The sequence below is a fragment of the Enterococcus alishanensis genome (assembly GCF_019218635.1).
GTDB lineage: Bacteria > Bacillota > Bacilli > Lactobacillales > Enterococcaceae > Enterococcus_A > Enterococcus_A alishanensis.
This window is the reverse complement of record NZ_JAHUZB010000005.1, coordinates 1-57,671: the sequence shown is the minus strand read 5'-3', so window position 1 is coordinate 57,671 and position 57,671 is coordinate 1. Positions and strand designations below refer to the sequence as shown.

The following is a 57,671-nucleotide window of genomic DNA, read 5'->3' as shown; positions in this document are numbered from 1 at the left end:
ATCAAGGAGATTGGCAAAAAAGTTTAGATTTCACTTATTTTTTAGCGCCTACTTTAGAGTTAAGTGGGAAAACTATTGGAATTATCGGTTATGGGGCAATTGGTCAAGCCGTGGCGAAAATTGCTCATGGTTTTTCAATGGAAGTGATTTATTATAATCATCGTGAGAAGACACCTAAAAATATTGGTGATCGACAAGTGTCTTTAGCCGAATTATATAGTAAAGCAGATATTGTTAGTTTGCATGTTCCTCAGACTCCTGAAACCACTCAGATGATTAATACTGCAGCGATTGACCAAATGAAAAATGATGTTATTGTGATTAATACTGCTCGGGGTGGTTTGTTGGATGAACAAGCGGTAACTGAAGCTTTAAATACTGGGAAAATCTCTGCGCTCGGTGTGGATGTTGTTTCTAGTGAACCAATCCAAGCAGATAATCCATTATTAAAAGCCAAAAATGCGGTAATTACGCCGCACATTGCTTGGTCACCAACTGAAGCTCGCAAACGTTTGATGGATATAGCTGTCGACAATCTAGATAACTTTTTAAAAGATACGCCAAAAAATGTAGTCAATTAAAAAATAGCGATGACGTTCAACTTTTCGTCATCGCTATTTGCTTATTTAAATATTTGGTTGATTTTATCAAAATCAGCCTGTGATAAATGCAAGTCAACAGCTTTTGCATTGGCTTCAACTTGATCAGGTGTCTTAGCACCAGGAATCACGATACCAATTTGTGGATGTTTCATATACCAAGCTAAAACAAGTTGTGTAACTGTGGCATCGTAGTTTTTTGCGATTGGTTTTAATTGATCTACTTTAGTAATAATTTCTTTAAAGCGTTCTCCTTTGAAGTCGGGATTTTTACTACGTAAATCACTCGCAGGAAAAGTTGCTTCTTGATCATATTTTCCAGTAAGCAAACCAGAATCTAACGGATAGTAAGGGACAAAACTAATATGGTGTTTTTCTAAATAGGGGAATAAATCTTTCTCATGTTCTCGATGTATTAAACTGTAACGGTCTTCAACAATATCTACATAGCCATCAGTATTGGCTTCTTTTAATTGTTCTAGAGAAAAGTTCGAGACACCAATGGCGCGGATTTTTCCGGCTTCTTTTAATTCATGCAAGGTTTTAACTGCTTCACGTTTATCGGTGTTTTCATCTGGAAAATGAATATAAAAGATGTCTAAATAGTTTGTTTGCAATCTTTGTAAAGCTTCTTCTACAGCATTTCTTAAAAATTCTGGACTATTGTTAAATTTGAAATCTTGTTTGGGATCGTGGGCTGCTTTGGTTGCAACGATCGCCCGGGCACGATCAAATTCTTCTTCTTGTAGGACTTCTCCAATTAATTCTTCAGAGTGTCCGTGACCATAAGAAAAAGCAGTATCTAATAAAGTAATTCCATTACGTAAAGCTACTCGAACCACTTCTTTTCCTGTTTCGTCACTCAAGTTAGGATACAGGTTGTGTCCCCCAACCGCATTTGTACCTAAACCTAAATCTGAAGCATAAACCTGAGATTTACCAATTTGAATATCTGCCAAAATTATCAGCTCCTTTTTATAATAGTTTAATCGAAAGTCAAAAAAAAAGCGATTCAAAATCATTTCGAATCACTTTTACTTGGATTATTGGAACAATTGATTGATTAAATCGTAGTCGATATTTGATAAACGAATATCCACGGCTTGGGCATTGGCTGAAACTTGTTCCGGTTTTTTAGCACCTGGAATAACAGCAGCAATCGCTGGATTTTTTAAATACCAAGCCAAAACCAATTGTGCAACAGTTGCATCATAATTTTTGGCAATCGGTTTTAGTTGATCAACTTTGGAAACAATCTGTTGGAATCTTTCATCTTGAAAGTCAGGATTACCGTTCTTACCATTTTTAGCAAAAGTATCTGTTTGACTATATTTTCCCGTTAACAATCCTGAGGCCAATGGAAAGTAAGGAATAAAAGCGATGTTTTTTTCTTGTAAATAAGGAAGAACTTCATTTTCAAGTTCTCGATGAACCAAATTATAATGATCTTCGACGACATTTACATGACCATCTAAGTTAGCTTCTTTAATTTGTTCCAAAGAAAAGTTAGAGACACCGATGGCTCGAATCTTACCGGCCTCTTTTAATTCATGTAAAGCTGCAACTGCTTCACGCTTATTGGTTGCTTCATCAGGGAAGTGGATGTAAAAAATATCGATATAATTGGTTTGTAATCTTTCTAAAGCTGATTCAACAGCGTTTGTTAAAAATTCTGGTGAGTTATTTGGCGCACCGTCTTGTGATAAATCTTGTGCAGCTTTGGTAGCAATGATTACTTTTGCTCGGTCGAATTCAGCTTCTTGTAAAACCTCACCAATTAATTCTTCTGATCTACCAAGACCATAGATAAAAGCTGTGTCCAGTAACGTCAAACCATTTCGTAGCGCAGTTCGGACCACTTCTTTACCAGTTTCATCAGCTAAACCCTTAAATAAATTATGACCACCGACTGCATTGGTTCCTAAGCCTAAATCCGTTGCATAAACACGAGATTTTCCAATTCTAACATCTGTCATTTTTAAAACGCTCCTCTTTATTTTAAAATATAAATTTAGTTGTTAAATTAATTCTATGTTGGTCAGTTTAAAATGAAGTTGAAAAAAAAGAAACTATCTTGCTTTTTATTAATGAGAAACCTTGACTTTCTCATTTTTTTTTAGTAATTTAAACTTTGACAGTTCAATTTCGATGAAGGAAAAAGTAAGTGACGTGGTGTTGTAAAGAAATGATTGCCTTGGCTGAAAGCAATCACACATCTGGCTGCTGAAAGACATTCTGGAGATGAGTAGTGAAAAGCTATTCCGTTTAGCAAGCGTTAATTGTTTGAGAAGAGGAAACTCTAAAAAATAGGTGGTACCGCGATATTTCGCCCTTGTTCATTTGAACGAGGGCTTTTTTTGACTGCATATGTAAAGAAGGGAGCAAATAAAAGATGAGTTATCAAAGACCAAAAGGCACCAATGACATTTTACCGGGTGAAAGTGACAACTGGCTGTTTATTGAGGAAACGGCCCGATTATTATTTAACGATTACCAATACCAAGAGATTCGGACACCCATATTTGAACATTATGAAGTTATTGCTAGAAGTGTCGGGGATACTACGGACATTGTTTCAAAAGAAATGTACGATTTTTATGATAAAGGGGATCGGCATGTCACATTACGACCTGAAGGAACGGCACCCGTTGTCCGTGCATTCGTAGAAAATAAATTATTTGGACCAGAATATCAAAAACCCTACAAAGCATTTTATATGGGACCAATGTTTCGTTATGAACGTCCCCAAAAAGGTCGCCTGCGTCAATTTCATCAAATTGGGGTTGAAGCGCTGGGAAGTGAAAATCCAACTTTAGATGTTGAAACAATGTCAATGGCGATGGATTATTTTAAACAGTTAGGTTTAAAAAATATTCGACTGGTGATTAATTCTTTAGGTGATAAAGAAACGCGTCAAAATTACCGTCAAGCATTGATTGATTATCTTTTGCCACACGAAAATGAACTGAGTGAAGATTCAAAACGTCGACTACATGAAAATCCTTTACGAGTATTAGACAGCAAAGATAAAAAAGACCAAAAGTTTGTAACGGATGCGCCAAGTATTTTGGATTACTTGAGTCCTTATGCAAAAGAATATTTTGAACAAGTTACGAAAACACTGGATCATTTAGGCACACCATATGAGATTGATCATCGCATGGTACGTGGCTTAGATTATTATATGCATACTATCTTTGAAATTATGAGTGATGCACCGGGAATGGGGAGTCAATCGACTATCTGTGCTGGTGGCCGTTACGATGGTTTAGTAGAAGAGCTAGGTGGACCACAAACACCAGGAATTGGTTTTGCGATGGGTGAAGAAAGAATCTTAATGACATTAGCACAAGAAGATGTTTTGATTCCAGTAGCGAAACAATTAGATGCTTACGTTGTTGGTATAGGTGCTTTAACGAACATAGAAAGCTTAAAAATTGTACAGTCCATTCGTAATTTTGGTTTCTCTGCAGATCGTGATTTCATGGATCGCAAGGCAAAAGCGCAATTTAAATCAGCTGATAAAGCTGGAGCTAAGTTAATTTTAACGCTAGGAGAAGCGGAATTAGAAAATGGCACAATCAATGTGAAATCTTCAGCGACACGAGCTGAAAAAACTTTCCCATTGACTGAAATATATCATCACTTTGATGAAATTTACGATGAAATGATGACACCAGTTTTTGATTAATATCTTCGTTCAGAGGTTCCTTAACTGATGTAACGAGACATTGTCAAAACTTACTTAAAAAAATGAATATTAAACAATTGGTTAAAGGAGAAAAACAAAGATGGCAAAAAGAACAGTTTATGCGGGACTAGTTTCCGAAAAATATTTGGATCAACAAGTTACTTTAAAAGGTTGGGTCCAAAAGCGACGTGACTTAGGTGGCTTAATTTTTATTGATTTACGTGACCGTGAAGGAATTGTCCAAGTAGTCTTCAATCCAGAAGAATCAAAAGAAGCTTGGGAAGTTGCAGATCAATGCCGCAGTGAATTTGTCGTTGAAATTACTGGTAGAGTAATTAAGCGGGATGAAAATTCTGTTAATTTAAAAATGGCAACAGGATTATTCGAAGTGAAAGGTGAAGACATCACTATTTTAAATAGTGCGAAAACTCCTCCATTTTCAATTGAAGATGACCAAAATATTAGTGATGAAGTCCGTTTGAAATATCGTTATATGGATTTACGTCGTCCGAAAATGACTAGTAATATTAAATTACGTCATAATTTGACTAAATCAATTCGTCATTTTCTAGACAATAATGACTTCTTAGATATTGAAACACCAATTTTGGCAAAATCAACGCCAGAAGGTGCCCGTGATTATTTAGTGCCTTCACGGGTTCATCCAGGACATTTTTATGCCTTACCTCAATCACCACAAATTTTAAAACAATTATTGATGACTGCTGGCTTTGATCGTTATTATCAAATCGTTCGTTGTTTCCGTGATGAAGATTTACGGGGCGATCGTCAACCAGAATTTACCCAAGTCGATATTGAAACTAGTTTTTTAACGGCAGAAGAAATTCAAGAATACACGGAACAATTAATTGCTCAAGTGATGAAAGATATTAAAGGAATCGAAGTGACGTTACCTTTCCCACGGATTACTTGGGATGAAGCGATGACTCGTTACGGTTCAGATAAACCTGATACTCGTTTTGAAATGGAATTAATCGACGTGACTGAATTAGCTTCAGCAACAGATTTTAAAGTATTCCGTATGGCAACTGATAATGGTGGCGTGGTAAAAGTGTTAAATGCTAAAGGAGCCGCTGACAAATATTCTCGTAAAGAATTAGATCGTTTAAGTCAATTTGTCAGTCAATTTGGTGCGAAAGGTTTAGCTTGGATGAAAGTTGACGAAGCAGGCGAATTAACTGGACCAATCGCTAAGTTTGTTGGTAATATCGCAACTGATTTGAAAGAAGTAACCAACGCAGAACCTGGTGATGTCTTAATGTTTGCAGCAGATCAATTTTTAACTGCAGTAACTGCTCTAGGTGCTGTACGTTCAAAAGTTGGTAAAGAATTAGGTTTAATCGATGAAGATAAATTTAATTATCTTTGGGTCGTGGATTGGCCACAATTTGAATTTGATCAAGAAGCAGGACGTTATGTGTCTGCCCACCATCCATTTACGATGCCAAATGAATCGTCTATTCCAGATTTAAAAGACCATCCGGAAAAAGTGTATGCGCAAGCTTATGACATTGTTTTAAATGGTTATGAATTAGGTGGCGGATCACTACGGATTCACACACGAGAATTACAAGAACAAGTTTTTGAAACATTAGGTTTTTCAAGAGAAGAAGCCAATGACCAATTCGGATTCTTGTTGGAATCATTAGATTATGGTTTTCCGCCAATTGGTGGTTTAGCTTTAGGGTTAGATCGTTTCGCGATGTTACTAGCGGGCGAAGACAATATTCGTGAAGTAATTGCCTTTCCAAAAAATGGGAAAGCCGCTGATCCAATGTCTGATGCGCCAAGCACAGTGTCTCCATTACAACTTTATGAATTAAGCATTAACACAACAAACATCGAAGAATAAGAAATTCCTAAAGAAAGCACAGACTTATCCAGTTGGTGCTTTCTTTTTTCAAATAAACTCCGTATAATGTGAGTGACTTTTGATGAAAGAGGCGTTTAATTACATGTTAAAAAAGATAGCGGATTGGCCCTATCATGATTATGCAACAAGATTATCGGTGGCAGTTGTTTATGCTTTTATAGCTGCCATTGCGGTGAATTTTTTCTACCAACCTGGAAATATTTATTCCAGTGGGATTACTGGTTTCGCACAAATTTTGACTACTTTGTCTAAACAATTTGTCGGACACACAGTCCCAGTTTCAATTACTTTATTTGCTTTAAATATTCCGTTATTTGTTTTAGCTTGGTTTAAAATTGGTCATAAATTTACTTTCTTTACTTTTATTACCGTATTCTTAACATCCTTTTTCATTCATATTATTCCCGAAACGACTTTATCAACAGACCCGATTATTTGTGCGATATTCGGGGGCGCAATTTCAGGTGTAGGAATTGGCTTTGCCTTGAAAAATGGCTTGTCATCTGGTGGATTAGATATTTTAAGTATCACCATTCGTAAACAAACTGGTCGCTCAGTTGGGTCGATTTCGATGATTTTTAATGTAATGATTATGTTTGTGGCGGGACTTTTATTTGGTTGGCCTTACATGTTTTATTCGGCCTTTGCTATCTTTATGAGTGGGAAATTGACTGATGCATTGTATACGAAACAACGAAAGATGCAAGTCATGATTGTTACAAAGCAACCCGATAAAGTTATTGAAGCGATTCAAGATAGTATGCGACGGGGGATAACAATAATTAATGAAGCAGAAGGTGCTTATAAACATGACAAACAGACGATTTTGTTTACTGTTGTCACTCGTTTTGAATTACCGGCATTAGAAGCCATTATGCGAGAAACTGATCCGTTGGCATTTGTTAGTATTTCAGAAAATGTTCGAATTTTGGGTCGTTTTTACGAAGAATCGATGGACTAAATTTAATCACTGCAGAGTAAGTGAGTGTCACTTGCTTTGCAGTTTTTTAATTTTAAATGAGGAAAAAAAATTATTTGTTAGTAAATGTTGCACTTTTAAGCAATAACTTTTAAGCTGTATAAGTAGCTTTGATTATAGAAAGAAAAGATGGAAGAAAAAAATGGAGAAGAGACTTAAAACAAGTCGCTATATTACTGGATTTGATGGATTACGATCGCTTGCGGTAGTTGGTGTCATTTTATATCATTTATTACCTAATACAATGCAAGGTGGATTCTTAGGGGTACCGGTATTTTTTGTTGTCTCCGGTTATTTGATTACGGATTTATTACTACAAGAATATCGTCAAAATGGTCGGATTGCGGTTAAGCAATTTTATTATCGGCGCATGCGTCGTTTATATCCGGCTCTAGTCACGATGTTGATTTTCGCTTCGGCTTATATTACTTTATTTCAGCGTAATTTATTGAATAATTTGCGGGGAAATGTCTTGAGCAGTTTGGCTTATGTTAATAACTGGTGGCAGATTAATCATGGCATGTCTTATTTTGACCGCTTTGCTGCGGAATCTCCTTTTACGCACATTTGGTCATTGGCAGTTGAAACACAAAATTATTTAATTTGGCCAATCGTTTTTATCTTATTGATGAAGTTTGTTAAAAATCGAGGAAAAATGTTTTTAACGGTTACAGCATTGGCGATTTTATCAGCCATATGGATGGCGATTTTATATGTTCCTGGACAAGATCCAACAAGAGTATATTATGGAACTGATACACGGATTTTTTCAATTCTTTTAGGAACAGCACTCGCATATATTTGGCCCAGTTCTCGTTTAAAAATGACAATTCCTCCCAAAGCTAAACGAACCCTAAATATTATTGGTTTTGTTTCATTGGCTTTGCTAATTCTTAGTTTCTTCACCATTTCAGATGGGACCACCTTTTTGTATTATGGAGGGATGTTCTTAATTAGTTTGTTAGTAGTCATTTTAGTGGCGATTACAGCTCATCCAGGTGCTAGTTTGAATCGGTTCTTAACCAATCCAGTTTTTGCTTGGTTAGGAAAAAGAAGCTATGGTATTTATTTGTATCAATTTCCAATTATGATTTTTTATGAGGCCAAGATAAATATTGCCAACCATGTATATTTACACGCTTTAATTGAAATCATTTTGATTTTAATTGCTACGGAACTTTCTTATCGTTTGGTAGAAAATCCTTTACGAAAATTCCAGTATGCAAGAACTTTTTCAGTTGTAAAAAATTGGGTGATGGCTCCGATCAAAAGTAAACAAAAAATTGGCTTGATTGCCGGAAGTCTAGTGTTTATTATTTCATTAGTGGGATTAATTATTGCTCCAACGAATCAAGTCGATGCCAATCAACAAAAATTGCAAGAACAAATTAAAAATAATCAAAAAGCAGCGGAAGAAAAACAAACTGCGGAGACAAAAACTAGTGACAGTTCGGAATCAGAAACTAAAGACAGCACCGAAGCTTCAGGCGAAATCAGTTTGGCTGAAAAATATAACTTGACCAATGCAGAAGTAAATATTGCTAAACGAATGAACGTTACGGCATACGGGGATTCTGTTTTATTGGCTGGTTCTAACGGTTTAACTTCATTATTTCCTAAAATGACTGTGGATGGTGAAGTTGGTCGTCAATTGGCAGATGGTATTGAACAATTACAGACGATTAAAGACGATGGCAAACTGGAAGATACGGTATTATTAAGTTTAGGAACCAATGGTGCTTTCACTGAGGATGACATTGCACAAATTATGTCGATTATCGGGAAAAAACGAAGAGTTGTAGCAATCAATGTCTATGTTCCAACTCGGCGTTGGCAAAATGAAGTTAATCAATTATGGGATGTTTCAGCCCAGAAATATAAGAATCTGACTGTCATTGACTGGTATGATTATAGTAAAGATCATCCTGAATGGTTTTATGAAGATCAAGTCCATCCAAATGAAGAGGGCGATATCTATTACACTAGTCTTATCACGAAAGCCCTAGTAAAAGGACAATAAAATAAAAACGTTTTGTGAGATAAATTTTTCACAAAACGTTTTTTTGTTGATTAGATTGTAAATAGATATCCTTTTTTTGCCGATTTAATTTTTTAAAGGCAAATTCAGCTTTCATAGCGGCACTTTTACTGTCAAAAACTTCAGCATGAACCATCTGAACGGGCCGACGACTAAGTGGATGAGTATACTTAGCACCTTTTCCACTATTATGCTCTTTTAGACGACGAGACAAATCAGTAGTATAGCCACCATAATAAGTTTGATCACGACACAACAGAACATAAAAATAAGCATTAGTTGCCATAAAGCATATCCTTTAACAGTGGAGAATAGTTTCCCTGATCATCATAGGTAATTAATGGTGGTAAGAAACGTAGACCATCATTTTTTCCATCTTTAATGGCTTCTATTAATAAAATATTGGCTTCTTTATCAGCTTTAGGATAGACAAATTGAATTCTTTTCGGGGCCAAACGATTGGCCCGCAAGCAATCCAGTATTTCTAAAAAACGATCGGGGCGATGAACCATTGCAAAGCGACCATTGGTTTTGAGTAAATCTGCCGACATTTTGATCACCTCAGCTAGATTTGTTTCGATTTCATGTCGGGCAATTGCTAGATAAGGATTAGGGTTTTTTTGACTGAGAGGCAATTCCTTAAAATAAGGTGGATTGCAAACAACCAAATCAAAGGCATCTTTTCTAAAGATACTCAATGTATCTTTTAAGTTCAGTTTATGCATAGTCATTTGATTTTCTAAATGGTTGAGTAAAATACTTCGTTGAGCCATTTCGGCAAGACGTGGTTGAATTTCGATTTGTTCGATTTCAGCTGCTGTTTTTTGACTAATAAAAAGACCAACGGCACCATTTCCGGCACATAGATCCATAATTTTTCCTTTTTTCGGGACACGGGCAAAATTAGCTAATAAGACCGCATCAATTGAAAAAGAAAAAACTTCAGAGCTTTGAATAATTTGAATACCTTCAGCAAAAAGTTGATCAATTCTTTCTCCATTTTTTAACAATTGTTAAATCCCCCTTAAAAAAATCACGCCTATGTATTATACTACGTTTAGTACGCTTTAGGAACAGAGGAGAAAAAAGAATGTTTTTTAGATTTATTCGTGGCTTTGTAAGAATTTTTTTAGGCTTAATTAATGGCAATGCCCATTATCAAATGCAAGAAAATTTGCCAAAAGACAAAAACTATATTTTAGTAGCTCCCCATCGGACTTGGTGGGATCCTTTTTACTTGGCACTAGGAGCATCGCCGAAGCAGTTTGCATTTTTAGCCAAGGAAGAATTATATAAAAATGCTGTTATTCGCTATATTTTGGTTCATTTGAATGCATTTCCGGTGGATCGTGATAAGCCCGGGCCAAGTGTTATTAAACGACCAGTAAAATTGTTAAAAGACTCCGACAAAGGCTTGATTATGTTTCCTAGTGGCACGCGGCATTCGTCGGATTTAAAAGGTGGAATGGCCCTGATTGCTCGTTTAGCAAAAGTTCCGATTGTACCAAGTGTTTATCAAGGACCAGTAAAGTTTTCTGATTTATTTAAACGTCGTCCTGTTTACGTTCGTTATGGTGCACCGATTGATATTTCAGATATTAAAAAGCTTGATACAGCTGGATTAGCAGAAATTGAACGCAGAGTACAAACTGCCTTTAATCAGCTGGATTATGAAATCAATCCAGATTATAAATATTTGCCAAATAAAAAAAGTAGTGAACAAGATTAGTTCACTACTCAAACTGTAAACAAAATCCAAACTTTGGAGATTGTTTACAGTTTTTTTATTGCAGAAAGGGCAGGACATAAGTCAACCAAACCCAGCTGATGGGCATCACTAAAATCATCGCTGGTATCATATCAGCAGTAGGAAACATCCTAATTTTACTCATACGAAAGCCAGTCGCTAACATTAAGAAGCCACCACAAGCTTTAAAATCTAGAATCATTTCTGGTGTAGTCATTGGGAAAATTATGCTGGCAAATAAAAATAAGGAAAAAAAGATAACAAATTGTGGCAAGGCAATTACAGATACGACATAGCCTAAATTACTAGCAAAAATAACTGCTGTGAAGAAATCTAAAACAGATTTGGCGATTAAGATCGTATGATCACCAGTCATGCCAGCCGTCAAACTGCCGTATATACCTGTTCCACTAGCGCAGAATAATACAATTGCTGTAACTAAACTATTGATAAATTCATCATGGGAAATTGCTAAGTTTTCGTGAGGAAATATTTTTCCAATCGGTCGTTGCATTAAAGCAGCCACTTTTTCAATTTGCTGACCAAAATGGAAAACCAAACCTAAAGTAGTACCGACAACGACTGCTAAGATGACGGCGGGCATATTGGCCATTTGAGTAATACTGGGAATTCCCATGGCGATGGCACAAATGCCAAAGACACCATTCAATTCATATTTTATTCTTTCAGTAGCTAAGTGTCCGAGTAACCCTCCGATGATACCACCTAATATAATCACGATTGAGTTAACGATAATTCCAATTGGCAAACTAAGACCTCCAAATCCATTCTTTACTTCTTAATGTTAACGTATTTTTCATGAAATAAAAAGATGATTTTCAGGATTGATGGAGCATAAAAGGTAAATAAACACTAATTCTGTTATAATAGTGGGAAGGACTATTTTTAGAAAAAGGTGATGACGTGAAGTTTTTACATACCGCAGATTGGCATTTAGGGAAAAAATTGCATGGTTATGATTTGTATGACCAGCAAAAAGACATTTTACAAAAAATAGTTGCCCTAGCTTTGTCAGAAAAAGTGGATGCTGTGGTGATTGCGGGTGATATTTATGATCGTTCGATTCCGCCAGAAACCAGTGTAACATTATATAATCAAGTGATTGCTGAAATTAATTTAGAGGCAAAATTGCCGGTGTTAGTCATTTCTGGGAACCATGATAGTGGCACGCGTTTAGGTGCAGGGTCTATCTGGTTTAGCCAGACTCAATATGAATTAAAAACTAGGTTAGCTGAAAGCTTTGAACCAATTACGATTGATCAAACAGATTTTTATTTGTTGCCATATTTTGAACCAGTAGATGCACGAATTTATTTTGAAGATGAATCCATTCGATCGATTCATGATGCAATGCCAAAAGTGATAGAAAAAATTGTAGACAGCTTTGATCCAACAAAGAAACATATTTTGGTTAGTCATTTTTTCGTGACAGGTGCTAGTAAGACAGATTCGGAAACAAAAATAGAAGTGGGCGGCTTAGACGGTATCGATGGTCATCTATTGGCTCCATTTGATTATGTAGCATTAGGACATTTGCATCATAAAAATGCTTTGCAATTACCAAATGCTCGTTATAGTGGCTCGCCATTAAAGTATTCTTTATCGGAAAAAGATCAGGCAAAAGGTGTTTTTATTGTAGATACTAGCGACAAAGTAAGCTTTGAGTTTAAAACTTTGGCACCGTTATACGAAGTTGTTGAAATAATTGGTAGCTTTTCAGAATTAACAGATCCAAAATTTTACCAATCAATTAAACGGGATGATTATTTATCGATATTATTGACAGATCGTGCCATCATTCCTAATGTAATGAACCAATTAAAAGAAATTTATCCTCATATCTTACAAATAGAACGAGCTACTGGACGAGAAAATAGCGTAAAAAATCAAAAAAAAGCCGCTCGCATAAAAAGCAAAGGACCGCAAGAATTAGTCATGGACTTTTTTATTGAGGTGACAGAAGAAAATCTTTCAGCTAAACAAATTGAATGGATTCAAGCGGAATTATCACAAGCCTTGAAAGAAGGAGGCGAAAAATAATGGTACCTAAAGAACTAAAGATGGAAAATTTTGGCCCCTTTTTAAATGAAACCGTTGATTTTGAAAAACTACAATCGTCGCCACTTTTCTTGATCAGTGGGAAAACGGGTGCTGGAAAGACTACTATTTTTGATGCTATCACTTTCGCTTTGTTCGGTGATCCGTCGGGGGATTTGCGCAGTGCTGAAGAAATCCGGTCTATCTTTGCCAAAAGTACCGACTTAACAAGAGTGGTATTTACTTTTGTCCATCATGGTAGAACTTATCAAATTGAACGTCAGCCGAAACAGACGATCGCCAAAAAAAACGGCAAGGGAAATACGATTAAAAATCAAAAAGTGCAATTAACGATTTTTGATGAAAATAATCGAGAAATTGAGAGTTATCAAAAAATTGATCGTGTGCGGGAGTTCTTAAGTCAACTATTACATTTGGAAAAAGAACAATTTCGCCAAATTGTGATGCTACCCCAAGGAGAATTTCGCAACTTTTTAATGGCCAATAGTACCGAAAAAGAGTCTTTATTAAGAAATATTTTTGGAACCGGTTTTTATCGCCATTTTACCGAAAAATTGAAACAAAAAAGACAGGCTTATGATCAAGAAGTTGCAGAAACAATGGTACTGATTGATCAATTATTTGAACAAATAGAAAGTGAAAAAGGCTTAAGTTATCAAGAATCATTGGATAATACTCATCTGTATTTAACTATTGAAAAGAAAAAATTGTCTGACCAAGAAAATAGTTTTACTAGATTGCAAAAAGAAGTAACTGAAAAACAAATGATTTTTAATGAAGCTCAACAGTTGGCGGCTTATTTTAAAGAGTACCACCAAACGAAAGTCGTTTTAGCAGAACAAGACCAAGAATTACCTGAAATTGCAGCAATAAAAGAACAGTTAGTCATCGCTGAAACAATTGAAAAAATCCAACCTTTCATGGATGAAGAAATCAAGCAGCAAAGTATCTTAAAAGGTCTTCGAGAAGAATTTATTAATAATACTAATGAAATTGAAAAAATAGAAACTCAACAAGCTACATGGGAAACAACAGAAGCAACTTTACAGTTGGAAACTGAAGGATGGAAAGAGCGCCAACAACAACTTCAACGATTAGAAAATATCTTACCGTTATTAGAACAGCAACACACATTGCAAACGGAGCAATCAGAGCTGCTAACTAAACAACAGTCAAAAGCAGATGAATTGGAAAAATTTAAGCTTGAACGCCAGCAACGACAAGAAAAAATCGCTAATCTAAAAGAAAAATTACGCTCTGAAAAAGAATTTCAAGAACGTCGTTATCAAGAAGTACAATTTCAGACAATCTGTACTGATTTAACTAGAAAACGACAGCGTGAATTTGAGCTACAAGAGTTAGAAGAAGATCAGCAAATCGAATTAGCAAAACTAATCGAAAAGACTTCTCGCTTAAGTAATCAAATGACTAGCGCAACTGCTGAATTTCAACAGATTCAGCATCGTTGGGCGAGCTTAGAAATTGCTCGTTTAAGCATGCAACTGATTCCAGGTGAAGCTTGTCCTGTTTGTGGCTCTCCAGAACATCCTAATCCAGCAAAACATGCAGAAATTTCTCTAATTGAGCTACAAGCATTGCAAATTGAAATGGAAGAAAAAGAAGCCGTTTTAAAAAATTTGCAGATTGAAAAAGAAAAAACACAGGCTGTTTTTGAGAATCAACGGGTCAGCTTTAAAAAACTACAAGCTGAACGTCAGCAAATTCAAGAAGAGCTACTTGAAGAAGAGACAGACTTCTTGAAGGAATTAACTGGTTTTTATCAAATCTCTATTTCTCAAGTTGAGATGGAAGATTTTCTTGCCAAAAAAATAACCGAAACCACTACACAATTGGCAGAGCTGAAAAAAATAGCTGAAGAAGTGGCTGAATTAAGTTTTACTGAAAAAGATTTAGAGTTGCAGGAGCAAACTTTGGTTAATCAATTAGCAGAAATAACAGCTGCTTTACAACTTTTAGAAGGTCGCTTGGCAGTTTTAAATGAACAAACTGATGATTGGCAACTAGAAGAGCTCATAGAAAAAATTACCATAGAAAAACAAGCTGTTTCAGGATATTTAAGTAAGATTGAAATTCATCAGAAAATGGGTCAAGAATTAAAAACGCAGGTTACCTTATTAACAGAACGAAAAAAACAACTAGACCAATCAATTACTAATCAAGAAATACAACTTGCTGAAAAAACAGCAATAGTGAATGATGGTTTAAGACAAGCCGATCTGACGCGAGAAGCATTTAATTCATTGATAGAAAAAAATTATGTTGCTGCCGATTTGAAGGCACGGATACAAGACTTCGAAAATCGTCGTTTGATTTTACAAGATCGAATAAAAGTTTTGAGCAATCGCTTAAAAAATCAAAGAGAACCTGAACTAGAAATTTTAGCGGCAGCTTTAAAAACTATACAAGATAGACTAGAAGAAGCCCGTAAAATATATTATCAATTAGAAAATCACATCCGGCAACAACAACAGCTAGTTGATAAAATTGAAATTTTGCATGCTGAAAGTCAACAGCAATTAAGTGAACAACAAGAAATTTCACAACTTTTTAATGTCATGAATGGGGACAATCCTAAAAAAATTGGATTGGAACGATACGTGTTAAAATGGTATTTATATGAAGTTTTAGCTAAGGCCAATCAGCAGTTTACGTTGTTGACTAACAATCGTTATCAGTTTGAATTAAATGAAACTGTTGGAAGTTATAAGGGTAGTACGGGTTTAGAAATCAATGTTTATGATGATCATGCCGGTCAAGTCCGTAGCGCGCAAACTTTATCAGGTGGTGAGAGCTTTATCGCTGCTTTATCGTTAGCATTGGGATTGGCAGAAGTAATCCAAAATCAAGCCGGTGGTGTTGTTATTGAAACACTCTTCATCGATGAAGGTTTTGGTTCACTAGATGAAGAGGCTTTGGAGATGGCCATGACAGCCTTAGAAAGTATTGATAATAAAGGTCGTATGATTGGTATTATCAGTCATGTTAAAGAATTAAAAGAGCGTATCCCACAACAAATTATTGTGAAAACGAATGGTTCTGGTCAAAGCAAAATAACTTATCAGTTAGAAGAAAGAAGTGAAGTCAGATGAGATGGAGTATACCAGAAAAAGTAATCGATCGTGGACGAACTTATTTAAAAGAGGGTCGGGTGCTATCTGTCGTAGCGGATACTGCCAATCGGGTCTGGCATGCAGAAGTTTTAGGTAGCGAATTATACTTAGTAGATCTAGATGGCAGTGGTAAAGAAAATGATATTTGTGAATGTCCTTATTGGGAGGAACACAGTTATTGTAAACACACGGTAGCTGTTGAACTTTATCTACGGGAAAAAAATATGTCGCGTGTGATTACACCGCAAACTCCTCAGGTTCAGACAGTCCAACAAACTGTTTCTTTTGCCGATTTATTGAATCAAGGCTTTACTCGACTTGAAAAAAATGAAGAGCAAGTGGAACCATTGACGATTGAATTTGTGGTTGAGGCAATTCCTACCAATCCGTATCATACCGAATTGGACTTATTAGCTGTTTCCTTAAAAATTAGTAATGATCCGAATGGGCGCAGTTATATTGTAAAAAATATCTATGATTTTTTACACGCATATCAAACGGAAACGACATACACTGTAAATAAACAATATCGTTTTCAAATAGAAGCTGGGGCATTTAATCCCGGCTGCCGTGATATTATTGAAGATTTAGTTGGTGTCAGTGAAACTTATCAATTGCTAGGAAAAAGTGGCTTACAAGTAAAAGGAAAACTGGATAAGCGCTTCTTGTTATTGCCTGTTCACCGTTTGCAGAGTTTGTTAAAAGCCATGGAGGCAACTGATAACTTAACAGTTAAGATTGGCGAAAAAACGTATCATCAATTGTCCGAAGCACAAGAATTACCTTTGCTATTCAAATTGGATAAAGTAGAGAATCATTATGAGTTGACGATTGAAGATCGAATGACCAATTATTATAGTAATTATTTCTTAGGCTTTAAAGATGACCAATACTATTTATTGAGTCATGCACAACAAGATACGTATTTAACATTGAAGCAATTAATGAAACGTTTAAAAGAACCTGTGATTACCTATGAACAAAGACAATTATCTCATTTATTCACAGATGTTTTACCGCATCTAAGAAGAATTGGTCAAGTAATTATCGCACCAGAAGTTTCGGCAGTAATGAAGGAAGAACCTTTGCGGGCAGTAGTTATTTTTCGACGGATTAAAGGAATGATTAAAGCAGAAGCAGAATTTCATTATGGCAATGCTTATTTTTCAACCAATGAAGAGCATCAAGGGAAAATTCCAAATAACGTTGAAATTCTCCGAGATCGTAAAAGAGAAGGCGAAATTTTGGCTTTATTTAACCAGTTCCGTTATACAAAAATTGATACAGGTTTTGAAAAAAAAATCCCAACAAAAGAAAATTTGTATTACTTCTTTAAAATTGAGATTGAAGCATTTCGACGTTTGGCAGAAGTGAAGATGGGCAAAAAATTACGCCAATTATTTTTAGATGGCGATGAGTATCAGCCAACAATCGAGGTTGATCAAGGCGGCACATGGCTAGATATTCATTTTGATATTAGTGGGATTAATAATAGTGAAATTGATCAAGTGTTAGACAGTTTACTGAGAAATGATCGCTTTTATACTTTGGAAAATGGCGAAATTATCAGTTTTGATTCAGAAGCTTTTCAAGAAACAAGTGCGATGATTGGTGACTTACGGGAAAGAATCAATGCAGAAAATGGCGTTATTCGCTTACCTAAAAGCCAAGGGATTGTGCTAGAGGAAAAATTAAGAAACAATCCCCAAGCGCAATTTAGCGAGAGTTTTAAAAAAATGGTTCAAGATTTAACCCATCCTGAAGATTATCCGGTAGAAATACCGCAAGAACTTGAAGCGACGTTGCGTCCTTACCAAGTAACTGGTTTTAAATGGCTGACTATGCTGAGTGATTATGGCTTAGGCGGTATTTTAGCTGATGAAATGGGTTTAGGTAAAACAATCCAAGTTATTACTTTCTTGTTAGCAAAAAAAGAAAGTGAAGCAATTAAGACGGTTATAGTTGCACCAGCAAGTTTAGTTTATAACTGGCAAGCAGAAATCAAAAAGTTTGCGCCAACTTTAAGTGTTGTAGTGGTTTCAGGCAATCGGACTGAACGAGAGCAGCAGTTAGCAGAAACGGTGGATATTGTTGTCACTTCTTATGCTAGCTTGCGCCAAGATCTTGATTTACATCAGGCTCAAAACTATCAATATTTGATTTTAGATGAAGCCCAAATGGTTAAAAATGCCAGCACAAAAACATCATTAGCTTTACGGCAATTAAAAATTCCTCATCGTTTTGCTTTAAGTGGGACGCCGATTGAGAATAATTTGGAAGAGTTGTGGTCATTATTTTCAATTGTGATGCCAGGGTTTTTCCCAACGATTGGGCATTTCCGCCAGCTACAAGTTAGTGAGATTGCCAAAATGATTCAACCCTTTGTTTTACGCCGTGATAAAGCGACAGTACTGCAAGATTTACCAGAAAGAATCGAATCAAATGTTTTAAGTGTCTTAACAGAAGAACAAAAAACGGTGTATTTAGCTTATCTACGGAGAATGAAACAAGAAGTTGATCAGATGGATTCGGCCACCTTCCGTAAGCAAAGAATTAGCATTTTAGCTGGTCTGACTCGTTTACGCCAGATTTGTGATGACCCGCGTTTATTTATGGAAGATTACCAAGGAGGCTCTGGTAAACTTGACCAAGTCAAAGAGTTAATCCAACAAGCCAAAGAAAATGGTCGGCGAGTATTATTGTTCTCACAATTTACTGGAATGCTTTCTTTAATGGAAGAGGAATTCGCTGAAATTGGGATTAGTAGTTTCTATTTACGAGGCAGCACTAAAGTTAAAGATCGGCTTGATATGGTGGATGCTTTTAACGCTGGTGAGAAAGATGTCTTTTTGATTTCTTTAAAGGCTGGTGGAACAGGTTTGAATCTTACTGGTGCTGATACAGTTATTCTATATGATTTATGGTGGAATCCTGCAGTGGAAGAACAGGCTGCCGGTCGAGCTCATCGTATCGGTCAAAAGAAAGTCGTCGAGGTTTGGCGGATGATTGCTGAAGGGACGATTGAGGAACGGATGAATCAATTACAACAAGAAAAACGTGAGCTGTTCCAAAAAGTTATTCAAGGAAATGAAGAACAAGTTAGCAAGTTAACTGAAGATGATATTCGCATGATTTTAAGTTTCGGCGAATAAAAAAAGGCCTCGCTAAAAATTTAGCGAGGTAATTTTTTTAGACATGTCAGAAAAGGTGTTGATCTCCAAATCAAAAAATGGTAGTTGGTCCTTTGTCAGTTTCCTGTTCTGGTGATTAAACCACCAAACTTTGAAGCCAGCATTTTTTGCACCAATCACGTCATTTTCATAACTATCACCGATATAGAGAATATTATCAGCTGGGAGTTGCAATTGTTTAGCAGCTAAACTAAAAATTAATTCATCAGGTTTTGAACTACCAACTGCCCCAGAAATAAAAATAGCTTCTGGAGAAATAAATTCAGTTACTTGTAAAGAATCAATTTTTTTCTGTTGATGTTCTTTTGGTCCGTTGGTAATGATACCAAGTGGGATTTTTTTTTCGTGTAGAAAGGATAAAGCAGATTTGATTTCTGGATCTAGCTTAATAGCTCTTAGCTCTTTTTCATAATTGTTTTGAAAAGTTTTTGCTAATTCTGGATTGATATCTTTGAAGTCTAAATCATTCAAAGCTGCGGTTATTCGTTCTTCTCGCATTTTTTCTAAAGACCAAATACCTGTGACACTTTTCTCAAAGTGTAGATCACTGTGATAACGAAAGCGGATAAATAATTTCGGTACGGTATTTATGTCAAAAGACGGAAAAGTTTTCATGATTGCATTTTTAAAAGGTTCGACTTGTTGGTAAAGAGTATCATCAACATCAAAAACGAGCGCGTTTATCATATTTTGCCTCCTTCATTTAGTAATAAAACTAGTATATCAGAAAAGAAAAGAGATCGATTAAAAAGTCAAATATTAAAAAAAAAAGAATGCTCTTGTTATATTAAAAAATTGCTGAACAAAGAAAAAAAACATCAAAAAACTTCAATCAAAAAAATTGAGCCTTTTTAAAATAATGATTGATAACAAAAAAAGTGGAACAATAGTATGATGAAAAAAAATCACATTTTTTGTTAAAAGTTTCCATTATTCTTAAAAAACATCATATTTACTTTTAACCTGAAGAGCACAAATAAACTCTAAATAGAACAGATATTCTCCCATAGATTAAATTTAAAATAACTAAATGTTAGTTATGAATATAAGAATAAAAAAACTGCTATCAGCAAAATTGTAAATAAATTCATCTATTCATCAACCTAGAAGGCGATTTCAACCAATGATGAAGAACATAATAAATTATTCTTTTTATTAAAATAGTAACTAGAAATAAATATTTTATAATAAAAGTATAACAGTTTTTAATCCTGTTCAATAATACAGGAAAATGATAAAAAATTAATTCGAAATAATTCACATATTTCAAATCCGCGCGGTCAATGGCATAAGAAAAGATGGAAAATTAAATAACACTAATATTTACTAAAAAAATGTACTCCTCCTCTTTTTTTTGTTACGTTTTTTATGTATAATAGTAAACAGATAGAAGCAAATGGCCTTCTGTTATAAAATTAACATTGGTCAAGAAAAGGAGTGATACATGTATGTTGACACTATATACTTCCCCTAGCTGCACATCATGTCGGAAAGCACGTGCTTGGTTACAAGAACATGAGATTCCTTACGTTGAACGGAACATTTTTTCTGAACCCTTGAATATCGACGAATTAAAGGATATTTTGCAAATGACTGAAGATGGAACTGAGGAGATCATATCAACTCGTTCAAAAGTATTCCAAAAGTTGAACATGAATTTAGATGATTTATCATTAAAAGAATTATTAGATTTAGTAAGAGAAAATCCAGGACTTTTACGTCGACCAATTATGATCGATGAAAAACGTCTACAAGTTGGATTTAATGAAGACGAAATTCGTCGTTTCTTACCAAGAGTTGTTCGTCAATACGAATTACGCCAAGCACAATTAATGGCGGGATTATAATTAATTAAAGTTTAAAGACTAAACTAGCCGGTCCAGATTGGATTTTCGGCTAGTTTTTTAATTTTTTCATCATAAAGTAAACGTGCTTTCTTTACATTTTGTTGGAATCAGTTACAATAAGGTTATATATCTAAATGAAATGAGGTGTGTTTAGATGGAGATGGAGCACATCAATGAAAATACCATTCGAGTCTTGATTGGTAATGAAGATCTAGCAGATCGTGGCATTACTTTTTTAGATTTGTTAGGTAACCATCGTGAAATTGAATCATTCTTTTATTCCATTTTAGAAGAAGTGGATGTAGAAGACGAGTTTAAAAGCAGTGAGGCAGTAACATTTCAAGTGTTACCGAAAAAAGACGGGCTTGAATTATTCATTAGCAAAAACATGTCTCAAGAAGAATTTAACAAAGCTGCGGATGCCTTGGAGTTAGAGTCAGGTGATTTTGATCAATTGATGCAACAACAGATTTTGTCTTCAACTAAAAGTTATGGCGGAAAAGATGATGTAGAACGCGTCAGAGTATTTGCTTTAGATAGTTTTGAAAATTTGATTGAGTTAGCCAACTATCATTTCTTAGATGATGCATGGTGTGATTTATATCAATTTAACGGACAGTACTATTTATTAGTGTTCTTTGATCCGGAATATTTCGGTGATTTTGCAGTGACCGACATTATTTCTGAAGTTTTAGAATATACCCATAGCACGACTGTTTCTCCAGAAGTTCTTGATGAATACGGAAAAATGTTGATGCGGCAAGATGCCATTGAAACAACGCGAAACTATTTTAAATAATTATTGAAAGATGATCTTTTTGGATCATCTTTTTTTTGCGTATCTTTTTTAAGGGTGATAAAAATGCTCTTTGGTTTTGATGAAAATAAAAAGCTTGTTAAAGCATCGACTACACAAAAAGAGCGGACCATCTATTGTCCAGATTGTGGTGAAAGATTAATTTGTAAAGTAGGTATGATAAAAATTCCACATTTTTCTCATTTAAAAAATAGTCAATGTTGTAGTTTTTCAGAAGGAGAATCAGCGGAACATTTAGCGTACAAAGAAGGTTTTCAAAAATGGGGAAGGATTTTTGAGGAAGATTGGGAAATGGAAGCTATTTTGCCAGAAATTCCTCAGCGTCCAGATTTACTATCACAAAAATTAGTGATTGAAGTCCAGTGTTCACCTTTAAAAATAAGTCGTTTAGTAGAAAGAATTGCCGGTTATCATAAATATCAATACGAGGATTGGTGGCTTTTGGGTCCGAAGTTGACTCCGGAGAAAAAACTGACGCAATTACAAAAGGCTTTTTGCAGCTTTTCATCTGACAAGGGTTTGCATCTGTGGCTAGTGAATCAGCAAGGTGTTTTTTTATATTATTTTTTACGAGAAATCAATGGTGCACTGTTTGCTGATCGTCATCAGTGGATGCCATACTCTGTTTCTTTAAAAGAAATCTATCAGACAAGTTTTCAAAATCAACAACCGCTGATCCATCTGCGAAAAACAGATGCATCCAACTGGAAAAAACGATTGAATCAGCAATTGATAAAGAAAGATCCTTATATTTTACGTTTGCAAAAATATTTTTATCAAGCAAAGACACACTTATTATACTTACCAGAATGGTTTTATTGGCCTAGTTGGTATTTTATCTTTTATCAAGCAGATATATTGTTGTTTCGTTATTTAGTACAAGAAATTAGTGAGTATTCGATTGTGATGGAAGTATTTAAAAAATACTTACTTGATGAAAAAATTCTTTGGGGATTCCCTAGAATTAAACAACAGGAGATTTTGGATAAATTGTGGCAAGAAAGTATTTTTTTACTGAAAAAAAGCGAGAAATCTATTTAGAAACCATCTTTTAAAAAAATATGGTAAGATGAATCAACTAGAAGTAAAAGGAGTGTGCAATTCATGAATCAAGCAAAACAATTACCGACTAGAACGGAAGTACCTGAGGCGTTAACTTGGGACTTAACCCAGATTTTTCCCAGTGAACAGTCTTTCGAAACAGCTTTTGAATCATTAGCTAGCGAATTAAAAAATGCTGATCAAGTAAAGGGAACTTTAAAGATAAGTGCAGAAAAATTTCTTGCCGGAATAGAATATATTTTAGATATTTATCGTAAGGCCGAAGTTATTTATGTTTATGCACATTTAAAAAATGACCAAGATACTGCAAATACAACTTATCAAGGTTTATATGCCCGCGCATCAAGCTTAATTGCTCAAACTAGTGAAGCAGTTAGTTGGTTTGAACCTGAGGTCTTGTCTTTATCAGATGAAACGATCTGGGATTACTTTGAACAAGAACCTAAATTGGCAGTATATCGTCATTTTGTAGAACAAATCTTAGCTGAAAGAGCCCATATTTTGCCGGCAGAGCAAGAAGCATTATTAGCCGGTGCTAGTGAGATTTTTGGCAGTGCATCAGATACTTTTAGTATTATGAACAATGCAGATTTGAAATTTCCGATTGTTAAAGATGAAAATGGTGATGAGGTTCAATTAACTCATGGTATTTATGGACAACTGATGGAGAGTACTAATCGAAATGTCCGCAAAGCTGCTTTTGAGGCACTATATGAAGTCTATCATCAATTTAGAAATACTTTTGCCCAAACTCTTAGCTCACATGTCAAAGGACATAATTACAAAGCTAAAGTTCGTGGTTATAAGTCTGCTAGAGAAGCAGCCTTAGCAAGTAATCATATTCCAGAAAATGTTTATGATACCTTGATTTTAGTTGTTAACCAATATTTACCATTATTGCATCGTTATGTTGAGCTACGTAAAGAATTATTAAGTGTATCACAATTGCATATGTATGATATGTACACACCTTTACTTGCTGAAGCGCCGGTTAAATTCACATATGAAGAAGCCAAAGCGAAAACCTTGATTGCTTTACAGCCTCTTGGTGAGGAATATTTAGCGATTGTTGAAGAAGCTTTTGAAAATCGTTGGATTGATGTGGTAGAAAATCAAGGAAAACGCAGTGGCGCATATTCATCGGGTGCATATGATACCAATCCATATATTCTATTAAATTGGCATGATCAATTGAATGAGTTATTTACTTTGGTGCATGAAATGGGACATAGTGTGCACAGCTACTTTACACGTCACAATCAACCTTATGTGTATGGTGACTATTCAATTTTCTTAGCAGAAATTGCCTCGACAACGAATGAAAACATTTTAACGAGCCATTTATTGGAAACCGAAAAAGATCCAAAAGTGCGGGCGTATATTTTAAACCATTATTTGGATGGATTTAAAGGGACAATTTTCCGTCAAACACAATTTGCGGAGTTTGAGCATTTTATTCACACTGAAGATGCTGCTGGCAAACCTTTAACGAGTGAACATTTGAGTACGTATTATGGAGAACTAAATAAAAAGTATTACGGTTCTGTAATTGAAGATGATCCGGAAATTAAAGATGAATGGGCAAGGATTCCACATTTTTACTATAATTATTACGTTTATCAATATGCAACAGGTTTTTCTGCAGCTAGCGCCTTAGCGAAAAAAATTGTGGCAGAAGATAAGTCAGCTTTAGAAGCTTATTTAAATTATTTAAAAGCTGGTAGCAGTGATTATCCGATTGAAGTGATGAAAAAAGCTGGTGTTGATATGACTAAACCGGAATATATTGAAGATGCGATGGAAGTTTTTGCGAATCGTTTAGATGAACTGGAAACTTTAGTAGCAGAAATTAAAGGGCAATAAAAAAATAGGCTACCTAAAATTAATTTTAGGCAGCCTATTTTTTTATAGTAAAGATAAATGTTCATTGCTGGCTTTTTGATAAACTTGCCCGCAATGTGATTCAAATAATTGTCTTAAATTTTTAGTGCTTTCACATTGATCCATTAATAATTCTAGCTCTTCGCATCCTTGTGCTTTGACGCCAATTTCCATCTCACCAGAACAATTAAAGATGACTGCTGATGGGTGTGATTGAATAGCCATCTCTTGTGCCAATTGTTGATCTAACAGAAAAGCTTCTTTTACAAAACTTGATTGACGATCTTCTAAAAACATTTCCAAATCACCAGAAGTTCCTTGAAAGATATCTAAGACGAGTTCTTCAGAATAATTTTTTTTCTTTTGACCAATTTCTTCTTGAATCTTTAATAAAAAATCTCGACCACATTTTTTTCCTTGCATTTGTGCAGCTTTTACATCAATAGCTGTTTGATACATTATATTTGTGAGTTGATTTCTTAAGTTAAGGTCGTTCTGATTGCCTTCAAGGCTATCTATGTAATTTGTGACAGTTGTTAAATTTATCAAGGGCACTAAACGTAATTGAAATTTAACTTCACTGCGCTTGATAATACTTAAGAGTCTTTGTTCAATTTTTCGACATTTTATACCGATGGGGTTAACAAACAAAAAAACTTCCAGCAACGTGTAGCCTCCTCATGATTTTTTTAGTTCGAAATACTCTGAGCTGAAATAGCACGGAGTATTTTATTTTTGGCAGGTTGAAAATAGATACCTGCTTCCTTTAATAATGTTAAAAATTCTGCTTCGCTAGTCTGACTATCTTGGACTTCCAGTTCTAATTCAAAATCATGAAGACCTGCATACCAACTTTCATCAAGTGCCAATTTGCCAACAGCAATCGTTTGCTCAATCCGTTTAGTCGTTAGGATTGCCAATAGTTGCAAATTATTCACTATAACACCATTTTTTTGCAGTTGTTCCTGGATTGCAGGTGTATTTTTAGGAAAAGCACCTGTTTCTTCAGCATTTTTAGCTTCAATTAAAGTAAGTTTGTCAGTAACCTCCAATAAGCCCACATTTTGTGGGATTTTCAAGGTTGCTTCAGCAGCATTTTGAAAATAGCGCACTCGTAAGCCACAATGTTGATTCTTTAAGTCAGAAGCTGCTGTATCAAAATATAGATTGGTTTGAGTGAAAGCAGCAACATTTTCTAAACCAAATTTATTTATAGCTAATTGATATTCAGCTTCAGTTAACATTGTTTTGTATTCAATCTCTAATTCCTGCGCCAAAAAAAATGCTCCTCTATATACAATCTGCAGGGTAAAAATCTCCCTAAGGTATATTGACACATAACCTTTAGTCGCGTCAAATGTTAAGTAATTATTCCATAAAAATGTAAATAAACTGTAACAATTAAAGATTTATCAGAAAGTGGAAGTTAATTTTGCATTGATTAAGTTTGTGATAATATAGGATAGAATGGAAAAAGAAGCGAGGGATTTGCATGGATAGAGACTGGGAAGCATTTCTTGCCCCTTATGAACTTGCCGTAGCAGAATTGAAAATTAAATTAAGAGGTCTGCGTAAACAATATCGTGAAAAAGAAGACCATGTACCAATTGAGTTTGTGACTGGTCGAGTAAAGCCAGCTGAAAGTATTTTAAATAAAGCCAAATTACGAGCCATCCCACTGGAACGCCTAGAAGAAGAAATGTCTGACATTGCTGGTTTGAGAATCATGTGCCAATTTGTTGAGGATATTCATCAAGTAGTCGAAGTTTTGCGGAGTCGTAAAGACATGAAAATTGTCCAAGAACGAGATTATATTACGAATCGTAAAGCAAGTGGCTATCGCTCGTATCATTTAGTGATCGAATATCCGGTGCAGATGTTAGAAGGCGAAAAAATCATTTTAGCAGAAATACAAATTAGAACATTGGCAATGAATTTCTGGGCAACAATCGAGCATTCTATGAATTATAAATATCAAGGTGAAATTCCTGATGAAATTAGTGATCGTTTGTTTCGTGCAGCTGAGGCAGCCTATCAATTAGACGAAGAAATGTCTAGTATCAGAGATGAGATTCAAGAAGCGCAACATGTCTTTTCTTATCGTAAATATCGAGAAAAAGGGAGTGACGAAAAATGAGTTTGCGGATTGGAATCATTCATAACAACGAGGCAGATTCACTAAGAGTTTTTCGTGATTTAAAACCTTTATTGAAAAAAAAAGGCGGGATTGAAATTGTCGAGCGTGATCCTGAATTAGTCATCTCAATTGGTGGAGATGGGACATTACTTTCAGCTTTTCATCGTTATAGTCATCAATTGGATCGCATTCGTTTTTTAGGAGTCCATACTGGCCATTTAGGTTTTTATACTGATTGGCGGGATTATGAATTACCAGAATTGGTAGATTCATTATGTAATGACAATAAGAACAGCGTAAATTATCCTTTATTAGATGTGATTGTTAATTTTTCAGATGGAAAGAGTCAACATTTTCTAGCATTAAATGAATCAACAATTCGAAAAGGCACTCGCACGATGGTTTGCGATGTTTATATTAAAGATGAACTATTCGAACGTTTTCGTGGAGATGGGCTAGCCATGTCGACACCAACTGGTTCAACGGCCCACAATAAAAGTGTCGGCGGTGCTGTTGTACATCCGAGTATTAATGCCATGCAATTAGCTGAGATCGCTTCATTAAATAATCGTGTCTTTAGAACATTGGGTTCACCAAGTATTTTAGGACCAGATGACTGGGTGGAAATCAAAGTAAAAAGTGCGGGTCAGCATTTAGTAACGATTGATCAACTAGATATTAGTGGTCAAGATATCGCTTCGATTCAGTATCGGATTGCGACAGAAAAAATTCAATTTGCGGCTTATCGCCACATGCATTTTTGGCGGCGTGTGAAAGAGGCCTTTATTCGTGAGGACTAACTTTGAAATTTGAATGGACTTATCAAGATGATGCATCAGTATTACTACGTACTTTTTTAAAAAAACAAGGGATCTCAAAAAAATTATTAGCAAAAATTAAATTTCAAGGCGGCGAAATTTACGTGAATCAGTCAATCGAAAACGTCTTGTATTCTTTAAAACCTTTTGATAAGGTAGCAGTTGTGATTCCTAACGAACTGCCCCATGAGACCTTGTTATTAGATGAAACGCCAATCGAGATTGTTTTTGAAGATGAACATCTTTTGATTGTTAACAAGCCCGCTAACGTGGCGTCGATTCCGGCGCAGTATCATCCTAATGGAACAATGGCTAATCGGGTAAAGGCTTATTATGTGCAACAAAATTATCCCGATCAAGTTGTCCATGTAGTCACTCGTTTAGATCGTGATACAACTGGGTTGATGTTATTTGCAAAGCATGGTTTTGCCCATGCGAAATTAGATCAAGCGTTACAAAACAAAACGTTGATCAAAAAATATCAAGCTTTAGTTAGTGGCAAAATAAATCATTTGAAGGATCATGAGATGATTGATTGCCCCATTGGACGTGACCTGTCTTCTTTATTGAAAAGGCAAGTAATTGAAAATGGACAAACTGCCTTAACAGAATATTGGTTAGAAAAGAAAAATGCAATTGTGGCATTAGTAGATATCCAATTACATACAGGAAGAACACACCAGATTCGCGTGCATTTTAGCGAGTTAGGTTGTCCGTTGCTAGGTGATGAACTCTATCACGGTAATCTTGATATGGGTATCAAACGTCAAGCATTGCATTGCTATTATTTAGCTTTTACCCATCCTTTTAGCAATGAAGAGCTAACTTTTAAATTACCCTTGCCATTAGACATGGGAGAAGTCGTAGAAAAGATTTGAGGTGAGTATAATGGATGAAAATCAAGAAGAACTTGAACAACATTTCCAACAGCTTAGAACTGAGTTACATCAAAATCAGTTACAGGATTTCCGTGAGCATTTTTTAGATTTACATGTTTATGATCAAGGGCAGTTTTATCAAGGTTTATCAGCTGACGAACGTCATTTGGTTTATGCTTATCTGTCTCCTGACGAGTTGGCTGACATGTTTGACGTGATTGAAGAAGACGATGAACATGTGGAAGAATATTTAACTGAGATGCGTCCACGATATGCCGCTGAAATGTTATCTCAAATGTACACCGATAATGCGGTGGATTTGCTAAATGAATTAGACAAAAAGTTGGTGCCCCAATTTTTAAGCTATATGGATAGTGAACATGCCAACGAGATTCGTGAATTATTACATTACGAAGATGAAACAGCCGGTTCATTAATGACGACAGAGTATGTCTCTATCGTAGCGAATCAAACGATGCGCTCCGCAATGTATGTCTTGAAATCTGAGGCTGAATTGGCAGAAACCATTTATTATACTTATGTAGTAAATAATGATAATCAATTAGTCGGAGTTATTTCTTTAAGAGATTTAATTATTAATGATGAAGATGCGATGGTAGCAGACGTCATGAGTGAGCGGGTAATTTCCGTTCACGTCGGTGATGATCAAGAAGATGTGGCGCAGACTTTTCGGGATTATGACTTTCTTGCCTTACCAGTTACAGACTATGAAGATCATTTATTAGGAATCGTGACAGTTGATGATATTATTGATGTCATTGATGATGAAGCAGCCAGTGATTACTCTGGTTTGGCGGGGGTTAACGTTGATGAAATCAGCGAAAATCCTTTAAAAGCTGCTTCAAGACGATTGCCTTGGCTGATTACTTTACTATTTTTAGGGATGACGACAGCAACTTTAATTAATCACTATGAAGCTTTGGTTAGTAAAGCGAGTATTTTAGCAGTATTTATTTCTTTGATTACCGGAACGGCCGGAAATGCTGGTACCCAATCTTTAGCAGTAGCCGTTAGAAGGTTAGCGATCTCTGATGATGAAGATAAAAGTTTTGGGCAATTAATTCTCAGTGAAATTTTAACAGGTTTGGTAACAGGTTTAGTGACGGGTGTTACTATTTTTGTTATTGTGGGTATTTGGAAGAGTAATTTTATTTTAGGGTTTGTCATTGGTACGGCTATGATGGCAGCGATAACTGTTGCCAATTTAGCAGGAAGTTTTATTCCGATGTTGATGGAAAAATTAGGTTTTGATCCAGCAGTAGCTTCTGGTCCATTTATTACGACTTTGAGCGATTTGACCAGCGTGCTGATTTATTTTAATATTGCTAGTATGTTTATGGATCGCTTTATTAATTAACTTCAAAAAAGAAAACACGGGTGAATGAAATGAAAAAAGCCTATGGAATTATTATTCGAAATGGATTAATTTTATTAGTGCGAACACCGGGGATACCCATCTGGGATCTACCAGGCGGTGTGTTACCGGAAAAAATCGGTGAACGAGAAGGTTTGCAACAAATTATTTATGAAAATCTTGATTTTGAAGCAAAGGTTAAAGAGCTGATTGGCATTTATACGAAGGAATATTCTGATGATATTACTTACATTTATAAAGTAGAAGAAGCAAAATATCAAAGTAAAATGGATTCTGATGTATATAGTGCCTATAGTTTTTTTGATATTGATAGTCTACCGCTAAATTTATACGGAGATCGCCGTAAGCAGATAAAAGATTTTCAAACTGGTCGTTATCCGATTCGTTTGCGTTTTAAGAAGAATAAATGGATTCATAGGGTTGAATCCTTTATCAAAGAAAAGAAGCCAAAACAACTTTGATAATGGTTGTTTTGGCTTCTTTTTAAAATGTCACAATCTTCGTTCCATGAGCTTCTTTTACGCCGAGAAATTCGGTAATTTTATCAATATTATTTGCATTAATTCCGCCTCCTGGCAAAATAATGATACGACCATCTGCGTAATTAACTAATTCCTTTAAGTACGGCAGACATTCATCAATTGTCTGAGTCGCTGGACCTCCGTGAGTTAAAATCCGGTCAATCCCTAATTGTACAAACCAATCAATTGTTTTCAGCTGTTCTTCATGACTTAATTCATCGAAAGCCATATGAAAAGTTGTTTGTAATCCGCTACTGTTGCCTAAAATCATTTCAACGGCTTCCTCATCAACTTCATTTTCTGCAGTTAGACAGCCAAATACGATGCCATCTACACCAGCATTTTTTGCATGAATTAAATCATTTTCAATAATCTTAAGTTCAAGATCATTATAAACAAAATTGCCGCCACGGGGGCGAATCATGGTCATAATCGGTACGTGTTTTTCACTAGCATAAGCCATTGCTTCTTCAATTACACCCAGGCTTGGTGTTGTTCCACCGACAGCTAGGTTATCACAAAGTTCAATCCGACTAGCGCCAGCAGCGATTGCTTTTGGTAAATCGGTAAAGTTTTCGGCACAAAATTCTTTAATCATTTTCCTACCTCCCTCAGATAGTGTAACATAGGAGTCAACAGATTAAGGATTAGAAATTGAGGAATAAAAATGTTGAAAAAAATTGATCTTGCTGAGAAATTTCTGAAGGAACATGGTGGCTATTTCCGCTGTCCAAAATGTCACCATCAGATGTCAGCTGTTGAAAAAAGTTTGATTTGTAAAAATAATCATCGTTTTGATCTAGCTAAAAAGGGCACTCTTTATTTTTTAGATCATCAAATTAAAACGGAATACCAAAAAGAGATGTTTGTCCCGCGAGGTAAAATGATTGCTTCTGGAATGTATCAACCTGTAATTAATCAAATCAGTGAATGGCAAAAAGGCGACAATATCTTAGATGTCGGCTGTGGTGAAGGAAGTTTTTTAAATCAATTGTCTCAGTTAAAAGAGATTCCGACGAAAATTGGCTTTGATATTTCTAAAGAGGGTATTTATTTAGCCACCAATCAACTAATAAAGGCTTTTTGGTGTGTCGCTGATTTAACCAATTTACCTTTTAGTGATGATTCTTTTACGACCATCTTAAATATATTTTCACCTTCACAATATAGTGAATTTCGGCGGGTATTAAAAAAAGGTGGGCAAGTTTTAAAAGTCGTCCCACAAGAGAACTATCTGAAAGAGTTGCGGGAAAAAGTCTTCCCTGATGGTAAACCCTATTCCAATCAAGCAGTGATTGAACGCTTCAAAGAAGAAATGTCTGATGTTAGACAGCGTCGTGTCACTTATGAATTTGACATTCCAGATAAATTACAATTAGATTTTCTAGAAATGTCACCTTTGGAATGGCAGGCGACAGCAGAAATAAAAGCCCAGTTAATCGCCAATCCACTGAAAAAAATTACGATTGATGTAGAGATCTTAGAAGGTTATTAGAGATAGCGTTTTCAGCAAAACTTTGTTGGTTTTCAGGGTTGATTTTCTTACTTCATGGTGGTATAGTACAAACAAGTTGTTTTTCATTGGTTTTTATCAGGTTCCTGTTCTGATAAAAGATAGTGAAAAGTGCTTCACTAACGTAGCAGCTCGCCGTGCAAGACACCGAGTTGATACGTTCTTTTTTTTGTCTAAATCAAGGAGGCCATCAAATGACAAATCATATCGTACTTTTTGAACCACAAATTCCAGCCAATACCGGCAACATTGCTCGTACTTGTGCTGCTACTAATTCACCCTTACATTTAATTGAACCCTTGGGATTTTCAACTGATGATAAACATTTAAAACGTGCAGGCTTAGATTATTGGCATGAGGTAAACATTACCTATCATGAAAATTTAGCGGCTTTTTTAACTTATGTGGGAGAAAATCCTTTGCATTTGATTACTAAATTTGCCAATCAAGTATATTCTGAAGTCAACTACCAAGATGAAAGAGATCATTATTTCATGTTTGGTAAAGAAACAACTGGCTTACCTGAGACTTTCATGCGTGAAAACGAAGAGAAATGCCTACGTATTCCTATGAATGACCAGCATGTGCGTTCGTTAAACTTATCCAACACGGTGGCGTTAGTTGTTTATGAAGCGTTAAGACAACAAAATTTTCCAGCTTTAGAGTTACAACATCATTATGAGCATGATAAATTAGATTAAAGTTTTTAATCTCATATTTGTCTTGAAACTATTTAAACTAGGAGGATTTCATGAAATTATATTTTACTCGTCATGGTAAAACACAATGGAATCAAGAAAAAAGATTTCAAGGAATGATGGGGGATTCTCCATTATTACCAGAAAGCTTTGCGGCGATTGAAGCTTTAGGAAAAACTTTAAAAGACATTCCTTTTGAAAAAATATATACCAGTAGTCAAAAACGTGCTTATTTGACCGCTGAAGGAATTAGCCAACATTTAGAACAACCTGTGCCGATTGTCAAAACCGATGATTTACGAGAATTAGGGTTAGGTAGTTTAGAAGGACAATTAATTGAAGAAATGCGGGAAAAATACCCAACTGACTTAGATAATCTACGACATCATTTGGAAAACTATCATCCGGAAGCTTTTGGTGGCGAACCGATTGAAGATATGTTGGCTCGAGTAGATGGGCTAGTTGGTGAAGCTGTTTTAGAAGCTAAAGAAGGTCCGCTATTATTTGTTGGTCATGGTGCAGCTTTAACCGCAGCTATTCAATCGTTAACGGGCAAACCTTTGTCTCAATTAAGGGAACAGGGTGGTTTGTTTAACAACAGTCTAACAGTTTTAGAAACTGATCATTTTGAACCGCCTTATAAAATGGTAAAATGGAATGATGTTAGTTTTCTAGCAGGTGTTAATCAGCAAATTGATGCAATGTTATAATTTTTAATAGTAGCTATATTTTTACGGGAGGTGAAACAATTGTCTGAGGAAATCTATCTTAAAGGGCGACTAGAAGCTATTTTCTACCAGAATCCTAGTAACTTTTACAAAGTTTTGTTGATAAAAATTACAGAGACCAATAGCGATTACTTGGAAAGTGAAATTGTCGCCACTGGTAGTTTTGGTGATCTTCAAGAAGATGAAGAATATCGTTTTGTCGGACAATTTGTGGATCACCCTAAATATGGCAAGCAATTTCAAGTTGAGCGTTATGAACAAGCCCAGCCTACTTCTACTAATGGGATTATCAATTATTTATCAAGTGAAAAATTTCCTGGAATCGGAAAGAAAACAGCAGAAAAAATTGTTGAAATCTTAGGAGAAGGTGCTATTGATGCCATTAATCAAAATCCCGACAACTTAAATCAGATTCCCAACCTAAACCAAAAGAAAAAAGCCCAAATTGTCGAGACTATTCGTAAAAATTATGGGATGGAACAAGTGATTGTTGGCTTAACAAAATATGGCTTTGGTAGCCGATTATCCTTTGCAATTTTTCAGATGTATCGCCAAGAAGCTTTAGATGTAATTCATGAAAATCCTTATCGCTTAGTGGAAGATATTGAAGGAATTGGCTTTAAAAAAGCTGATAATTTAGCTGAACAATTAGGCATAGCGGCTGACAGTAAGGCAAGAATTCGGGCAGCTATTTTACATCAGGTTAATGAAGATGCTAATCAAAGCGGCGATACTTACGTAGAAGCACAAGAATTATTAAACGAGACCTTGAATTTATTAGAAAATTCTCGTCCCGTGGAAATATCTCCTAATCAAGTAGCCGATACTATCATTGAATTAGTTGAAGAAGATAAAATTCAGCAGGATGCCACCAAAATATATGAGAATACCTTATTCTTTAGTGAGTGGGGCATTGCTTCTAGCATCGAACGATTATTGGCCCGTAAAAAAGAGATTAGTTATGATAAAAAAGAAATCACAAAAAAGTTACGGGTGATTGAAAAACGCTTAAAAATTACTTACGGAGATTCACAGGATCAAGCAATCCAAAAAGCAATCGCTTCACCATTATTTATTTTAACTGGTGGTCCAGGGACAGGAAAGACCACTGTAATTAATGGTATTGTACAATTATTTGCTGAATTGAATGATTTATCATTAGATCCTAGCGATTACACGCAAGCCATATTTCCAATTCTATTAGCGGCACCCACCGGACGGGCAGCCAAACGGATGAATGAAACCACCGAATTGCCAGCTAGTACGATTCATCGGTTATTGGGGTTAAATGGACGAGAAAAGACTCCTGAGATAGAAGCCAAGGATTTAGAAGGTGGCTTATTAATAGTCGATGAAATGTCGATGGTAGATACTTGGCTGGCTAATACGTTGCTAAAAGCGATCCCCAATAATATGCAAATTATTTTAGTTGGCGATAAAGATCAGTTGCCATCAGTTGGCCCAGGACAAGTCTTTCATGATTTATTACAAGTTGAAGATATTCCTAAGATGGAGCTAACAGAAATTTATCGTCAAGGTGACTCTTCTTCTATCATCCCATTAGCTCATGAAATTAAGGATGGTCGTTTACCTAAAGATTTTCAACAAAATCAAAAGGATCGTTCTTTTATTGCTTGTAATGCTTTTCAAATGGAACAAGTCATCCGCCAAATTGTTGAGAAGGCGAAGCAAAAAGGTTTCTCAGCTCAGGATGTACAAGTTTTGGCTCCAATGTATCGAGGACCAGCAGGAATTGATGCAATTAATAAAATGATGCAAGAGATTTTTAATCCTAATCCCGATGGTAAGAAAAAAGAAGTGAGTTGGAACGAAAATGTTTATCGAATTGGCGATAAGGTTTTACAATTAGTTAATGAACCAGAATTAAATGTTTTTAATGGCGATATGGGCATTATTGTCGGAATTATTCCAGCTAAGGAATCAGAAGATAAAGTCGATGAATTAGTGATTGCCTTTGACAGCAATGAAGTCAGTTACAAAAGAAATGATTGGAATAAAATTAAGCTTTCTTATTGTTGTTCTATTCATAAAGCGCAAGGTAGTGAGTTTGAGATGGTGTTGTTACCGATGGTACGGCAATACCAGCGAATGCTACAACGAAATTTATTATATACTGCAGTAACACGCAGTAAAGATCGGCTCATTTTGTTAGGAGAAGTGGAAGCTTTTGAAGTTTGCGTTTCGAAGGAATCAGCTGTAAGAAAAACAACTCTGATTGAGCGAATTACTCATGGCGAGCAAGCCGTAACACAAATGGAAAAAGTGAAGAGTATGGAAGCGCCTTTTGAAGAAGAAACAACTGAAAAAGTAGTTGAAGCTGCTTTTGGTCCTAAGATATTAACGAAAGCCTTAATTCAAACTCAAACAATTGATCCATTAATTGGAATGGAAGACATTCGTCCAGAGATGTTTATGTAAAAAGAGGAGTCCAACGATTAGTTGAGCTCCTCTTTTTCAGCATACCAGATATGTTGCGAACTAGTTGCAAAACTAATATCAAATGAACGTTTACCCATGTCCTCACCATCTGATTGTCCTTCTTGTGGTTGAACTGAGACAATTCGGATTTTTGAACTGGTAAAATGTTTAAAGTGACGATTGTTCGTATGTTTTTTCATAAGTAATTGGATAAAGAAACGTAATATAGCAGGGAAACTAGGTCGCTCCACGATGACTAAATCAATCGTTTCTTTTTTTGGATCAGCCATTGGTGCAATGGCAAAACCACCACCAAAATAAGGAATATTCGTAGTAGTGCATAAAAAAGTTCTTTGAAAAGTTTCTTGGTGACCATTTAGCTCAACTAGAATCGGAAACGGCTTTTGCTGAAAAACGGCTTTAACCAATGAAAATAAATAAGCTGCTGAACCTAAATGATATTTATTTAAAACTTTTTTTGCTGTTGAGGCATTGGTAGTTGAGACAATTAGGGCATCTAATCCAATCCCAACATTGTTTAGAACTAAACCAAATTCTTCATTGATTTTTTCTTCGTAAGTTAAAACATTAATTTTTTGCGGAGCCTTAGCTGCTAAAATTTGCTCTAAAGCTACTTTTGGATTTGCGGACAGTCCTATACCACGAGCAAAATCATTGCCAGAGCCGGCTGGAATATAGCTCACAGGAAAGTCGTGGGCAGACAAATAAAATTGATTAACGACTTCATGTAGAGTACCATCGCCACCGATAATAATTAAAAGATGAAAGACTTCATATTCAGTATCAGCTTCCCAGGTAGATAATAAGGGCATAATTTTATTGACGATGTCTTTTTCTTCGCCGGCAAAATTAGTGTAATAAGGCGTATAAGTTATATTCTTTTCGTCTAGAAGATCAATAATGATTTGGGCTTTTTTAGCTGCGTTTCCAGATCCTGCTGCCGGATTTATTAATAAATGATAGTGAAAATTCATGAATTTGCCATCCTCTCCAAGAAATGATTATAACAGAGGATAGCTAAAAGCGGCACCAGAAAGTTTAGTCTTTCATAGAAACCTTGACAATTAGGTGTAAATTTTTTATCCTTAATAAGTTGTTTGCGGTTCATCAACCATCCCGCATTATCAAAACTTGGAGAAAGAAGGGGAAACATGCATATTGCACAAAAACAGAAAACAAGAGTGGTCGTAACTAACGGAATCATCATGGCATTATACTTAGCATTAACCATTTTAGTGACACCCGTTGCCAGTGGCGCAATTCAATTTCGAATTTCTGAAAGTCTGAATCATTTAGTTGTTTTTAATCGGAAATATTTATGGGGAATTTTAGGTGGCGTTGTTGTTTACAATGCGATTTTTGGCATGGGTTGGCCGGATGTCGTTTTTGGGGGTGCCCAAACGTTGTTGGCATTGGCCTTAACAAGTGCCTTACAAAAAGTTGTTCCAAACGTCAAAGTTCGTTTGGCCTTAAACACATTATTCTTCACTGTCAGCATGGCATTGATTGCTGCAATGTTAAATATTACCGTGGCCGCACCATTTTGGCCGACATATGGCTGGACTGCTTTAAGTGAATTTATTATTATGGCAATCTCAGCACCATTAATGTACTTTATTAATCGTGGTGTTGATTTTGGTGATCGAATCTAAATAAAAGGCCTGAAACTTTTTGGTTTCAGGCTTATTTTTTATCTCATGGTTAACGCTTCGACTTCAGCAACTTCAAAATGTTTACGCTCAAGATGATCAATAATATTATTTAATTTTTTTTCATCAATGCCAGCAGGTAAAGTAAATAAAGTCCGGCGACTGTCTTTACCGACATCTAATGTGATACAGCTAGCCAAGCTAGTAAATCGCGCGATGGCTTTAGTCATAGCTGCCAGATCTCCTTTTTTTCCTTCTGAAACAACAGTTAATACATAGCTGCCAGTCCGGAAATTCCAAGATTCAGATAACATATTTAGTAAAGTACTGTGAGTCAATATACCGTAAAAATGATTGTTCTCATCTAGTACTGTAATATACGGTAATTCTTTGATACTAAAGAAAACTTTAAAAAAAGAAGTGTCTAATGAAATAAATTTTGTAGCATTTTTTAACAAATGTGTGACTGGTAAATTTAGATCACCACCATTGGCTTTATGGCGATAAATATGCATTTTATAAATATTTCCACGAAAAATTTGTTTACTCTCATCTAAAATAGGTACACAACGAAAACCAGTACTTTCTAAGATATCCAGCGCTTCCTGTAATGTGGTAGATTCGGTAATTGTGGTCAAGTTTTCTTTTGGATAAACCAAACTTTCTAATAACATTAAAGTTACCCTCCAATAATAGGCTTCATTTCTTCATTATCTTATCATACTATTAATCCTAAGAGCATTATTTTTATGAAACTTTTTAAAGCGTCAGAGACAATTGACAGCCCGCATCTTTGATGATAATGTTATCATTGAATTAGTTCGAGGAGGATTCAGATGGCGACAAAAAAAGCAGCCTTGGCCTGTACAGTTTGTGGTTCTAGAAACTACACAAAGAGTATTAGCGAAGGAAAAAAAGGCGAGCGGTTAGAAATCAATAAATTCTGTAAACATTGCCAAAAATATACGTTACATAGAGAAACAAAATAATATTTTCTAAAGAAGAAATTTAATACCATCATATGAGCTAGGTATCAGTTTTACTAAAAGCAATAAATAAGTAGAAGGGTATCTACAGTGAGAATAATATTAAATTACAAACTAGGAGGAAAAACCGTGAAATTTTTACGTAGCGTAGTAGCTGAAATGAAAATCGTAACTTGGCCTTCACGTAAACAATTACGAAAAGATTCGTTAGTAGTTATCGAAACAGCCATTATCTTTGCCTTGATGTTTTATGTCATGGATACAGCGATTGGTTTGCTATTTAAATTTATTATTGGGTAGTAGGCAAGTATTTAAAAACATGCTATAATGTGAATGAGAAAAAACCTTGGAGAACTAAGGTTTTTTTATTTTAGAACGAGGAGCCGATTAATTAAAATGGAGTCTTTTGAAAAACAATGGTATGTCTTACACACATATTCCGGCTATGAAAACAAAGTAAAAGCAAATATTGAATCCCGTGCCCAAAGTATGAGAATGGAAGATTATATCTTCCGTGTAGTCGTTCCTGAAGAAACTGAAACAGAAGTCAAAGGTGACAAAGTTAAAGAAACAGTTCATAAAACTTTCCCTGGTTATGTCTTAGTTGAAATGGTCATGACAGATGATTCTTGGTATGTTGTGCGTAATACGCCAGGAGTAACTGGTTTTGTCGGCTCACACGGAGCAGGAAGCAAGCCTGCACCATTAATGCCAGAGGAAATCAACCATATTTTAAGAACAATCGGTATGAGTACACGTCAAAGCGATTTAGAAGTAGAACTTGGTGAAACTGTAAAAATTATCGAAGGAGCTTTTGCAGGTCTTGAAGGTGTGATTACTGAAATTGACGAAGAAAAAGAAAAATTAAAAGCCAATGTTAATATGTTCGGTCGGGAAACAAGTACCGAATTAGATTTTGATCAAGTGGATAAAATTTAAAAATCGAAGCTAAAGTATGAGATCACTCTACTTTAGCTTTTTTTAATCGAGGAGCTAAGATGAAAAAAGTCTTTTTATTTGTTGTTCTGCTGATTGTCATTGTTTTTGCAGCCGGATGCACACAACAGAATAAACAACCCCAACCTAAAACAAACGAAACTAGTCAAACCAAGAAAAATGGACAAGATACTTATGAAAAAAGTAATGTTCCGACTGTTTATTTTCATGGTTACGGTGGTACTTATCAATCATTAGGTGGCATGATAGACCGTTTGGAAAAGCAAGAAATTACTAAAAGAGAAATGGTTATTCGTGTAGCTGTAGATGGTCGTTTATCCATTGATGGAGCATTAAGCAGTCAAAATAATAATCCGAGTATCCAAGTTTTATTTGACGATAATCAAAACAATGAATGGAATCAAGCAGAATGGATACATAATGTTTTTACTTATTTAAAAACTCAGGGAGTTAGTCAAATTAATGTTGTTACTCATTCGATGGGTGGTGTCAGTTTAGTCAGAAGTCTAGCCACTTATGGGCAAACAGATGAAGTAGTCACAATCAATAAATTTGCTTCCATTGCAGCCCCGTACAATAATTTTTTAGATACATCCAGTCAGCAAATAGTCAAAGAATTATTGCGTAATGGGCCAGCTGAAGAATCAGATCGATATATTTTTTATCGTGATCATCTAGATAATATTCCGACAAATATAAACATTAAGATGATTGCTGGGAAATTAGATAAGCAAACATTTACCGACGGGACGGTACCAACAACTAGTGCTTTGGCTTTGTTCAGTTTACTAAAAGCACATAATGATACTGTTTCGTATGAAGTATTTACCGGCGCCAACGCCCAACATAGTCGTTTACATGAAAATCCAAAAGTTGATCAATCTGTAGCTAAATTTTTGTGGGGAATCAAAGCAAGCTAAATTTCTTGCCGCCTTTTCATTACAGATGTATGATGCCAAAGTAATCAAAAGAAAGAAGGATTTATAATGGCTTATATTACTAGTAATGAAGAACATCCAATTGATATTGTTAACATTCAATCATTAGAAGGACGGGTCAAAGCACAAATGGACAAAGGTGCGTTTGGTTATATCAGCGGCGGTTCTGAAGATGAAATAACATTAAGAGAAAATACTAGTGCCTTTAATAAGAAAAAAATTGTGCCTCGTGTGTTACAAGGAATTGAAAAACCAGATTTGTCGACACAGCTTTTTGGGATTGATTTAAAATCACCAATCATCGAAGCTCCGTCTGCAGCACAAGGTTTATCTCATTCAAAAGGTGAAGTGGCTACAGCGATTGGCACGGCAGAAGCTGGCTCGATTTTTACCATAAGTACTTATGCGACAACCTTAATTGGAGATGCAGTTGTAAAAAATGCACCACAGTTCTTACAATTATATCTTTCGAAAGATGAAGGCTTTAATCAATATATTTTAGAAGAAGCTGTCAAAGCAGGCGTCAAAGCAATTGTATTGACGGCCGATTCGACTTTGGGTGGTTATCGTGAAGCTGATATTGTCAATCAATTTCAATTTCCTATTCCAATGAAGAATTTAGCAGCCTACAGTGAAAAAGATGGTCGTGGCGATGGTGAAGGAAAAGGGATTGCGGAAATTTATGCTGCTGCTAAACAAGCTATTGCACCTGATGATATTCAAAAAGTAAAAGATTTGACCGGATTACCTGTGATTGTCAAAGGAGTACAATCGCCTGAAGATGCTGTTGTAGCAATCAGCGCAGGAGCAGACGGTATTTGGGTATCCAATCATGGTGGTCGTCAATTGGATGGAGGACCTGCTTCATTTGAAGTCTTGCCAGCAATTGCTTCAGCTGTCGCAAAACGCGTTCCAATTATTTTTGATAGTGGAATTCGACGTGGGGAACATATTTTTAAAGCTCTTGCAAGTGGAGCAGATGTTGTTGCAATTGGTCGACCAATTATTTATGGTTTAAATCTTGGTGGATCAGCCGGTGTTAAGTCTGTTTTTGATCATTTTAATAAAGAATTGACAATCACTATGCAATTAGGTGGCGCAAGAAATATTGAAGATGTAAAAAATACAAGTTTATTGTAAAAGAAAAGGATTGACTCTTTTTGAGCCAATCCTTTTTTGCTTATACAGGTTGTGTTTCTTTTTCTTCACCGTAAACTTGACGTTTTAAGCGGAGACCAGTAGGAGTAGTTGCAACGCCACCTTCTGCTGTTTCTTTAAAGATTTGAGGCATTGCACGTCCAACTTGGTACATTGCTTCCACTACTTCATCTGGTGGAATGACACTGCGAATACCGGCTAACGCCATATCGGCTGAGATAAATGCTTGTGAAGCGCCCATAGCATTTCGTTTCACACAAGGAACTTCTACCAAACCAGCTACTGGGTCACAAATTAAGCCCATTACATTTTTTAAAGTAATCGCCAGAGCATTAGAAGCAGTTTCTGGTGAACCCCCATTTGCCGTAACTAAAGCCGCAGCCGCCATTGCGCTAGCAGAACCAACTTCAGCTTGACAACCACCTTCAGCTCCAGAAATAGAAGCATTGTTGGCCATCACTAAGCCAAAAGCACCAGCAGTAAATAGAAAATCCAATTGTTCTTCGTGATTTAAGTTTAGTTTGTCGCGAGCCGCCATTAAGACACCAGGTAAAACTCCAGCACTTCCGGCTGTAGGAGTTGCGCAAATTAAGCCCATTTTGGCATTGACTTCATTGGTAGCAATTCCGTTTCGAACGGCTCTCAAAATTGTATCTCCACTCATGAATTTACCACTTTCAATGTAGTCATTCATTTTTTTGGCATCGCCACCAGTAATACCAGTAACAGATTTTACTCCGGCAATTCCTTCGTCGATTGAGTTTTCCATCACTTCTAAGTTTCTTTCCATTAAACCAATGATTTCTTCTCTGGTACGATCAGTCAATTCCATTTCAGTTTGGATCATTAGTTCTCCTACTGAGGAGTAATCTTTGGATTGTTCAACAAGCTCTTGAATAGTATAAAACATGTTTAGTCCCCCTTATTTGTAGTAGGTAACGCTAATGACGTTATCCACGGATTTAAGATCTTGACGCAGTTGTTCCGGATTTTCTGGTGTATCATCAACTTCTAGTAAAATGATTCCGTTGTCACCCTTGGTTTGACGAGTCATAGTCGCTTTACCAATATTTAAACCTTGAGCCAAGAAAATAGTAGAAATTTTAGCTAATAGCCCTGGAACATCTTTGTGCATAATGATATAGGTTGGTACACCAGTTGAAAGTGAAATACTATAACCATTTAATTCTGTAATCTCAATGTTACCACCACCAATTGAAACCCCAGTGATCGACATTTTGTAATCGCCTTTGATCATGGTAACGGTAACAGTATTTGGATGATTTGAAATTTCTTTTTTTGGTACAAATAAAACTTCCATGCCACGTTCATGAGCAATTTTCAATGAATCAGACAGGCGTGGGTCATCAGGATCCATACCTAAAATTCCACCAACCAAAGCAACATCGGTACCGTGACCACGATAAGTCTTAGCAAATGATTCATATAGATCAAACTCGATGGAATCAGGTTGTTCACCATAAATCATACGGGCAACCTTTCCAATTCTAGCAGCACCTGCTGTATGTGAGCTACTTGGACCAACCATAACGGGTCCGATAATATCAAAAACACTTCGGAATTTTAATACTTCCATTACAATAACCCTCCTTATTTCTTGTGAAAAAACTCATTTGACTTCATAAATAGTGTAACATAGGAATTTTTTGCAATAAAAAATTTTAAGAAAAATATTTTGTTATTCTAATAGTTATTAAAGGGAGTATGAAGCATATTATTATTGTCTAAAAATTTAAACAATATAAATTTGACTTGATTTTAAAAATATCTTTTGCTATCATGTTCAAGTGTGCATTTACGCACGCTGTTTTAAGTGGGAGGAGAAATCTTGATCTCCATTAACCACATCACGGACCCAAGGAGGTATGTCTCGTGGCAAAAAAAGTAGAAAAACTTGTTAAATTACAAATTCCTGCAGGAAAAGCAACTCCAGCACCCCCAGTAGGACCAGCTTTAGGTCAAGCCGGTATTAACATCATGGGCTTCACTAAAGAATTTAACGCACGTACTGCTGATCAAGCAGGTTTAATTATCCCAGTTGTGATTTCTGTATACGAAGATCGTTCATTCACTTTCGTAACAAAAACACCACCGGCAGCTGTTTTATTGAAAAAAGCAGCGAACATTGAAAAAGGTTCAGGCGAACCAAACAAAAATAAAGTTGCTTCAGTAACGAAAGCACAAGTGCAAGAAATTGCTGAATTGAAAATGGAAGACCTAAACGCTGCAAACGTAGAATCTGCAATGCGCATGGTTGAAGGAACTGCAAGAAGCATGGGGATTACAGTAGACTAATTCCTGATTTAGAACGCTTCTGAAGTTGGCTCTTGATTGAAAGATCAGAACACGTGGGAGGTTCTACCGTTATAACCACATAAGGAGGAAACAAAATGGCTAAAAAAAGCAAAAAAATGCAAGATGCATTGAAAAAAATTGACGCAACTAAAGCATACGCAGTTACAGAAGCTGTCGCTTTAGCAAAAGAAACAAACTTCGCAAAATTTGACGCAACTGTTGAAGTTGCTTATAAATTAAGCGTTGACCCTAAAAAAGCAGATCAACAAATTCGTGGGGCTGTTGTATTACCAAACGGAACTGGTAAAACTCAAACTGTTTTAGTATTCGCTAAAGGCGATAAAGCAAAAGAAGCTGAAGCAGCTGGTGCAGATTTCGTTGGTGACGACGATTTAGTTCAAAAAATCCAAGGTGGATGGTTTGACTTTGACGTTGTTGTAGCAACTCCTGATATGATGGCGACTGTAGGTCGTTTAGGACGTGTCTTAGGCCCTAAAGGTTTAATGCCTAACCCTAAAACAGGTACTGTAACAATGGACGTAACAAAAGCTGTTGAAGAAGTTAAAGCTGGTAAAGTAACTTACCGTGTTGACAAAGCTGGTAACATCCACGTGCCAATCGGAAAAGTTTCTTTCGACGATGCTAAATTAATCGAAAACTTTAACACAATCAATGATACTTTATTACGTGTGAAACCTGCGACTGCCAAAGGTCAATACATCAAAAATATCACAGTGACTACTACATTTGGTCCTGGGATCCATGTTGATCAATTTTCATTCTAATAAATACTTGACTCAGACACTTTATCTATGATAAGGTGTCTGAGGTTAATAATTTAATCGTACCGAAGACAGTAGGTGGCATTGCCTTAATTTCCTACCGAGGACATTTATTGAGAACATTCAATAGTCCCTCTATGTCTACGGTGGCATAGGGTTTTTTTATTGAAAAAATCCATCCATCAAAATCAGGAGGTGAAACATAAAATGAGTGAAGTAGCAATCGCAAAAAAATCAGCAATCGTTGATGAAGTTGTTGAAAAGTTTAAAGCAGCATCATCTGTTGTAATCGTGGATTACCGTGGTTTAACAGTTGAAGAAGTAACAAACTTACGTAAACAATTACGTGACGAAAATGTTGAAATGAAAGTTATCAAAAACTCTATCTTAAGCCGTGCCGCAGTTATTGCTGGTCTAGATGGTTTAGGTGAAGTATTTACTGGTCCTACAGCTGTAGCATTCAGTAATGATGATGTTGTTGCACCAGCTAAGATTATGGCTGAGTTTGCAAAAACTGCTAATGAATTAGAAATCAAAGGTGGTATTATTGAAGGAAAAGTAGCTTCTATCGAAGAAATTACTGCTCTTGCAAAATTACCAAACCGCGATGGTCTTCTATCTATGCTATTGTCTGTATTACAAGCGCCAGTCCGCAACGTGGCTTACGCTGTCAAAGCAGTCGCAGAAAAAGAAGAAGAAGTGGCTTAATTGCTGCATAATATAAAAAAATAAAACTTACTTATATGGAGGAAATTTAAAATGGCATTGAACATTGAAAATATTGTCGAAGAACTAAAAGGCGCGACAATCTTAGAATTAAACGACTTAGTAAAAGCTATCGAAGAAGAATTTAACGTAACAGCTGCTGCTCCTGTAGCTGCTGTAGCTGGCGGCGCTGCTGCTGGTGCTGCTGAAGAACAAACTGAATTCACAGTTGAATTATCAGCAGTTGGCGATCAAAAAGTTAAAGTTATCAAAGCAGTTCGTGAAGCAACTGGCTTAGGCTTGAAAGAAGCTAAAGCTGTAGTTGATGGCGCTCCTGCACCAGTTAAAGAAGGTATCTCTAAAGACGAAGCTGAAGCATTAAAAGCTTCTTTAGAAGAAGTTGGCGCTTCTGTAACTGTAAAATAATCATTTTAATCTGGCTAGTCATCATTAGATGGCTAGCTTTTTTGTTATTTCTAAATGAAGTGGTAAAGTAATGACTCTCACAATAAAGTGATATAAAGGCTTTCATTTCACTATATCTAGCTTTATTTTTCACATAAAATGATTATATTTTTAGAAAAGTGTTTTTACTTTACAAGTATGGTTCTGTTATATTATCTTAACTTATCAAATAAAGAAAGAAGTTTAAAAGATGAGAAAATATGTAGCAGAATTTTTAGGTACATTTATGTTGGTCTTTATAGGGACTGGGAGTGTTGTTATTGCAAAAGGAGGGACTTTGACGATTGGCTTGGCCTTCGGTTTGGCAATTACCATGATGGCTTATGCGGTTGGTGGCGTGTCAGGAGGGAATTTTAATCCTGGTGTTTCGATTGCAATGATGATTAATAAGCGCCTTGAAATAAAGGATGGTATTTTTTATATTATTGCCCAAGCTTTAGGTGCAATTGTTGCTTCAGCAATTATTTCTATTTATGTGAGTGCTTTGGGGTTGCCAACTGACAGCCTAGGTCAAACAGATTTTCCTAATATCACTGTTGTTCAAGCATTCGGATTTGAAACTTTAATTACATTTTTATTTGTACTGGTCATTTTGATGGTTACTAGTAAAAAATATGGTAATAGTCAGATGGCACCATTAGCAATCGGAATCACATTGGGATTTTTAATTATTGTCGCATTGAATTTAACAGGCGGATCTCTAAATGCCGCTAGAAGTTTAGGACCAGCTCTATTTGCTGGTGGTTCAGCGTTAAGTCATTATTGGGTGTACTTATTGGCACCAACTTTAGGAGCGATTATTGCTGCTTTTGTCGGTCGATTTATGGGTAGTGAAGAAGTATAAAAAAATCATGGGTTAGTGTCCAAACTAACTCATGATTTTTTTTTAATTATTTGGCAATGTATGTTTTTGCTTTTTTTGAAAACTTAAAAAGATGACACAGTATAAGATACCTGTGAAGAGCGTAACTCCCCAGTTATTGTTTGCAATAATTCCAATTAGAATTAAGCTTAAGGCAACAATTGCAAATCCGCTAGAAAAAATATCCTTTGATGAATGTTTCCTATGGGCCAATACAAAGGCTCCAATGCTAATCAACATCCAAGTCAGTAAGACAGAATATGAAATTGACCCTACTAAATAATTAAACAAATTGTTGCCTAAAAAATACGACAGAATAACGCCAATATATAAAGTTCCGGTACAAAATAAAACAGCTTTTTGAGGGACTTGATGCTTGTTCAATCCAGCTAATTTTTTAGTAAATCCATGATTATCTTTTAATCGAAAGTAAAGGGTTCTTGATGATGCGTACACTCCTGAATTAATTGATGAAAATAATGCTAATACAATAACGAAATTAACGATATCCGATGCAAATGGGATATTCACTTTCTCAAAAACCAAGACAAATGGGCTAATGTTAGTTTGTGCCAGAGTTTGCCAATTATAAATAATCATAAGTAAAATCATTGGTACAATGTAAAAGGAAATAATTCGTCCCATGACCCCTTTGATAGCTTTAGGTATCGCAATTTTTGGATTTTCAGTTTCACTTACAGTGATGGCAATTAATTCCGATCCACCGTAAGAATAGATAACAACCAATAGAGAACTAATTAAACCTTTTATTCCGTGAGGTGCAAAACCTCCATGACTATTCATTTTCGCAAGGGTCGCGCTAAAGCCTATATGAAAAACTTCATTGGCAACCAGATAGCCACCTAGTGCAATCAAAATTAAAATAATGGTAATTTTCGCAAAAGCGAGCCAATACTCAGTTTCAGCAAATAAAGTCACTGAATATAAATTAATCATGGTGGTTAAAATTGCTAAAAACAAGACAAATATCCAGGCGGGTACATGAGGAAACCACAGCTGTAAAAAAGTTGCGGCAGCTACGGCTTCAGCGATAATATTAACCATCCACAAGGACCAATAGAGCCAATCAATAAAGTCCGCCGCGTGATCTCCTAAATAAGGTTGAACAATTCCTGACAGACCATGAACATTTTCTTGGTCTAAAATCAATCGACCTAGTCCACTCATGACGATAAAAAGTATCATACCACCAATTAGAAAAGCTAATATGACTGATGGGCCGGCAATGCCGATAGCTTCTCCACTACCTTTAAATAAACCAGCACCAATTGCACCACCTAAAGCCAACATTGTGATGTGGCGAGCGGTCATTTTCTTTTGTAAATTCGTTTCCATAAGCTCTCCTTATATAATAAGTAAATTTGAAATATTCAGATAATTCTAAATAATAATAGCAGAAAAGAATTATTCAGCCAGTATTATGAACTTAGTTTTATAAATCATTCATAAAAATTAAAAACATGAAAAATTTTTCGATAAAATAAATACCACTGTTTACAATAAACAGTGGCATTTTTTATTTAGCATTTAACAATTGTTCTTTGCCATGAATTAATTCTGTTAGGAAGGCACAATAAGGAGTAGGAATTTCCAGACGCTGTCCTTTACGCCAAACAGCACCGTTGATATAGTCGATCTCAGTTTTGCGCTGGCTTTTAATTAAATCTTGATACATTGATGGATAATGTCTGCCTTGAGTTTCGGGATCGTAGGTAGCTTCAATGGCTGCAATGACCGACGCTTGATCAAGGTGAATACCTTCTTGCTGACTAACCGTGGCAAATTCAGAAACAATTGCCGTAATTAAATCTTTGGTGACAGTTAAATTTCCAAGTTCACCGACGTTGCAATCTAAAATCGTGCATAAACCATTTAAAGTACCGTTGATGCAAGCTTTTTTCCAAATGGAGTAGCGTACATTGTCACTATACACAGGATTTAATTTGGCTTTTTTAAAAACGTCAACTACCTTTAAAGTAAATTCTTTACCTGAAGGTTCGATGTTTTCCATCTCAATTGCACCTGTACCAGTTAATTCAGCATAACCAGGACCTTTTAGACCAGCTGTCCAGGTAGTCGTTCCAAAGATAATGTTTTCTTTAGGGACGTATTTCTCTAATGTATCTTCATGACCTAAGCCGTTTAGTAAGGACAAAACATAAGTTGTTGGATGAATTAGTGACTGAATCATTTGAAACATTTGATCTAATTGCATCGATTTGGTTAAAGCGACGATTAAATCTACTTGTAAATCAGCAGGTAATTCGGTCGGGCTATAAATAGGCAAATGGGCTACAGCTTCTTGACCATTTAAGTTTGCAAGTAAACCTTTTTCTCTGATCGCTGCAATATGAGCAGGCCAAGTATCAATTAAAATTACTTGATTCCCAGCAGCGTGTAACATTAAACCAATTCGGCTACCCATAGCTCCGGCGCCCGCAATGGCAATTTTCATAAATATCACTCCTCGTAAAGTCAGTATACAAAAAAGATAGAGAATCAGAGAAGTGATTTGATTGGTAAAAACTAAAAAGTTATTTTTCTCTTTAGAAAAATGAAATACCTTTTAATTTTCAGAAAAAATCGTATGATTAATTTAGAAAATTCGAAGGAGTAAATGAAATGGCATTGATTGATTTTATTTTGCATATTGACGCCCATATGCAAATGTTGGTAGCAACATATGGATTAGGTATTTATCCAATACTATTTGGTATTATTTTTATTGAGACAGGTGTCGTTGTTTTTCCGTTTTTACCAGGGGATTCTTTTTTATTTGCGGCAGGAGCTTTAACTGCTTTAGGTGGAAGTGTTTTACATTTACCATATGTGATTTTAATCTGTATTGTAGCAGCTATTTTGGGTGATACGATGAATTATTGGCTGGGGCATAGTTTAGGAGTCAAGGCGCTCTATCATTCACCAATTAGTCGATTTATAAAAGAAGATAAAGTGCGAGAAGCGGAGAATTTTTTTAATGAACGAGGGAAGTGGACGATTTTTTTAGGTCGCTTTATGCCGTTTGTGCGGACTTTTGTACCATTTATTGCTGGCTCTAGTAAAATGCACTGGCCAACTTTTTCTTTTTTCAACATTTTTGGTGCGATTGTTTGGGGATTAGCTGGGACCTTAGCAGGTTATTTTCTAGGAAATATTCCAATTGTCAGCCAACATTTTTCGTTGATTATGCTAATGATAGTCTTTGTCTCTTTAGTACCGATGGTTCTTCCGTATTTGAAACAAAAAAACGCTTGATTGTTTTCAATCAGGCGTTTTTTCGTGCTATAACTGTTTCTCTTTGAATTAATTCGTGAGGGACAACCAGCTGACTTCCATGGACTGGTTTTTGCTGAATTTGATCAATTAATTTTTCGGTAGCCAAATGACCAAGATCGGTAATATCCACATCAACAGTCGTTAAATAAGGATGAACCAAAGTTGCAAAGATGGAATTGTTGAAACTGATCAGCGATAAATCATCAGGGACAACAAGACCGTGTAGATTTGCCAATTGAATAATTCTAAGGGCAAAGACATCATCAATTACCACTAAAGCTGTAGCTTCGGTTTCTTTGATTAGGTTTGGAAAATTGGTGAAATCCTCAGTTTTAGTGAAAGTTGCGGCAGGAAAAGTCGTAAGTCCCGCCCGCATCAAAGCTTCTTGATAACCAAAATAGCGTTCAAAAAAGAGTACTTCTTCGTCAACGTTAGAAGCAAATAAAATTTTCTGATGTCCTTTTTGGATCAAAAATTCTGTGGCTTGCTTGCCTAATAATTGATTGTCGTTATCGATATAAGTAACCGCAGATTCTTGTTGTGCCGGTCGACCGATTAAAGTAAAGGGAATTTTGTTAGCAATTAAATATTCTGCGACAGGATCACGATTCTCAGAATAACTTAAAATAAAACCATCGACTTGTTGTTGGCGATACATCCGCATCACGCTAGCTAACAAAGCCTCCATAGTTTTTGCAGAAGCGATTGCTGTTGTTACTTGATATTCATGGGCCGCTTCGTTGACGGTATTAATTAATTCTAGATAAAAAGGATTGCCAATCCGTTCCTTAGAATCTAGTGGCGGTAAAATGACCGCAATTGCATTAGCTTTTTGTTTGCCAAGATTTCTAGCGGCTGCATTAGGGAAATAATTCATCTCCTGCATGATTTTTCGAACTTTTTCTTTCGTATCATCTGAAATACTAGGATGATCATTGATTACACGTGAGACAGTTGAAGGAGAGACATTGGCTTTTTTAGCGACGTCTTTTACTGTAGGTTTCACATTCATCTCTCCTTTTAATTTATTTCCATTGTTCTTTTAGATAATTAAAACTCAATTTGTCGGTAGATGCAACAGTCGGTACATCACCTATTATTTTTTTCGAACCAACACCGATTGGTTGCGCACCACTAGCGATAATAGCACTAATGCCAGCCTTAGCATCTTCAATTCCAATACATTCTGCTGGTTTTAGATCAATTATTTCTGCTGCCAATTCAAAAATATCGGGTGCTGGTTTACCATGAGCGACTTTACTAGGATCGGCAATCCCATCGAAATATTCAGTTAGGGCTAATTGCTTCAGTAAAAAAGGCCCATTTTTACTAGCAGAAGCTAGAGAAATTCTTATCTGATGCTCCTGTAATTGCTGCAATAAAGCTAAAATACCTGGATAAACATCCTTAGGTGAGATTTGTTGAATCATTTGTTGGTAGTTCTCATTTTTTTCCTTAGCTAATGCGATAAATTCTTCTGATGAAATATTTGTCTTGTTGCCATGTTTTAACAACAAGGTCAGGGAATCTTCTCGACTTACCCCTTTTAGTTGCTCATTAAAGGCTCGATCAATTGTAAAGCCGAGTTTTTCTGCTAATTTCTTCCAAGCCAGATAATGATACTCTGCTGTATCAGTAATCACACCATCTAGATCAAATAATACTCCTTTAAACATCTCATCCTCCTAGTGAATCTGTTTTTTTAAAATATCTGTTAAAGTAAAAGTTTCATCATATAAAGTAATAGATAATGGTTCGCCAGATTCTAGTTTGAAGATTACTTCATTCGCGTTTACACTAACGGCAATCAAACGACCTCGGTAATTAATATGAAAAGCATAGCTCTGCCAGTTTTTAGGTAAGAATGGGGCAAAACTTAATTCTTCTTGATAAGTTTTCATTTGCGCAAAACCTTGTACAATTGCTAACCAGCTGCCAGTCATTGAGGTAATATGCAAACCATCTTCAGTATCATTATTGTAATTATCTAAATCTAAACGAGCAGTACGCTGGTACATTTCCATCGATTTTTCTTCCATGCCTAATTCGGCTGCTAAAACAGCGTGAACTGATGCAGAAAGTGAACTTTCATGGACTGTCATTGGCTCATAAAAATCAAAGTTCTGTTGCTTTTCTTCTTTAGAGAATTGGTCATTAAAGAAATAAATTCCTTGTAAAACATCTGCTTGCTTAATAAAACAAGAACGTAAAATTTTATCCCAGGACCAATTTTGGTTTAATGGTAAATCTTCAGGAGATAAATCCTTTGCAGGCATTAAATCTTTGTCTAAGAAAGTGTCATGTTGAACAAAAATACCTAATTCTTGATCTTCAGGTAAATACATTAAATCAATAATTTCCTGCCAATGAACCAATTCTTCATTTGAAATAGTCACAGTGGTACTTGTTTGATATTTTTGATAAGTCTTTAGCGTATAGTTTAAAATCCAGCGAGCCAAATAATTAGTATACCAGTTATTATTGATGTTATTTTCGTATTCATTTGGACCCGTGACACCGTGAATCATATATTTTCCTTGACGTTTAGAAAAATGGACCCGATCAGCCCAAAAACGGGAAATTTCAGTTAATACTTCTAAACCTTCTTTTTTCAAATAAGCTTCGTCACCAGTATAATTGGCATAGTTATAGATAGCATGGGCAACTGCACCATTTCGATGGATTTCTTCAAAAGTTATTTCCCATTCGTTATGACATTCGATGCCAGTAAAAGTTACCATTGGATATAATGCGCCTTTTAATCCTTGTTGACGGGCATTATGGTGAGCTTGCGGCAATTGATTATGGCGATATTTCAATAAGTTTTTAGTGACTTCTGGTTTAGCCAAAGCCAAATACATCGGTACTGCATAAGCTTCTGTATCCCAATAAGTTGCACCACCATATTTTTCGCCGGTAAAGCCTTTTGGACCAATATTTAGACGTTCATCCTCACCATAATAAGTTGAGAATAGTTGGAAAAGATTAAATCGAATGCCTTGTTGCGCTTCATCATCACCTTCGATTTTTACATCGGCTAATTGCCAACGATTTTCCCATGCAGCTGTTTGTTCAGCTAATAAGTCTTCAAAGGATAAGTCGTATGCTTCCACTAACTTAACAGCTGTTGTCACTTGCTGATCTTCTGGAATATCACGACTCGTCACAATCACGACTCGTTTTTCCAAACTAGCTGTTTGATTTTCTTTCAAATGGTAATTAAAAGTTTCGCTAACTTCCATCGGTGCTTCAGCAAGTCTTCCAGAAACAGTGGTATGATGCTTCATTGCTGCAGTGATTGAAAATTGATCAACGCCGAAAGGATTGGGAATTGTTTCCGCAGTTAGATAACTGATATTTTCTTCACTGCCACGATTTTTTTCTAGCCAAAACATTTCGTCATAATTACTGTCTTCATTATGAACTTGATTATCTAGTTTTGAGATAATTTTCACTTCTGCTTCTCCAGCCAAAATTTCAAAATCTACTTTAATAACAGCCAATTCTAATTTTGTAATACTTAGGAAGCGTTTGAAATTAAAACGAACGGTTGCGCCAGCTATCTCAGAAACAAAACTTCTAGTTAGCAGACCATTTCTCATATCCAATGACAAGTCAAATTCAGAAAAATCGATCTTAGCTAAATCCACTTCGATTTGATTCACAAAGATTTTCATCTGTAAAAAATCAACAGCATTAATCACTTTTCCAAAGTATTCAGGATAACCGTTTTTCCACCAGCCAACTCGCGTTTTGTCTGGGAACCATATACCAGCTAAATAAGTGCCTTGATGATGATCATCACTATAAGTTTCTTCAAAATTTCCTCGCATACCCATATAACCATTTCCAATACTGGTTAAAGATTCTTGCAAGCGGCGATTCTCACGGTTTAACTCATTTGTTTTTATTTTCCAAGGATCGATTGCGAAAAGTCGTTGAATTTTTTGCATAATAAGCCTCCTATTAAATTTCTATAAATTGATAATAGCGCAATCGATTGCGTAAGTCAAACTGAATTAATGAAAAGAATTCAAATCAATATAATTGATATTAAAATCAAGGAATAAACGATTTTATCTTTTTTGATTGAAAGAGTTTACAAATAATAATTTTGCGTATATAATGCAATACATCGAAACCGATTGCGTAGATTGGTCGTAAAAAGGAGCGAGCTTTTAATGGAGAAAATCAAACAGGTATTTAGTTTTGCTTTCTGGCAAAAATTTGGGAAAGCACTGATGGTCGTTATTGCTGTAATGCCAGCAGCTGGATTGATGATCAGTATCGGTACATCGATTCCGATGATTTCACCAGACTTAGGGTGGTTAGCAACAGTTGGTGGTGTTATTGAAAATGTTGGTTGGGCAATTATTGGGAATCTACATGTCCTATTTGCTTTAGCGATTGGCGGAAGTTGGGCGAAAGAAAAAGCGGGTGGTGCATTTGCTGCAGGGCTATCATTTATTTTAATTAATCGTATCACCGGAGCAATCTTTGGAGTAACTAGTGAGATGCTGGCAAATCCGGAAGCAGTGACTCATACCTTATTTGGTCAAGAAATTGCGGTCAATGGCTATTTTATTAGTGTTTTGGAAGCTCCCGCTTTAAATATGGGGGTTTTCGTGGGGATTATTGCTGGTTTTGTTGGAGCGACTGCTTACAATAAATACTACAACTTCAGAAAATTACCAGAAGTGTTAACTTTCTTTAATGGAAAACGTTTTGTTCCCTTTGTTGTCATTTTTCGGTCAGTTTTAGTTTCATTGATTTTGGCATTAATTTGGCCTGTTGTCCAAACGGGGATCAATAATTTTGGTATCTGGATTGCAAATTCTCAAGATACAGCACCGATTTTGGCTCCGTTCTTATATGGAACGTTAGAACGATTGTTGCTGCCATTTGGCTTGCATCATATGTTGACAATTCCGATGAATTATACACAATTAGGTGGCGTTTATGAGATTATGACAGGGGTTAATGCGGGTCAGCAAGTATTTGGTCAAGATCCATTATGGTTAGCTTGGGCAACTGACTTAGTCAATTTAAGAAATGCTGGTGATATGGGTCAATATAATGATTTGTTAGCAGGTCTGACGCCGGCTCGTTTTAAGGTTGGACAAATGATCGGCGCCTCAGGAATATTGATGGGATTAACTTTTGCAATGTATCGCAATGTAGATTCTGGCATTCGGAAAAAATATAAATCAATGTATTTATCAGCAGCAGTGGCTGTTTTCCTAACTGGTGTAACTGAACCTTTAGAGTATATGTTTATGTTTGTAGCGGCACCGTTGTATGCTTGTTATGCAGTCATTCAAGGTTTAGCCTTCGCAATGGCGGATATTATAAATTTACGGGTTCATTCATTTGGAAATATTGAATTGTTAACAAGAACGCCGATGGCCATCAGAGCAGGTTTAGGATCTGATTTATTCAATTTTGTATGGGTAACAATCCTATTCGGCATATTTACGTATTTCTTTGCTAGCTTCATGATTAAGAAATTTAATTACGCAACTCCTGGTCGTGCCGGAAATTATGAAATTGACAATGATGATGAAACGACTGGTAATAATAGTGGTAACGGTTCAGCTGTTGCCGATGATCAAATTGTTAAAATTATTAATCTTTTAGGTGGGAAAGAAAATATTAGCGATGTAGATGCTTGCATGACACGTCTGCGAGTTTCAGTTAAAGATCATGATCAAGTAGGTAGTGAAGAACAATGGAAAAAAGCTGGTGCCATGGGGCTGTTAGTCAAAGACAATGGTGTACAAGCAGTCTATGGTCCGAAAGCCGATATTTTGAAATCAGATATTCAGGATTTATTAGATGCCAATATCGAAATACCTAAAATTGATTTAACTGATCGTAAGGTTGAAACAACAGAAGAAAATAAAAATTTTAAAGGACTAACTGAAAAAATATCGTCCCCAGCAGATGGGCAATTCATTCCTATTGATAAAGTTGAAGATGAAGTTTTCTCGAAAAAAATGATGGGCGAAGGTTTTGCTGTTATTCCGACTGACGGGAATATTGTTAGTCCGGTATCAGGCAAAGTAGTGTCGATTTTCCCAACAAAACACGCCATTGGTTTAGAAACGTCAGAAGGAATTGAAGTATTGGTTCACATGGGTATTGATACTGTGGATTTAAATGGAAAAGGTTTTGAATTATTTGTAACAAGCGAACAAATGGTTCAAGCAGGAGATTTAATTGCTAAAGTTGACCTTGACGTACTGGAGTCGGCCGACAAATTAACAACTATGATTGTTATATTCACTAATGGTGATAAAATTAAAGATTATCGTTACGAGGCAATAGACAATGTTGAAAAAGGACAAGAAATTGGCACGCTAGAAATTTAAGAGGTGAGAGAAATTAATTTTTTAACCTTTAATACCCATAGTTGGCTAGAAAATAACGACCAACAACAAGTAGAAGTTTTAGCACAAAAAATATTAAAAGAAGATATCTCGATAATCGCATTACAGGAAGTCAATCAAAAAACTACCTCTAAAGAGATTCAAGTAGATCATTATTTTCAATTAAATAATGAACAGCAATCTATTCATGAGGACAATTTTGCTTATTGTGTAGTGAATAGATTGCGAGACTTAGGAACAAATTATTACTGGAGTTGGGCATTCAATCATATCGGTTATGACAAATATCATGAAGGTGTGGCAATTTTGTCGAAAACTCCATTTCAAGCTGAAGTGATAAAAATTTCGCTAGAAGATGATCCGGCAGATTATCACACACGAAAAGCGTTGTTGGGGAAAAGTGAATCTTTGTGTTTTTTATCTGGTCATTTTTCCTGGTGGAGTCAGTCTAGTGGATTTGCATATGAATGGAGAAAAGTTGAGGGTCGATTATGGGATGAAAAGTTGCCTCTAATTATAATGGGTGATTTTAATAATCCGGCGAACCAAAGAGACCAAGGCCGAGATTTAGTTTTAGCGAGTCAGCTAAACTTACAAGACAGTTTTGAAGTAGCGACTGAAAAGGTTGGTGAAGGAACAATCCCAGGGGGGATAGACGGTTGGAAAAAAAACGCTCAGTCCCTCAGGATTGACTACATCTTTTTGGCACAAGAATTTCTAGTTGAAAAATATCAAATTGTTTTTGACAATATTAGTGATTTACAAATTAGTGATCATTATGGGGTGCTTATAAAAACTAGTCTGAAATAGGCTAGTTTTTTTCTTTTAAAAAATACTTGACGAAGTCTTAAGAGAATGATAATCTAACTAAGCTGTCAAATGACGAAGGCAAACAATTTGAAATGATTTAAAAAGTTTCGAAAAAAATATTTCAAAAAGTTGTTGACATTCATTCGGTCAGCTGTTATGATATAAAAGTTGCTGATGCAACAGAAATAGACCTTTGAAAACTGAACGAATAAGACGAACCAAATGTGTAGGGCGTTCCTATTAATAGGAACA

At 35.8% G+C, this 57,671-nt stretch carries 54 protein-coding genes and 1 other annotated feature (1 of these 55 running past the window's edge); of the genes, 36 read left to right on the top strand and 18 right to left on the bottom strand.

Going from position 1 to position 57,671, the window contains the following annotated elements:
* Positions 1-581, top strand: partial view of a D-2-hydroxyacid dehydrogenase gene (locus KUA55_RS12840; protein WP_218326782.1) — the 3' portion only. It extends 379 nt beyond the left edge of the window; 581 of the gene's 960 nt are visible here — the last part of the coding sequence; its start codon lies off the left edge, out of view; it ends in the stop codon at positions 579-581.
* Between the two features lie 41 nt (positions 582-622).
* Here KUA55_RS12840 and KUA55_RS12835 read toward each other — a convergent pair whose 3' ends face one another.
* Positions 623-1,558 carry an aldo/keto reductase gene (locus KUA55_RS12835; RefSeq protein WP_218326781.1) on the bottom strand — a complete coding sequence of 312 codons (936 nt, stop codon included), beginning with the start codon at positions 1,556-1,558 and terminating at the stop codon, positions 623-625.
* Positions 1,559-1,642: 84 nt separating this feature from the next.
* Positions 1,643-2,575: an aldo/keto reductase gene (locus tag KUA55_RS12830; protein WP_218326780.1), complete on the bottom strand. Its 933-nt coding sequence runs from the start codon at positions 2,573-2,575 to the stop codon at positions 1,643-1,645.
* A 416-nt stretch (positions 2,576-2,991) separates the two neighbouring features.
* Here KUA55_RS12830 and hisS point away from each other — a divergent pair, with 416 nt between their 5' ends.
* The 4 genes from hisS to KUA55_RS12810 all read left to right on the top strand — a co-directional run bounded on the left by hisS (position 2,992) and on the right by KUA55_RS12810 (position 9,183).
* A complete protein-coding gene (gene hisS / locus KUA55_RS12825; RefSeq protein ID WP_218326779.1) occupies positions 2,992-4,290 on the top strand; it encodes a histidine--tRNA ligase in 1,299 nt (432 codons plus the stop codon).
* A gap of 100 nt (positions 4,291-4,390) precedes the next feature.
* Positions 4,391-6,163 carry an aspartate--tRNA ligase gene (gene aspS / locus KUA55_RS12820; protein WP_218326778.1) on the top strand — a complete coding sequence of 591 codons (1,773 nt, stop codon included), beginning with the start codon at positions 4,391-4,393 and terminating at the stop codon, positions 6,161-6,163.
* A 103-nt stretch (positions 6,164-6,266) separates the two neighbouring features.
* Entirely contained in the window at positions 6,267-7,145 is an 879-nt protein-coding gene (locus KUA55_RS12815) for a YitT family protein (protein WP_218326777.1), read from the top strand.
* 160 nt (positions 7,146-7,305) lie between these two features.
* Positions 7,306-9,183, top strand: a complete 1,878-nt coding sequence (locus KUA55_RS12810) for an acyltransferase family protein (RefSeq protein WP_218326776.1) — start codon at positions 7,306-7,308, stop codon at positions 9,181-9,183.
* 28 nt (positions 9,184-9,211) lie between these two features.
* Here KUA55_RS12810 and KUA55_RS12805 read toward each other — a convergent pair whose 3' ends face one another.
* Both KUA55_RS12805 and KUA55_RS12800 read right to left on the bottom strand, forming a co-directional pair.
* Positions 9,212-9,487: a GIY-YIG nuclease family protein gene (locus tag KUA55_RS12805; RefSeq protein WP_218326775.1), complete on the bottom strand. Its 276-nt coding sequence runs from the start codon at positions 9,485-9,487 to the stop codon at positions 9,212-9,214.
* A complete protein-coding gene (locus tag KUA55_RS12800) occupies positions 9,477-10,211 on the bottom strand; it encodes a tRNA1(Val) (adenine(37)-N6)-methyltransferase (protein ID WP_218326774.1) in 735 nt (244 codons plus the stop codon). Before KUA55_RS12800 ends, KUA55_RS12805 begins: the two co-directional genes overlap by 11 nt.
* Positions 10,212-10,291: 80 nt before the next feature.
* Between KUA55_RS12800 and KUA55_RS12795 the strand changes: the two genes are divergently transcribed.
* Positions 10,292-10,930, top strand: coding sequence for a lysophospholipid acyltransferase family protein (locus KUA55_RS12795; protein ID WP_218326773.1), 639 nt, complete (start codon positions 10,292-10,294; stop codon positions 10,928-10,930).
* 55 nt (positions 10,931-10,985) lie between these two features.
* On the opposite strand, the gene KUA55_RS12790 is transcribed toward KUA55_RS12795, so the two are convergent.
* Positions 10,986-11,717, bottom strand: a complete 732-nt coding sequence (locus KUA55_RS12790; protein WP_218326772.1) for a DUF554 domain-containing protein — start codon at positions 11,715-11,717, stop codon at positions 10,986-10,988.
* A 155-nt stretch (positions 11,718-11,872) separates the two neighbouring features.
* On the opposite strand from KUA55_RS12790, the gene KUA55_RS12785 reads away from it, so the two are divergent.
* Genes KUA55_RS12785 through KUA55_RS12775 form a run of 3 tightly spaced genes read left to right on the top strand, consistent with a single transcriptional unit; the run spans position 11,873 to position 19,310 of the window.
* Positions 11,873-13,009, top strand: coding sequence for an exonuclease SbcCD subunit D (locus KUA55_RS12785; protein ID WP_218326771.1), 1,137 nt, complete (start codon positions 11,873-11,875; stop codon positions 13,007-13,009).
* Positions 13,009-16,137 (top strand): AAA family ATPase, encoded by a 3,129-nt coding sequence (locus KUA55_RS12780; protein WP_218326770.1) that lies wholly within the window; start codon positions 13,009-13,011, stop codon positions 16,135-16,137. Before KUA55_RS12785 ends, KUA55_RS12780 begins: the two co-directional genes overlap by 1 nt.
* Positions 16,134-19,310 (top strand): DEAD/DEAH box helicase, encoded by a 3,177-nt coding sequence (locus KUA55_RS12775; protein ID WP_218326769.1) that lies wholly within the window; start codon positions 16,134-16,136, stop codon positions 19,308-19,310. The genes KUA55_RS12780 and KUA55_RS12775 overlap by 4 nt, the downstream gene beginning before the upstream one ends.
* A gap of 12 nt (positions 19,311-19,322) precedes the next feature.
* Here the strand turns inward: KUA55_RS12775 and KUA55_RS12770 are convergent, their stop codons facing one another.
* Positions 19,323-20,036, bottom strand: coding sequence for an HAD family hydrolase (locus KUA55_RS12770; protein ID WP_218326768.1), 714 nt, complete (start codon positions 20,034-20,036; stop codon positions 19,323-19,325).
* A 761-nt stretch (positions 20,037-20,797) separates the two neighbouring features.
* Between KUA55_RS12770 and spxA the strand changes: the two genes are divergently transcribed.
* From spxA to pepF, 4 genes are all read left to right on the top strand, one after another.
* Positions 20,798-21,196, top strand: a complete 399-nt coding sequence (spxA, locus tag KUA55_RS12765; protein ID WP_218326767.1) for a transcriptional regulator SpxA — start codon at positions 20,798-20,800, stop codon at positions 21,194-21,196.
* Between the two features lie 154 nt (positions 21,197-21,350).
* On the top strand, positions 21,351-21,995 hold the full coding sequence (locus tag KUA55_RS12760) for an adaptor protein MecA (protein WP_218326766.1): 645 nt from the start codon (positions 21,351-21,353) through the stop codon (positions 21,993-21,995).
* A gap of 63 nt (positions 21,996-22,058) precedes the next feature.
* Positions 22,059-23,054 (top strand): competence protein CoiA, encoded by a 996-nt coding sequence (locus KUA55_RS12755; RefSeq protein WP_218326765.1) that lies wholly within the window; start codon positions 22,059-22,061, stop codon positions 23,052-23,054.
* 63 nt (positions 23,055-23,117) lie between these two features.
* Positions 23,118-24,938, top strand: a complete 1,821-nt coding sequence (gene pepF / locus KUA55_RS12750) for an oligoendopeptidase F (protein ID WP_218326764.1) — start codon at positions 23,118-23,120, stop codon at positions 24,936-24,938.
* 42 nt (positions 24,939-24,980) lie between these two features.
* On the opposite strand, the gene KUA55_RS12745 is transcribed toward pepF, so the two are convergent.
* Positions 24,981-25,622 (bottom strand): DsbA family protein, encoded by a 642-nt coding sequence (locus KUA55_RS12745; protein WP_218326763.1) that lies wholly within the window; start codon positions 25,620-25,622, stop codon positions 24,981-24,983.
* Positions 25,623-25,645: 23 nt separating this feature from the next.
* On the bottom strand, positions 25,646-26,233 hold the full coding sequence (locus KUA55_RS12740) for a CYTH domain-containing protein (protein ID WP_246601520.1): 588 nt from the start codon (positions 26,231-26,233) through the stop codon (positions 25,646-25,648).
* 215 nt (positions 26,234-26,448) lie between these two features.
* Here KUA55_RS12740 and yjbM point away from each other — a divergent pair, with 215 nt between their 5' ends.
* From yjbM to KUA55_RS12715, 5 genes are read left to right on the top strand one after another with little or no spacing between them, the layout of a single operon-like run.
* Positions 26,449-27,093 carry a GTP diphosphokinase gene (yjbM, locus tag KUA55_RS12735; RefSeq protein ID WP_218326762.1) on the top strand — a complete coding sequence of 215 codons (645 nt, stop codon included), beginning with the start codon at positions 26,449-26,451 and terminating at the stop codon, positions 27,091-27,093.
* Positions 27,094-27,095: 2 nt separating this feature from the next.
* Complete coding sequence (locus tag KUA55_RS12730) at positions 27,096-27,893, top strand: NAD kinase (protein WP_218326945.1); 798 nt, start codon at positions 27,096-27,098, stop codon at positions 27,891-27,893.
* Between the two features lie 2 nt (positions 27,894-27,895).
* The gene (locus KUA55_RS12725) at positions 27,896-28,789 is read left to right on the top strand and encodes an RluA family pseudouridine synthase (protein ID WP_218326761.1); all 894 of its coding nucleotides are present in this window, start codon (positions 27,896-27,898) and stop codon (positions 28,787-28,789) included.
* Between the two features lie 10 nt (positions 28,790-28,799).
* Positions 28,800-30,167, top strand: a complete 1,368-nt coding sequence (mgtE, locus tag KUA55_RS12720; RefSeq protein WP_218326760.1) for a magnesium transporter — start codon at positions 28,800-28,802, stop codon at positions 30,165-30,167.
* A 29-nt stretch (positions 30,168-30,196) separates the two neighbouring features.
* Positions 30,197-30,646, top strand: a complete 450-nt coding sequence (locus tag KUA55_RS12715) for an NUDIX hydrolase (protein WP_218326759.1) — start codon at positions 30,197-30,199, stop codon at positions 30,644-30,646.
* A 22-nt stretch (positions 30,647-30,668) separates the two neighbouring features.
* Here the strand turns inward: KUA55_RS12715 and KUA55_RS12710 are convergent, their stop codons facing one another.
* The gene (locus tag KUA55_RS12710; protein WP_218326758.1) at positions 30,669-31,304 is read right to left on the bottom strand and encodes a copper homeostasis protein CutC; all 636 of its coding nucleotides are present in this window, start codon (positions 31,302-31,304) and stop codon (positions 30,669-30,671) included.
* Positions 31,305-31,373: 69 nt separating this feature from the next.
* Between KUA55_RS12710 and KUA55_RS12705 the strand changes: the two genes are divergently transcribed.
* The 4 genes from KUA55_RS12705 (at position 31,374) to recD2 (ending at position 36,084) form a co-directional block, all read left to right on the top strand.
* The gene (locus KUA55_RS12705) at positions 31,374-32,201 is read left to right on the top strand and encodes a methyltransferase domain-containing protein (protein ID WP_218326757.1); all 828 of its coding nucleotides are present in this window, start codon (positions 31,374-31,376) and stop codon (positions 32,199-32,201) included.
* Positions 32,202-32,413: 212 nt separating this feature from the next.
* Entirely contained in the window at positions 32,414-32,920 is a 507-nt protein-coding gene (gene trmL, locus KUA55_RS12700; RefSeq protein ID WP_218326756.1) for a tRNA (uridine(34)/cytosine(34)/5-carboxymethylaminomethyluridine(34)-2'-O)-methyltransferase TrmL, read from the top strand.
* A 50-nt stretch (positions 32,921-32,970) separates the two neighbouring features.
* A complete protein-coding gene (locus tag KUA55_RS12695) occupies positions 32,971-33,627 on the top strand; it encodes a histidine phosphatase family protein (RefSeq protein WP_218326755.1) in 657 nt (218 codons plus the stop codon).
* Positions 33,628-33,666: 39 nt separating this feature from the next.
* Complete coding sequence (gene recD2, locus KUA55_RS12690; RefSeq protein WP_218326754.1) at positions 33,667-36,084, top strand: SF1B family DNA helicase RecD2; 2,418 nt, start codon at positions 33,667-33,669, stop codon at positions 36,082-36,084.
* 17 nt (positions 36,085-36,101) lie between these two features.
* Here the strand turns inward: recD2 and KUA55_RS12685 are convergent, their stop codons facing one another.
* Positions 36,102-37,079 (bottom strand): diacylglycerol/lipid kinase family protein, encoded by a 978-nt coding sequence (locus KUA55_RS12685; RefSeq protein WP_218326753.1) that lies wholly within the window; start codon positions 37,077-37,079, stop codon positions 36,102-36,104.
* Between the two features lie 177 nt (positions 37,080-37,256).
* Here KUA55_RS12685 and KUA55_RS12680 point away from each other — a divergent pair, with 177 nt between their 5' ends.
* The gene (locus tag KUA55_RS12680) at positions 37,257-37,757 is read left to right on the top strand and encodes a QueT transporter family protein (protein WP_218326752.1); all 501 of its coding nucleotides are present in this window, start codon (positions 37,257-37,259) and stop codon (positions 37,755-37,757) included.
* 38 nt (positions 37,758-37,795) lie between these two features.
* Here KUA55_RS12680 and cbpA read toward each other — a convergent pair whose 3' ends face one another.
* The gene (cbpA, locus tag KUA55_RS12675) at positions 37,796-38,428 is read right to left on the bottom strand and encodes a cyclic di-AMP binding protein CbpA (protein ID WP_218326751.1); all 633 of its coding nucleotides are present in this window, start codon (positions 38,426-38,428) and stop codon (positions 37,796-37,798) included.
* A gap of 162 nt (positions 38,429-38,590) precedes the next feature.
* On the opposite strand from cbpA, the gene rpmG reads away from it, so the two are divergent.
* The 5 genes from rpmG to KUA55_RS12650 all read left to right on the top strand — a co-directional run bounded on the left by rpmG (position 38,591) and on the right by KUA55_RS12650 (position 41,775).
* Positions 38,591-38,743, top strand: coding sequence for a 50S ribosomal protein L33 (gene rpmG, locus KUA55_RS12670; RefSeq protein WP_218326750.1), 153 nt, complete (start codon positions 38,591-38,593; stop codon positions 38,741-38,743).
* Positions 38,744-38,869: 126 nt separating this feature from the next.
* The gene (gene secE / locus KUA55_RS12665) at positions 38,870-39,040 is read left to right on the top strand and encodes a preprotein translocase subunit SecE (RefSeq protein WP_218326749.1); all 171 of its coding nucleotides are present in this window, start codon (positions 38,870-38,872) and stop codon (positions 39,038-39,040) included.
* A 96-nt stretch (positions 39,041-39,136) separates the two neighbouring features.
* Positions 39,137-39,679, top strand: coding sequence for a transcription termination/antitermination protein NusG (nusG, locus tag KUA55_RS12660; RefSeq protein WP_218326748.1), 543 nt, complete (start codon positions 39,137-39,139; stop codon positions 39,677-39,679).
* 59 nt (positions 39,680-39,738) lie between these two features.
* Positions 39,739-40,617 carry an alpha/beta hydrolase gene (locus KUA55_RS12655; RefSeq protein ID WP_218326747.1) on the top strand — a complete coding sequence of 293 codons (879 nt, stop codon included), beginning with the start codon at positions 39,739-39,741 and terminating at the stop codon, positions 40,615-40,617.
* Between the two features lie 66 nt (positions 40,618-40,683).
* Positions 40,684-41,775, top strand: coding sequence for a lactate oxidase (locus KUA55_RS12650; RefSeq protein WP_218326746.1), 1,092 nt, complete (start codon positions 40,684-40,686; stop codon positions 41,773-41,775).
* Positions 41,776-41,815: 40 nt separating this feature from the next.
* On the opposite strand, the gene sdaAA is transcribed toward KUA55_RS12650, so the two are convergent.
* Positions 41,816-42,703, bottom strand: coding sequence for an L-serine ammonia-lyase, iron-sulfur-dependent, subunit alpha (gene sdaAA / locus KUA55_RS12645; protein WP_218326745.1), 888 nt, complete (start codon positions 42,701-42,703; stop codon positions 41,816-41,818).
* Between the two features lie 12 nt (positions 42,704-42,715).
* Complete coding sequence (sdaAB, locus tag KUA55_RS12640) at positions 42,716-43,390, bottom strand: L-serine ammonia-lyase, iron-sulfur-dependent subunit beta (RefSeq protein ID WP_218326744.1); 675 nt, start codon at positions 43,388-43,390, stop codon at positions 42,716-42,718.
* 296 nt (positions 43,391-43,686) lie between these two features.
* Here sdaAB and rplK point away from each other — a divergent pair, with 296 nt between their 5' ends.
* The 5 genes from rplK to KUA55_RS12615 all read left to right on the top strand — a co-directional run bounded on the left by rplK (position 43,687) and on the right by KUA55_RS12615 (position 46,905).
* Entirely contained in the window at positions 43,687-44,109 is a 423-nt protein-coding gene (gene rplK, locus KUA55_RS12635) for a 50S ribosomal protein L11 (protein ID WP_218326743.1), read from the top strand.
* Between the two features lie 95 nt (positions 44,110-44,204).
* Positions 44,205-44,894, top strand: a complete 690-nt coding sequence (gene rplA, locus KUA55_RS12630) for a 50S ribosomal protein L1 (RefSeq protein ID WP_218326742.1) — start codon at positions 44,205-44,207, stop codon at positions 44,892-44,894.
* Between the two features lie 44 nt (positions 44,895-44,938).
* Positions 44,939-45,064: a sequence feature (ribosomal protein L10 leader region), on the top strand.
* 34 nt (positions 45,065-45,098) lie between these two features.
* Positions 45,099-45,599 carry a 50S ribosomal protein L10 gene (gene rplJ / locus KUA55_RS12625; RefSeq protein ID WP_218326741.1) on the top strand — a complete coding sequence of 167 codons (501 nt, stop codon included), beginning with the start codon at positions 45,099-45,101 and terminating at the stop codon, positions 45,597-45,599.
* 51 nt (positions 45,600-45,650) lie between these two features.
* Positions 45,651-46,022: a 50S ribosomal protein L7/L12 gene (rplL, locus tag KUA55_RS12620; RefSeq protein ID WP_218326740.1), complete on the top strand. Its 372-nt coding sequence runs from the start codon at positions 45,651-45,653 to the stop codon at positions 46,020-46,022.
* A gap of 229 nt (positions 46,023-46,251) precedes the next feature.
* The gene (locus KUA55_RS12615; RefSeq protein ID WP_218326739.1) at positions 46,252-46,905 is read left to right on the top strand and encodes an MIP/aquaporin family protein; all 654 of its coding nucleotides are present in this window, start codon (positions 46,252-46,254) and stop codon (positions 46,903-46,905) included.
* A 42-nt stretch (positions 46,906-46,947) separates the two neighbouring features.
* Here the strand turns inward: KUA55_RS12615 and KUA55_RS12610 are convergent, their stop codons facing one another.
* Both KUA55_RS12610 and KUA55_RS12605 read right to left on the bottom strand, forming a co-directional pair.
* Entirely contained in the window at positions 46,948-48,279 is a 1,332-nt protein-coding gene (locus KUA55_RS12610; protein ID WP_218326738.1) for an amino acid permease, read from the bottom strand.
* A 181-nt stretch (positions 48,280-48,460) separates the two neighbouring features.
* Positions 48,461-49,399, bottom strand: a complete 939-nt coding sequence (locus KUA55_RS12605) for a 2-dehydropantoate 2-reductase (protein WP_218326737.1) — start codon at positions 49,397-49,399, stop codon at positions 48,461-48,463.
* Between the two features lie 167 nt (positions 49,400-49,566).
* On the opposite strand from KUA55_RS12605, the gene KUA55_RS12600 reads away from it, so the two are divergent.
* On the top strand, positions 49,567-50,199 hold the full coding sequence (locus KUA55_RS12600; RefSeq protein ID WP_218326736.1) for a VTT domain-containing protein: 633 nt from the start codon (positions 49,567-49,569) through the stop codon (positions 50,197-50,199).
* Between the two features lie 10 nt (positions 50,200-50,209).
* On the opposite strand, the gene KUA55_RS12595 is transcribed toward KUA55_RS12600, so the two are convergent.
* The 3 genes from KUA55_RS12595 to KUA55_RS12585 are packed head-to-tail and all read right to left on the bottom strand — an operon-like array spanning position 50,210 to position 54,173.
* Positions 50,210-51,226, bottom strand: a complete 1,017-nt coding sequence (locus tag KUA55_RS12595) for a LacI family DNA-binding transcriptional regulator (RefSeq protein WP_218326735.1) — start codon at positions 51,224-51,226, stop codon at positions 50,210-50,212.
* A 19-nt stretch (positions 51,227-51,245) separates the two neighbouring features.
* Positions 51,246-51,896, bottom strand: coding sequence for a beta-phosphoglucomutase (gene pgmB / locus KUA55_RS12590; protein WP_218326734.1), 651 nt, complete (start codon positions 51,894-51,896; stop codon positions 51,246-51,248).
* Between the two features lie 9 nt (positions 51,897-51,905).
* The gene (locus KUA55_RS12585) at positions 51,906-54,173 is read right to left on the bottom strand and encodes a glycoside hydrolase family 65 protein (protein WP_218326733.1); all 2,268 of its coding nucleotides are present in this window, start codon (positions 54,171-54,173) and stop codon (positions 51,906-51,908) included.
* Positions 54,174-54,401: 228 nt separating this feature from the next.
* Between KUA55_RS12585 and KUA55_RS12580 the strand changes: the two genes are divergently transcribed.
* Together KUA55_RS12580 and KUA55_RS12575 are read left to right on the top strand one after the other, a co-directional pair.
* Complete coding sequence (locus KUA55_RS12580) at positions 54,402-56,591, top strand: PTS transporter subunit IIBC (RefSeq protein WP_218326732.1); 2,190 nt, start codon at positions 54,402-54,404, stop codon at positions 56,589-56,591.
* 3 nt (positions 56,592-56,594) lie between these two features.
* Positions 56,595-57,419, top strand: a complete 825-nt coding sequence (locus KUA55_RS12575) for an endonuclease/exonuclease/phosphatase family protein (RefSeq protein WP_343214724.1) — start codon at positions 56,595-56,597, stop codon at positions 57,417-57,419.
* The last annotated feature ends 252 nt before the right edge of the window (positions 57,420-57,671 follow it).

What these genes read in the sequence shown, in the direction of transcription:
- KUA55_RS12770 (WP_218326768.1), bottom strand. Translation starts at nt 20,036, where the DNA reads ATGATAAACGCGCTCGTTTTTGATGTTGATGATACTCTTTACCAACAA.
- KUA55_RS12655 (WP_218326747.1), top strand. Translation starts at nt 39,739, where the DNA reads ATGAAAAAAGTCTTTTTATTTGTTGTTCTGCTGATTGTCATTGTTTTT.
- rplA (WP_218326742.1), top strand. Translation starts at nt 44,205, where the DNA reads ATGGCTAAAAAAAGCAAAAAAATGCAAGATGCATTGAAAAAAATTGAC.
- trmL (WP_218326756.1), top strand. Translation starts at nt 32,414, where the DNA reads ATGACAAATCATATCGTACTTTTTGAACCACAAATTCCAGCCAATACC.
- rpmG (WP_218326750.1), top strand. Translation starts at nt 38,591, where the DNA reads ATGGCGACAAAAAAAGCAGCCTTGGCCTGTACAGTTTGTGGTTCTAGA.
- KUA55_RS12600 (WP_218326736.1), top strand. Translation starts at nt 49,567, where the DNA reads ATGGCATTGATTGATTTTATTTTGCATATTGACGCCCATATGCAAATG.
- KUA55_RS12705 (WP_218326757.1), top strand. Translation starts at nt 31,374, where the DNA reads ATGTTGAAAAAAATTGATCTTGCTGAGAAATTTCTGAAGGAACATGGT.
- pgmB (WP_218326734.1), bottom strand. Translation starts at nt 51,896, where the DNA reads ATGTTTAAAGGAGTATTATTTGATCTAGATGGTGTGATTACTGATACA.
- KUA55_RS12605 (WP_218326737.1), bottom strand. Translation starts at nt 49,399, where the DNA reads ATGAAAATTGCCATTGCGGGCGCCGGAGCTATGGGTAGCCGAATTGGT.
- KUA55_RS12810 (WP_218326776.1), top strand. Translation starts at nt 7,306, where the DNA reads ATGGAGAAGAGACTTAAAACAAGTCGCTATATTACTGGATTTGATGGA.
- hisS (WP_218326779.1), top strand. Translation starts at nt 2,992, where the DNA reads ATGAGTTATCAAAGACCAAAAGGCACCAATGACATTTTACCGGGTGAA.
- KUA55_RS12650 (WP_218326746.1), top strand. Translation starts at nt 40,684, where the DNA reads ATGGCTTATATTACTAGTAATGAAGAACATCCAATTGATATTGTTAAC.
- aspS (WP_218326778.1), top strand. Translation starts at nt 4,391, where the DNA reads ATGGCAAAAAGAACAGTTTATGCGGGACTAGTTTCCGAAAAATATTTG.
- KUA55_RS12760 (WP_218326766.1), top strand. Translation starts at nt 21,351, where the DNA reads ATGGAGATGGAGCACATCAATGAAAATACCATTCGAGTCTTGATTGGT.
- KUA55_RS12815 (WP_218326777.1), top strand. Translation starts at nt 6,267, where the DNA reads ATGTTAAAAAAGATAGCGGATTGGCCCTATCATGATTATGCAACAAGA.
- sdaAA (WP_218326745.1), bottom strand. Translation starts at nt 42,703, where the DNA reads ATGTTTTATACTATTCAAGAGCTTGTTGAACAATCCAAAGATTACTCC.
- KUA55_RS12685 (WP_218326753.1), bottom strand. Translation starts at nt 37,079, where the DNA reads ATGAATTTTCACTATCATTTATTAATAAATCCGGCAGCAGGATCTGGA.
- sdaAB (WP_218326744.1), bottom strand. Translation starts at nt 43,390, where the DNA reads ATGGAAGTATTAAAATTCCGAAGTGTTTTTGATATTATCGGACCCGTT.
- KUA55_RS12580 (WP_218326732.1), top strand. Translation starts at nt 54,402, where the DNA reads ATGGAGAAAATCAAACAGGTATTTAGTTTTGCTTTCTGGCAAAAATTT.
- KUA55_RS12715 (WP_218326759.1), top strand. Translation starts at nt 30,197, where the DNA reads ATGAAAAAAGCCTATGGAATTATTATTCGAAATGGATTAATTTTATTA.
- KUA55_RS12805 (WP_218326775.1), bottom strand. Translation starts at nt 9,487, where the DNA reads ATGGCAACTAATGCTTATTTTTATGTTCTGTTGTGTCGTGATCAAACT.
- yjbM (WP_218326762.1), top strand. Translation starts at nt 26,449, where the DNA reads ATGGATAGAGACTGGGAAGCATTTCTTGCCCCTTATGAACTTGCCGTA.
- cbpA (WP_218326751.1), bottom strand. Translation starts at nt 38,428, where the DNA reads ATGTTATTAGAAAGTTTGGTTTATCCAAAAGAAAACTTGACCACAATT.
- KUA55_RS12710 (WP_218326758.1), bottom strand. Translation starts at nt 31,304, where the DNA reads ATGATTAAAGAATTTTGTGCCGAAAACTTTACCGATTTACCAAAAGCA.
- KUA55_RS12830 (WP_218326780.1), bottom strand. Translation starts at nt 2,575, where the DNA reads ATGACAGATGTTAGAATTGGAAAATCTCGTGTTTATGCAACGGATTTA.
- KUA55_RS12795 (WP_218326773.1), top strand. Translation starts at nt 10,292, where the DNA reads ATGTTTTTTAGATTTATTCGTGGCTTTGTAAGAATTTTTTTAGGCTTA.
- rplJ (WP_218326741.1), top strand. Translation starts at nt 45,099, where the DNA reads ATGAGTGAAGTAGCAATCGCAAAAAAATCAGCAATCGTTGATGAAGTT.
- KUA55_RS12585 (WP_218326733.1), bottom strand. Translation starts at nt 54,173, where the DNA reads ATGCAAAAAATTCAACGACTTTTCGCAATCGATCCTTGGAAAATAAAA.
- pepF (WP_218326764.1), top strand. Translation starts at nt 23,118, where the DNA reads ATGAATCAAGCAAAACAATTACCGACTAGAACGGAAGTACCTGAGGCG.
- mgtE (WP_218326760.1), top strand. Translation starts at nt 28,800, where the DNA reads ATGGATGAAAATCAAGAAGAACTTGAACAACATTTCCAACAGCTTAGA.
- KUA55_RS12755 (WP_218326765.1), top strand. Translation starts at nt 22,059, where the DNA reads ATGCTCTTTGGTTTTGATGAAAATAAAAAGCTTGTTAAAGCATCGACT.
- rplL (WP_218326740.1), top strand. Translation starts at nt 45,651, where the DNA reads ATGGCATTGAACATTGAAAATATTGTCGAAGAACTAAAAGGCGCGACA.
- nusG (WP_218326748.1), top strand. Translation starts at nt 39,137, where the DNA reads ATGGAGTCTTTTGAAAAACAATGGTATGTCTTACACACATATTCCGGC.
- KUA55_RS12680 (WP_218326752.1), top strand. Translation starts at nt 37,257, where the DNA reads ATGCATATTGCACAAAAACAGAAAACAAGAGTGGTCGTAACTAACGGA.
- KUA55_RS12615 (WP_218326739.1), top strand. Translation starts at nt 46,252, where the DNA reads ATGAGAAAATATGTAGCAGAATTTTTAGGTACATTTATGTTGGTCTTT.
- KUA55_RS12695 (WP_218326755.1), top strand. Translation starts at nt 32,971, where the DNA reads ATGAAATTATATTTTACTCGTCATGGTAAAACACAATGGAATCAAGAA.
- KUA55_RS12780 (WP_218326770.1), top strand. Translation starts at nt 13,009, where the DNA reads ATGGTACCTAAAGAACTAAAGATGGAAAATTTTGGCCCCTTTTTAAAT.
- KUA55_RS12610 (WP_218326738.1), bottom strand. Translation starts at nt 48,279, where the DNA reads ATGGAAACGAATTTACAAAAGAAAATGACCGCTCGCCACATCACAATG.
- KUA55_RS12775 (WP_218326769.1), top strand. Translation starts at nt 16,134, where the DNA reads ATGAGATGGAGTATACCAGAAAAAGTAATCGATCGTGGACGAACTTAT.
- spxA (WP_218326767.1), top strand. Translation starts at nt 20,798, where the DNA reads ATGTTGACACTATATACTTCCCCTAGCTGCACATCATGTCGGAAAGCA.